The 57025-nt window shown below is 62.0% G+C and carries 53 protein-coding genes, 1 tRNA gene and 1 riboswitch (1 of these 55 cut by a window edge); of the genes, 38 read left to right on the top strand and 16 right to left on the bottom strand.

Going from position 1 to position 57025, the window contains the following annotated elements; all coding sequences use genetic code 11:
* Positions 1-1121, top strand: partial view of a UvrD-helicase domain-containing protein gene (locus tag AC1Z36_RS17155; RefSeq protein ID WP_483561501.1) — the 3' portion only. The gene continues 631 nt to the left of window position 1, outside the view; 1121 of the gene's 1752 nt are visible here — the last part of the coding sequence; the start codon falls outside the window, past its left edge; it ends in the stop codon at positions 1119-1121.
* A gap of 286 nt (positions 1122-1407) precedes the next feature.
* Here the strand turns inward: AC1Z36_RS17155 and AC1Z36_RS17150 are convergent, their stop codons facing one another.
* On the bottom strand, positions 1408-1665 hold the full coding sequence (locus AC1Z36_RS17150) for a hypothetical protein (protein ID WP_483561500.1): 258 nt from the start codon (positions 1663-1665) through the stop codon (positions 1408-1410).
* Between the two features lie 378 nt (positions 1666-2043).
* Here AC1Z36_RS17150 and AC1Z36_RS17145 point away from each other — a divergent pair, with 378 nt between their 5' ends.
* Positions 2044-2307 (top strand): hypothetical protein, encoded by a 264-nt coding sequence (locus AC1Z36_RS17145; RefSeq protein ID WP_483561499.1) that lies wholly within the window; start codon positions 2044-2046, stop codon positions 2305-2307.
* A gap of 277 nt (positions 2308-2584) precedes the next feature.
* Positions 2585-3730, top strand: a complete 1146-nt coding sequence (locus tag AC1Z36_RS17140; protein ID WP_483561498.1) for a hypothetical protein — start codon at positions 2585-2587, stop codon at positions 3728-3730.
* A gap of 76 nt (positions 3731-3806) precedes the next feature.
* Here the strand turns inward: AC1Z36_RS17140 and AC1Z36_RS17135 are convergent, their stop codons facing one another.
* Genes AC1Z36_RS17135 through AC1Z36_RS17125 form a run of 3 tightly spaced genes read right to left on the bottom strand, consistent with a single transcriptional unit; the run spans position 3807 to position 6393 of the window.
* The gene (locus AC1Z36_RS17135) at positions 3807-4355 is read right to left on the bottom strand and encodes a flavin reductase family protein (RefSeq protein ID WP_483561497.1); all 549 of its coding nucleotides are present in this window, start codon (positions 4353-4355) and stop codon (positions 3807-3809) included.
* Positions 4342-5382 carry a methionine synthase gene (locus AC1Z36_RS17130; protein WP_483561496.1) on the bottom strand — a complete coding sequence of 347 codons (1041 nt, stop codon included), beginning with the start codon at positions 5380-5382 and terminating at the stop codon, positions 4342-4344. The genes AC1Z36_RS17135 and AC1Z36_RS17130 overlap by 14 nt, the downstream gene beginning before the upstream one ends.
* Positions 5383-5400: 18 nt before the next feature.
* Entirely contained in the window at positions 5401-6393 is a 993-nt protein-coding gene (locus tag AC1Z36_RS17125; protein WP_483561495.1) for a DUF1852 domain-containing protein, read from the bottom strand.
* 122 nt (positions 6394-6515) lie between these two features.
* Between AC1Z36_RS17125 and AC1Z36_RS17120 the strand changes: the two genes are divergently transcribed.
* From AC1Z36_RS17120 to AC1Z36_RS17100, 5 genes are all read left to right on the top strand, one after another.
* A complete protein-coding gene (locus AC1Z36_RS17120; RefSeq protein ID WP_483561494.1) occupies positions 6516-7457 on the top strand; it encodes a LysR family transcriptional regulator in 942 nt (313 codons plus the stop codon).
* Between the two features lie 228 nt (positions 7458-7685).
* Positions 7686-7776: riboswitch (SAM riboswitch) on the top strand.
* Positions 7777-7860: 84 nt separating this feature from the next.
* Positions 7861-9174, top strand: a complete 1314-nt coding sequence (locus AC1Z36_RS17115; RefSeq protein ID WP_483561493.1) for an O-acetylhomoserine aminocarboxypropyltransferase/cysteine synthase family protein — start codon at positions 7861-7863, stop codon at positions 9172-9174.
* A complete protein-coding gene (locus tag AC1Z36_RS17110; protein ID WP_483561492.1) occupies positions 9171-10391 on the top strand; it encodes a cystathionine gamma-synthase in 1221 nt (406 codons plus the stop codon). The genes AC1Z36_RS17115 and AC1Z36_RS17110 overlap by 4 nt, the downstream gene beginning before the upstream one ends.
* A 71-nt stretch (positions 10392-10462) precedes the next feature.
* Complete coding sequence (locus tag AC1Z36_RS17105; RefSeq protein WP_434692044.1) at positions 10463-11332, top strand: AraC family transcriptional regulator; 870 nt, start codon at positions 10463-10465, stop codon at positions 11330-11332.
* Positions 11333-11394: 62 nt separating this feature from the next.
* A complete protein-coding gene (locus tag AC1Z36_RS17100; protein WP_483561491.1) occupies positions 11395-13104 on the top strand; it encodes an HNH endonuclease signature motif containing protein in 1710 nt (569 codons plus the stop codon).
* A 64-nt stretch (positions 13105-13168) separates the two neighbouring features.
* Here the strand turns inward: AC1Z36_RS17100 and AC1Z36_RS17095 are convergent, their stop codons facing one another.
* Both AC1Z36_RS17095 and purU read right to left on the bottom strand, forming a co-directional pair.
* Positions 13169-13687 carry a gamma carbonic anhydrase family protein gene (locus AC1Z36_RS17095; protein WP_483561490.1) on the bottom strand — a complete coding sequence of 173 codons (519 nt, stop codon included), beginning with the start codon at positions 13685-13687 and terminating at the stop codon, positions 13169-13171.
* Between the two features lie 37 nt (positions 13688-13724).
* The gene (gene purU / locus AC1Z36_RS17090; RefSeq protein WP_483561489.1) at positions 13725-14567 is read right to left on the bottom strand and encodes a formyltetrahydrofolate deformylase; all 843 of its coding nucleotides are present in this window, start codon (positions 14565-14567) and stop codon (positions 13725-13727) included.
* A gap of 326 nt (positions 14568-14893) precedes the next feature.
* On the opposite strand from purU, the gene AC1Z36_RS17085 reads away from it, so the two are divergent.
* The gene (locus tag AC1Z36_RS17085) at positions 14894-16639 is read left to right on the top strand and encodes a hypothetical protein (RefSeq protein WP_400342514.1); all 1746 of its coding nucleotides are present in this window, start codon (positions 14894-14896) and stop codon (positions 16637-16639) included.
* Positions 16640-16648: 9 nt separating this feature from the next.
* On the opposite strand, the gene AC1Z36_RS17080 is transcribed toward AC1Z36_RS17085, so the two are convergent.
* The gene (locus AC1Z36_RS17080; protein ID WP_483561488.1) at positions 16649-17683 is read right to left on the bottom strand and encodes a flavin-containing monooxygenase; all 1035 of its coding nucleotides are present in this window, start codon (positions 17681-17683) and stop codon (positions 16649-16651) included.
* A gap of 170 nt (positions 17684-17853) precedes the next feature.
* Between AC1Z36_RS17080 and AC1Z36_RS17075 the strand changes: the two genes are divergently transcribed.
* The 3 genes from AC1Z36_RS17075 to AC1Z36_RS17065 all read left to right on the top strand — a co-directional run bounded on the left by AC1Z36_RS17075 (position 17854) and on the right by AC1Z36_RS17065 (position 19685).
* Entirely contained in the window at positions 17854-18717 is an 864-nt protein-coding gene (locus tag AC1Z36_RS17075; RefSeq protein ID WP_483561487.1) for a bifunctional methylenetetrahydrofolate dehydrogenase/methenyltetrahydrofolate cyclohydrolase, read from the top strand.
* A 117-nt stretch (positions 18718-18834) separates the two neighbouring features.
* Positions 18835-19221 (top strand): hypothetical protein, encoded by a 387-nt coding sequence (locus AC1Z36_RS17070; protein WP_483561486.1) that lies wholly within the window; start codon positions 18835-18837, stop codon positions 19219-19221.
* Positions 19222-19340: 119 nt separating this feature from the next.
* Positions 19341-19685 (top strand): TM2 domain-containing protein, encoded by a 345-nt coding sequence (locus AC1Z36_RS17065; protein ID WP_193058526.1) that lies wholly within the window; start codon positions 19341-19343, stop codon positions 19683-19685.
* Between the two features lie 400 nt (positions 19686-20085).
* Here AC1Z36_RS17065 and AC1Z36_RS17060 read toward each other — a convergent pair whose 3' ends face one another.
* Complete coding sequence (locus tag AC1Z36_RS17060) at positions 20086-21471, bottom strand: MFS transporter (protein WP_483561485.1); 1386 nt, start codon at positions 21469-21471, stop codon at positions 20086-20088.
* A 127-nt stretch (positions 21472-21598) separates the two neighbouring features.
* Between AC1Z36_RS17060 and AC1Z36_RS17055 the strand changes: the two genes are divergently transcribed.
* Positions 21599-22498 carry a LysR family transcriptional regulator gene (locus AC1Z36_RS17055; RefSeq protein ID WP_105657412.1) on the top strand — a complete coding sequence of 300 codons (900 nt, stop codon included), beginning with the start codon at positions 21599-21601 and terminating at the stop codon, positions 22496-22498.
* A gap of 32 nt (positions 22499-22530) precedes the next feature.
* Positions 22531-22887, top strand: a complete 357-nt coding sequence (locus tag AC1Z36_RS17050; protein ID WP_105657413.1) for a VOC family protein — start codon at positions 22531-22533, stop codon at positions 22885-22887.
* Here AC1Z36_RS17050 and AC1Z36_RS17045 read toward each other — a convergent pair.
* Together AC1Z36_RS17045 and AC1Z36_RS17040 are read right to left on the bottom strand one after the other, a co-directional pair.
* The gene (locus AC1Z36_RS17045) at positions 22835-23497 is read right to left on the bottom strand and encodes a response regulator (protein WP_402735661.1); all 663 of its coding nucleotides are present in this window, start codon (positions 23495-23497) and stop codon (positions 22835-22837) included. The two genes, AC1Z36_RS17050 and AC1Z36_RS17045, sit on opposite strands and share 53 nt — an antisense overlap.
* Complete coding sequence (locus AC1Z36_RS17040) at positions 23494-24657, bottom strand: sensor histidine kinase (RefSeq protein WP_483561484.1); 1164 nt, start codon at positions 24655-24657, stop codon at positions 23494-23496. The genes AC1Z36_RS17045 and AC1Z36_RS17040 overlap by 4 nt, the downstream gene beginning before the upstream one ends.
* A gap of 109 nt (positions 24658-24766) precedes the next feature.
* On the opposite strand from AC1Z36_RS17040, the gene AC1Z36_RS17035 reads away from it, so the two are divergent.
* From AC1Z36_RS17035 to AC1Z36_RS17015, 5 genes are all read left to right on the top strand, one after another.
* Entirely contained in the window at positions 24767-25555 is a 789-nt protein-coding gene (locus tag AC1Z36_RS17035) for a GAP family protein (protein ID WP_483561483.1), read from the top strand.
* A gap of 69 nt (positions 25556-25624) precedes the next feature.
* Positions 25625-26122 carry a hypothetical protein gene (locus AC1Z36_RS17030; RefSeq protein ID WP_105661688.1) on the top strand — a complete coding sequence of 166 codons (498 nt, stop codon included), beginning with the start codon at positions 25625-25627 and terminating at the stop codon, positions 26120-26122.
* 102 nt (positions 26123-26224) lie between these two features.
* Positions 26225-27061, top strand: coding sequence for an exodeoxyribonuclease III (locus AC1Z36_RS17025; RefSeq protein ID WP_133833097.1), 837 nt, complete (start codon positions 26225-26227; stop codon positions 27059-27061).
* 8 nt (positions 27062-27069) lie between these two features.
* Positions 27070-28086, top strand: coding sequence for a tryptophan--tRNA ligase (gene trpS, locus AC1Z36_RS17020; RefSeq protein WP_133833096.1), 1017 nt, complete (start codon positions 27070-27072; stop codon positions 28084-28086).
* 6 nt (positions 28087-28092) lie between these two features.
* Positions 28093-28614 carry a 2'-5' RNA ligase family protein gene (locus AC1Z36_RS17015; protein WP_133833095.1) on the top strand — a complete coding sequence of 174 codons (522 nt, stop codon included), beginning with the start codon at positions 28093-28095 and terminating at the stop codon, positions 28612-28614.
* A 57-nt stretch (positions 28615-28671) separates the two neighbouring features.
* On the opposite strand, the gene AC1Z36_RS17010 is transcribed toward AC1Z36_RS17015, so the two are convergent.
* The 5 genes from AC1Z36_RS17010 to sdhC all read right to left on the bottom strand — a co-directional run bounded on the left by AC1Z36_RS17010 (position 28672) and on the right by sdhC (position 33748).
* On the bottom strand, positions 28672-30126 hold the full coding sequence (locus AC1Z36_RS17010) for a catalase (protein ID WP_332489296.1): 1455 nt from the start codon (positions 30124-30126) through the stop codon (positions 28672-28674).
* Positions 30127-30256: 130 nt separating this feature from the next.
* On the bottom strand, positions 30257-31039 hold the full coding sequence (locus AC1Z36_RS17005; RefSeq protein ID WP_105661693.1) for a succinate dehydrogenase iron-sulfur subunit: 783 nt from the start codon (positions 31037-31039) through the stop codon (positions 30257-30259).
* Positions 31039-32826, bottom strand: coding sequence for a succinate dehydrogenase flavoprotein subunit (sdhA, locus tag AC1Z36_RS17000; protein WP_105661694.1), 1788 nt, complete (start codon positions 32824-32826; stop codon positions 31039-31041). The genes AC1Z36_RS17005 and sdhA overlap by 1 nt, the downstream gene beginning before the upstream one ends.
* Before the next feature lie 61 nt (positions 32827-32887).
* Positions 32888-33331: a succinate dehydrogenase hydrophobic membrane anchor subunit gene (locus AC1Z36_RS16995; protein ID WP_105657424.1), complete on the bottom strand. Its 444-nt coding sequence runs from the start codon at positions 33329-33331 to the stop codon at positions 32888-32890.
* A gap of 3 nt (positions 33332-33334) precedes the next feature.
* Entirely contained in the window at positions 33335-33748 is a 414-nt protein-coding gene (sdhC, locus tag AC1Z36_RS16990) for a succinate dehydrogenase, cytochrome b556 subunit (RefSeq protein WP_388025151.1), read from the bottom strand.
* Between the two features lie 246 nt (positions 33749-33994).
* Between sdhC and AC1Z36_RS16985 the strand changes: the two genes are divergently transcribed.
* From AC1Z36_RS16985 to AC1Z36_RS16940, 10 genes are all read left to right on the top strand, one after another.
* Positions 33995-35110 carry a mannose-1-phosphate guanylyltransferase gene (locus tag AC1Z36_RS16985; RefSeq protein ID WP_133833093.1) on the top strand — a complete coding sequence of 372 codons (1116 nt, stop codon included), beginning with the start codon at positions 33995-33997 and terminating at the stop codon, positions 35108-35110.
* A 146-nt stretch (positions 35111-35256) separates the two neighbouring features.
* Positions 35257-36453 (top strand): amidohydrolase, encoded by a 1197-nt coding sequence (locus AC1Z36_RS16980; RefSeq protein ID WP_105657427.1) that lies wholly within the window; start codon positions 35257-35259, stop codon positions 36451-36453.
* 287 nt (positions 36454-36740) lie between these two features.
* On the top strand, positions 36741-37829 hold the full coding sequence (locus tag AC1Z36_RS16975; RefSeq protein ID WP_105657428.1) for a BMP family lipoprotein: 1089 nt from the start codon (positions 36741-36743) through the stop codon (positions 37827-37829).
* Between the two features lie 141 nt (positions 37830-37970).
* Complete coding sequence (locus tag AC1Z36_RS16970) at positions 37971-39569, top strand: ABC transporter ATP-binding protein (RefSeq protein WP_105657429.1); 1599 nt, start codon at positions 37971-37973, stop codon at positions 39567-39569.
* On the top strand, positions 39566-40771 hold the full coding sequence (locus AC1Z36_RS16965) for an ABC transporter permease (RefSeq protein ID WP_332489200.1): 1206 nt from the start codon (positions 39566-39568) through the stop codon (positions 40769-40771). The genes AC1Z36_RS16970 and AC1Z36_RS16965 overlap by 4 nt, the downstream gene beginning before the upstream one ends.
* The gene (locus tag AC1Z36_RS16960) at positions 40768-42039 is read left to right on the top strand and encodes an ABC transporter permease (RefSeq protein ID WP_105657431.1); all 1272 of its coding nucleotides are present in this window, start codon (positions 40768-40770) and stop codon (positions 42037-42039) included. Before AC1Z36_RS16965 ends, AC1Z36_RS16960 begins: the two co-directional genes overlap by 4 nt.
* A 9-nt stretch (positions 42040-42048) precedes the next feature.
* A complete protein-coding gene (locus AC1Z36_RS16955) occupies positions 42049-42459 on the top strand; it encodes a cytidine deaminase (protein ID WP_105657432.1) in 411 nt (136 codons plus the stop codon).
* A 43-nt stretch (positions 42460-42502) separates the two neighbouring features.
* Positions 42503-43816, top strand: coding sequence for a thymidine phosphorylase (locus AC1Z36_RS16950; RefSeq protein WP_105657433.1), 1314 nt, complete (start codon positions 42503-42505; stop codon positions 43814-43816).
* Between the two features lie 457 nt (positions 43817-44273).
* Complete coding sequence (locus AC1Z36_RS16945; protein ID WP_105657434.1) at positions 44274-44948, top strand: DedA family protein; 675 nt, start codon at positions 44274-44276, stop codon at positions 44946-44948.
* 103 nt (positions 44949-45051) lie between these two features.
* The gene (locus tag AC1Z36_RS16940; RefSeq protein ID WP_402735733.1) at positions 45052-46233 is read left to right on the top strand and encodes an adenosine deaminase; all 1182 of its coding nucleotides are present in this window, start codon (positions 45052-45054) and stop codon (positions 46231-46233) included.
* 87 nt (positions 46234-46320) lie between these two features.
* Here the strand turns inward: AC1Z36_RS16940 and AC1Z36_RS16935 are convergent, their stop codons facing one another.
* On the bottom strand, positions 46321-47811 hold the full coding sequence (locus AC1Z36_RS16935) for an aldehyde dehydrogenase family protein (RefSeq protein ID WP_402735655.1): 1491 nt from the start codon (positions 47809-47811) through the stop codon (positions 46321-46323).
* Positions 47812-47921: 110 nt separating this feature from the next.
* On the opposite strand from AC1Z36_RS16935, the gene AC1Z36_RS16930 reads away from it, so the two are divergent.
* The 9 genes from AC1Z36_RS16930 (at position 47922) to AC1Z36_RS16890 (ending at position 57017) form a co-directional block, all read left to right on the top strand.
* Positions 47922-48620: a MazG nucleotide pyrophosphohydrolase domain-containing protein gene (locus tag AC1Z36_RS16930; RefSeq protein ID WP_402735654.1), complete on the top strand. Its 699-nt coding sequence runs from the start codon at positions 47922-47924 to the stop codon at positions 48618-48620.
* Between the two features lie 92 nt (positions 48621-48712).
* Entirely contained in the window at positions 48713-49993 is a 1281-nt protein-coding gene (eno, locus tag AC1Z36_RS16925) for a phosphopyruvate hydratase (protein WP_105657437.1), read from the top strand.
* Between the two features lie 124 nt (positions 49994-50117).
* Positions 50118-50957 (top strand): FtsB family cell division protein, encoded by an 840-nt coding sequence (locus tag AC1Z36_RS16920; RefSeq protein ID WP_286134178.1) that lies wholly within the window; start codon positions 50118-50120, stop codon positions 50955-50957.
* Positions 50958-50986: 29 nt separating this feature from the next.
* A complete protein-coding gene (locus AC1Z36_RS16915; RefSeq protein WP_105657439.1) occupies positions 50987-51688 on the top strand; it encodes a DUF501 domain-containing protein in 702 nt (233 codons plus the stop codon).
* Entirely contained in the window at positions 51688-52614 is a 927-nt protein-coding gene (locus tag AC1Z36_RS16910) for a Ppx/GppA phosphatase family protein (RefSeq protein ID WP_402735653.1), read from the top strand. The genes AC1Z36_RS16915 and AC1Z36_RS16910 overlap by 1 nt, the downstream gene beginning before the upstream one ends.
* A 64-nt stretch (positions 52615-52678) precedes the next feature.
* Positions 52679-54154: a S8 family serine peptidase gene (locus AC1Z36_RS16905; protein ID WP_483561982.1), complete on the top strand. Its 1476-nt coding sequence runs from the start codon at positions 52679-52681 to the stop codon at positions 54152-54154.
* Between the two features lie 190 nt (positions 54155-54344).
* The gene (locus AC1Z36_RS16900) at positions 54345-55712 is read left to right on the top strand and encodes an NAD(P)/FAD-dependent oxidoreductase (RefSeq protein WP_402735652.1); all 1368 of its coding nucleotides are present in this window, start codon (positions 54345-54347) and stop codon (positions 55710-55712) included.
* A 117-nt stretch (positions 55713-55829) separates the two neighbouring features.
* Positions 55830-55911, top strand: a tRNA-Leu gene (locus AC1Z36_RS16895).
* Between the two features lie 299 nt (positions 55912-56210).
* A complete protein-coding gene (locus tag AC1Z36_RS16890) occupies positions 56211-57017 on the top strand; it encodes a Bax inhibitor-1/YccA family protein (protein ID WP_426735313.1) in 807 nt (268 codons plus the stop codon).
* Positions 57018-57025 lie beyond the last annotated feature (8 nt).

Raw genomic sequence — 57025 nt, 5'->3', positions numbered from 1 at the left:
CATTGAGGTTTCACGAAATCGTCGTAGACGAATTCCAAGATTGTTCAGACTTAGAAATAGCGATAATTGACGCTCTGAAATCGATGGGTATCCATGTCGTAGTTGTGGCCGATCCCGATCAAGCGATATACGAATTTCGCCAAGCATCGCCTATTTCCTACCAGCGCTTTAGACAGAATATTGATCCTGAATCAATTATTGATTTAGCAACTAACCACAGGTCAACACCTGCGATTTGTGAGTTTATTTCGAGCCTGAGAATGATTGGCAGTAGCTCGATTGACGCAGCGAAAGACGAGGTCAAGACTAAGATCAGCGTCTTTGTTGGATCAGTTGATTTTCAAAGACAACACTTCACGGAGTTGCTTGTATCGGAGGGTGTGCCGCTTCGTGATTCAATAATCCTCTCGCACAGGAAGAGAGATGCAGCAGCTCTCGCTGGCACGGCGGTTGATAAAACCGATTGGACTCATCGTACCTTTCGTGTTCTTCGATCCATTGCCGTCTTGCGGACATCAAATAGTACTCGAACGAGGAGAAGTGAAATCCAGAAACTTGGGAATTCGTTGCTGGACCTTTTTACATGGGAACCAGCTGAGCAACGGCTTCGAACGGCCGAAAAGCGTGAAATCCTGGAGATAACCGATTCTCAAGTCGCATCGTTCGGATCTGCGCTGATTGCGCTAAGTGCGAATTGGGCGGACTTAGACATGGCCAGATCCTCCATTATTGATCAGACTCAGGTTAGCTTTGGAAAGTTAGCTCGTCCGCTTAAAAGCCTGAAAGTTTCGCTGCGAAAACTTGATGTAAAGCATTGGAAATGGTGGCAGGAAGCTCTCCAGAACGCATCCAATTTGAGTCTTCCATCGAGTCACATCCACAGTGTCAAAGGTCAAGAATTTGATGCTGTCTTGCTAGCACTTAGTTCCGGGGCAAAGGGTCAGCCGAGTGTTCTGGATGATTGGGAAATAGGGGAATCTACCGAAGCTCTACGTGTCTTCTACGTGGGGGCGAGTCGCGCTAAGCAAGTTCTTGCTATTGCGTGTCCGCCAAAGAGTGAGACTCAATTCCGCCGAATACTTTCTTCGTGCAATATCGACGCGAGGTGGATCGTTGAGTAGGAGTCTTTTGCCAAAGGTAACAGACTCTCTGCAATCAGGGGTGTTATACGTCTAGAAAATGTACGACCACCGTTTCAGCGCGTGCAAGTACTCCGGCGGCCGAGGACAGTACCGAAATCAGGAATACCAGCAGCGACAGCTGAGAACTGACCGAAGCCACCGAGAAATCAGGCAACACTACTGGGCCTTCTTCCGCATCCGCGGTGATTGCCGCAACCCCGCTTCGGGCCCGTGGAATATTGCTTTGAAGTATTCTGCGGGCAGAGAAAGTGAAGACACGGCGGTCTTAGACGAAGGTACCGGCTAGTTCCTCGCGCAGCACTGCGGCACCTGTGTTCAGAGCGCTGAGCTTGGTCATTGAAACTGCGCGTGGGAACGGTGCCATGCTGCAGTTGGTGCTGGCAATCAGCTTGTCTGCGTCTACATATTCAAGCGCCTTGCGCGGGGTTTCGGACACCTCTTCAGGAGTCTCGACCCGCGGGTTGGCCACATCGATGGCGCCAAGCATAACCTTCATTCCTCGTGCCAGCTCTACAATCTCCACCGGCACATTCGGTTAATGGGATTCCAGCGAGATGATGTCGATCGAGGAACGCTGCAGCGATGGGAAAGACTTTTCACCGTGGCGCCACCAGATGCACAAAGATGCTTTCAAATTCCCAGGCCAACTTGTCGTGTCCGGGGTAATTGGCATCATGCACGGTGTCCAATGTGGTCATCGGGCCTGACAAAGCCCATCTGATTTGTTTGTCGTTTCAGGAGCGTAGGAATTACGCGCGCTCTGCATCGCCGGGGCGTTGCTCTCCATGGCGCCGACGGCCCTGGGCAGGCTCGCCTCCTTGCGGTAGCGCATCACCACTGGTCCCGGTTCTTAAGGTCGCCCGCCGCTCAGATGTTCTATGCAGGTGGTCACGAAGTGCTAGTGGGTTTGCTTGCGGTCGGAAATGATGTCGATCCCCTGGGGGCTTGCTCCAGTGCCGCGGTGCACATGGCTTCCTTCTTGCCTTTGATCAGTTCGGCTCTTTCGAGCGTCAATTGCGACCAGAGGGGCTCGGCGATCCGTGCTTACTACGATCTGTGGCACGTTGAAATGTCGTTCAGAACGACAAAGTCAAAACAGCGGGGCCAGCCGATCTTCGACCCTGAAATGGATTCCATTGATGCTCAGATTCCGGCAGATTTTTAGTCAGTGGTCGAGACCTTGCAAATGGGCCGCTAGCCAATAGAAGAAGACAAGGGGAATGTTGAATATTCCCCGCCTGACTAGGCTCGCAGGAAACGAGTTTTAGTTGAAAAAATTTCTTTGTGAATCTTCGGGTGATGAGCTACATTTAGCCTAATCATCAATTCTTCGGCTCGGGACAGAACAGCTTTACCAGTAATTGCTATTTTATTCTGTTGTGAGGTTCTTGCGCCGATCCGCACTATTTGAAGCAGGATAATTGAAAACTAAATTAAGCTCGGTGGCAATGTCGACGGCACTGATCACGGGATTGGTGCTCAGTGGCCCGGCAGTAAATGCAGAAGTGATTTCGGATGAGGTCGTCTCTACCCCAACGGAATCGTCAACGTTAGCGGACGTCCAGACGGAACCAGTTGCGTCTCAGGCGCCCGTATCGGACGACGCAGAATCCGAAGAAAGCATCACTTCAGCTGAGCCAGAGACGATGCTCGATGCGGAAGAAACCGTCGTGGCCGAGACATCAGAACCCGCCATCGACCCGGTAACTGAATCCTCGGAAGCTCCAACTGGCGAGTCCGACGTGGCCGCAGAATCTGAATCCACGGTGACGGAATCAGCTTCTTCGGCAGAATCTGACGCTGCATCTGACCTCACTGCTGAAGTTAGTGAGTCGGCCAAGGCCACCGAAACGTCATCGGAAGTCGCGGTTGAGGACGGAGATCCTCGCTGGGCTCAAATTGAGGCGCTGATGCCCGAAGGAAGTGAGGACTGGGACGAAGCTCAGTGGGAAGCTTTCGAGCAGACCGAAGCCGGGCAGGAGATGAACCGGCTTCTTGATGAATTGCTTGCTGAAGATGACTTCTGGGACGAAGAATTCGAGCTTTCGGATGAAGAGCTGGCTTTCTGGGAGTCCATTACCGAGCTTCTTCCCGAGGAAAGCTTCGACTGGGATGAAGCGGAGTGGGAAGCTTACTTCAGCACCGACCAAGGCCTCGAACTCCTTGACCTGATGCTGCCATTCATCGCCGAAATCATCGAAAGCGATGAAGACGCCGCTGAGTTCCAGGCGTTCCTCGAAGAAGTATTTGCCCATGATCCCGAACTGCGAGCGTACTACCTTGAGCTGTACTTCGGCATCGATGCAGCTCCCGAGGATAACGGTTCAGACGGAACCGTAACTGAAGAAGAAGTGGTTCCGTCTCAGAGCGAGTCTCCAACGGCTAGCGCCGAAATCAAGCCAGCAGGTGAAGTTAGCAAGGCGCCTGCATCCGATAAGCAGGCCGTCACGAAGGCTGCCGGTTCCACCGCGCCAGTACTGGCAATCACCGGCCTTGACGGTTTTTCAGCTGCAGGGCTAGGACTTCTCATGGCCCTTGTTGGTGCGGTATTTGTGGCCCGTGGACGCAGGAAGTCCGCCAAGCACTAACTCGCTGCGGCACAAGACCGCTAGTGCAATCTGAGGCTGTTCGGCCGCTGTCCCAAGGGACAGCGGCCGAACAGCCTCAACTGGATAACTGCGAGTTTTCATCCAGCCGATGCCAGGCGCGGTTATGGTAAACCAGTCCGTTGCTGGGTTGACCGGGTTCGCTATCTCGTTCAATATGCGACTGAAGCGCACGGGCCACAAAAACCGTGGACGTGCCAGCCTGGACTCGTTCAACGACCTCGCAGCGCACCCAAGCACGGACTTCATCAAATACCGCTTCACTGGTGCTCAGTCGTGACCACGTTTGCTTCTGTGCGAAGCGGTCAATGCCACTGGTCGCTCCCAATTTAGCCACCTCGATGTCGTGCTCATCCAAGCTGTGAACGACAAGAGATGTTGCGCGGGTGAGCACTTTGGCCGCCGAGGACAGCGCAGAAATCGAGAAGACGAGCAATGGCGGATCAACGCTGATCGAAGCCACAGATGTCGCAGTCAGGGCAACGGGGCCGTCTCCGGCATCGGCGGTTATCAGGCTGACGCCACCGGGGTGCCCGCGGAAGATCGCCTTGAAGTCTTCCGCGGGCAACGATGGCGTCGCCGATTCTGTCACTTCAGACGCGGGCACCAACAAGCTCCTCGCGCAGGATGCCAGCCCCTGCGCTGAGCGCACTGAGCTTGGCCAGGGCCACATCGCGGCGGAACGGGGCCATGCCGCAGTTGGTGCTGGCAATCAGCTTGTCTGCATCCACAAATTCCAGTGCATTGCGCAGAGTCTGCGCCACGTCCTCGGGTGTCTCCACAGCGTCATTGGCCACGTCGATAGCTCCGAGCATCACTCGCTTGCCGCGCACCAATTCGACGACCTCAAGGGGGACATTCGAATGGTGGGACTCCAGCGAAACGGTATCGATGGAGGAAGCCTGCAATAGCGGGAAGGACTTCTCGTAGTGGCGCCACTGTGTGCCGAGAGTTGCTTTCCAATCATTGTTCGCCTTGATGCCATAGCCAAAGCAGATGTGGACCACGGTCTCGGCTTTGAGCCCCTCGCAGGCACGCTCCAGGGCAGCAATGCCCCAGTCGGCGACCTCATCAAAAAAGACGTTGAAGGCGGGCTCGTCGAACTGGATGACATCCACCCCGGCGGCTTCAAGTTCGCGGGCTTCCTGGTTCAGGATGGTCGCGAATTCCCAGGCCAGTTTCTCGCGGCTGCGGTAGTGCGCATCGTACAAGGTGTCGACCATGGTCATGGGACCAGGAAGGGTCCACTTGATCTGGCGGTCGGTCAGCGTGCGCAGGAACTTCGCGTCCTCAACGAATACCGGCTTTTCGCGCTCTACTGCACCGACGACGGTGGGAACACTGGCGTCATAGCGGTTGCGAATGCGCACGGTCTCGCGCTTCTCGAAGTCGACGCCGCTCAGGTGCTCAATGAACGTGGTGACAAAGTGCTGGCGGGACTGCTCGCCATCGGAAATGATGTCGATGCCGCGCTGGTCCTGCTCGAGGACCGCAGCGCGCATGGCGTCCTGCTGGCCTTCGTGCAATTGCTCGTCTTCAAGCTTCCAAGGGGACCAAAGCTTTTCAGGTTCGGCAAGCCAAGAAGGCTTGGGCAGGCTACCGACAATTGACGTGGGGATAAGCGGAGAAGTCATAAGTTATCTTTCGGATTCTTAGGCGACAGGAGTCGGATAGGAAGAAGACCACTGATTGAGCAGTTGGCGATTCGGGATGATGAAATGCTCTTCGGTGAACTTGCCTTGGATCTTGCCCAACTGAGTTCGTTCTTCGCGGTCATAAAAAACGCGGGTGGGGGAGAAGTCCTCGGCGCCCAAACTCGGGTGATATACGGAAGGAGCAGCCGAATTGGCGTTGTAGATTTCCGGGCGGTAGATCTTCTGGAATGTTTCCATGGTGCTGATGAGGCTGATCAGCTGCAGGTTGGTGTAATCGTTGAGTAGGTCGCCGCGGAAGTAGAAAGCCAGTGGCGCTACAGCACCTGGCGGCATGAAGTAGCGGACGCTCAAGCCCATTTTCCCGAAGTACGCATCGGTCAATGAATTTTCGTCCTGCTGGTATTCCAAACCGAGCACTGGATGGCTGTTGCCGGTGCGGAAATAGGTCTTGGAAGTCGAGACGCTGATGCAGACCACCGGTAGCTGGGCAAAACGCTCACGGTAGGCCTGTGAGTTCAAAAAATGCTGGAAGAGCTGTCCGTGGAGATCACCGAAATCTTCTGGAAGCACCGGAGCTCCGCTGTCACTACACGAAGCTGGAAGCACCACGCTGAAGTCGTAATCTCGGACATAAGAAGAAAAATTATTGCCGACCATGCCCTGGGACCGAGTGCCGGTGAGTTTATCCACGATCGTGGTTTCAAGCACTTCTAAAAGAGGAAATTTCTGGTCCGTATTATCGGCAGAAAAATGCACATTTGCTGAAATGATTTCCAATTCCAAAGAATAGCGGTCGCCCTGGGGATTGTCCCAGTGAGCCAGGGAATTGAAGTGTCGGTTGATCATCGTCAGGGCATTGCGCAGGTTCTCTTCTCGGCGCTCTCCGCGTGCCAAATTGGCGAAGTTTGTCGTGGTGCGAGAATTTTCCGAAGGGGAGTAATTCTCGTCGAATCTGGTGGTGCTAATACTGAAATTTAATGCGTCTGCCATGACGGCCAATCTGTATTTGGGAGGCCTGGACAGGCCGCGGGGGAGTCGATGCGTCAATCATGCAGGGTGATTCTTGATATCGGGTAACTCGATATAACTATGGATTCATATAGACTCTGGCTATGGTTCAGGGAACGAATGGTCTGACATTGCAGCAGCTTCGCTATTTTGTGGCGGTGGCCTCCGAGGGCTCAATCTCCGCTGCCGCCGACCTGATTTACGTCGCGCAGCCCAGCATGTCGGCAGCGATGAAGGAACTCGAATCCCGGGTGGGACGCACCTTGCTGATGCGCTCAGCCAGGGGAGTGACGCTCACCGCCGAAGGCGCAGAATTCCTGGGCTACGCCCGGCAGGTGCTCGAGCAGGTGGAGCTTCTTGAGCACCGCTACCTCGGCCGCCCCGCCGCGCGGCGGCTGCTGGGCGTTTCCACCCAGCACTACTCCTTTGCGGTGGATGCGTTTGTCCGGATGGTGCAGGCCAGTGGAGCCGAGGAATACCAGTTTTCGCTCCGCGAGACGCGCACCGAAGAGATCATCGAGGACGTGCGCACCCTGCGCAGTGACATCGGGATCCTGTACCGCAACGACTTCAACCGGAAGGTCATCGACAAGCTGCTGCGCGAATCCCGGCTGGTCTTCCACCCGCTGTTCCTGGCCGAACCGCACATTTTCATCTCGCGCAGCAACTCGCTGGCCACCCGAACCCAGGTCACGCTCGAAGACCTCGAAGACCTGCCTCGGCTGACCTTCGACCAGGGCGCGAACAACTCGTTCTACTTCGCCGAGGAGGTGCTCTCCACGCGCTCCAGCCAACGCGAAATCCAGGTCTCGGACCGCGCTACGATCTTCAACCTGATGATCGGCTTGGGCGGTTACACGATCTCCACCGGCATCATCAGTGACGAGCTGGATCCCTCCATCGTCGCCATCCCGCTGGCCATCGAGGAACGCATCGAGATCGGCTGGATTGACCACGCCGCCATCCCGCTCACCGACCAGGCCCAGCGGTACCTGCAAGAAGTCCGCACCGTGGTCGCCAGCTTCGGGGTAGAAGTGCTCGGCTGAGCCGCCAGCAGCGTAACGCCTGGTCATCGAGCACCGGCACATCGTCACAAAATTCAGGAGAAACCGCTAAACCATGCGGTTTTTCTCAATTCTGCGCGTCATAAAAGGGTTCGGGCCCCCGCGTCATCATGACAAGGCGACGACATATGAAGCGTGGCGGCCTTGTATGAAGCCGGGCGCCGGATACCGCTTGCACCGTTTGCGGCGGATAGCCAACCATGGAAGAACAACCCATCAAGAGCGGCTGAGAGATCTGGCTCGGAGACGCCGCAGCAACCATCGGGAAACCGAAAGGTGCTACCGCCAGGAACGATGGAGCAGTTCCGAACGCGTTATTGCGTAGCATCGTGCCGCCGCACGATGCCAATCGGTGCACTCCCTCGCAGAGAATAGAGGAGGAGCCATGAGCCAGGAAACCGACGCGGTGCACGCAGGGTACCGCCCGAGCGGAGACTTCCGCCCGATGCTGCCGCCGCTGCACAATTCCGCAGCGTACCAATTCGCATCGCATGCAGAAGCGGTCGAGAAGTTCGCGCTGCGCCAGGCCGGCTTCACCTACTCGCGCACCGGCAACCCCACCGTTGCGATTCTCGAACAGCGCGTGGCTGCCTTGGAAGGCGGGGCCCACGCGGTGGCCACCGCCACCGGGCAGGCCGCCGTGGCCCTGTCCCTGCTGGCTCTGACCCAGGGACCCAAGCACATCGTGGCCTCCTCCTCGCTCTACGGCGGCACCGTGGACCTGTTCACCGACACCTTCGCGGACTTCGGCATCCGCATCAGCTTTGTCGACCAGGCCGATCCGTCCGCCTGGGCCGCTGCCATTGAGTCGGACACCCGGGCGTTCTTCCTGGAGTCCGTCTCCAACCCGCTGTGCACCGTGGCCGATCTGCCCGCCATTGCGGCGATCGCCCACGAGCACAACATCCCGGTGGTGGTCGATAACACCCTGGCCACCCCGCTGAATATTCGGCCGCTGGAACTCGGTGCGGACATCGTGGTGCACTCGGCCACCAAGGGGCTGGCCGGGCACGGCTCGGTGCTCGGTGGCGTCGTGGTGGACTCGGGGAAATTCGACTTCTCCGATGCCGCCCGCTGGCCACAGATCGCCGCCCCGCGGGTGCGGCTGAACAACACCTCGCTGCTTGAACGCCACGGACCGGCCGCCTACGCGATGCTGGTGCGCTCCAAGTTCCTGCACGACCTGGGCCCGACCCTCGCCCCGGCCAGCGCCCAGGGAATCCTGGCCGGCATCGAGACCCTGCCGGTGCGTGCCGCCCACGTGCAGCGCAGCGTCACCACGCTGATCGGCACTCTGGCTTCCCACCCGGGCATTGCGGCCATCCACCACCCGTCCCTGCCCGGCCACCCCAGCCACGAGCTGGCCCGGACGCTCACGCCCAAGGGCACCGGCTGCGTGCTGGCCATCGAGCTGGCCCACCCATCGCTGGTTTCCCCGGTAATCGACGGGCTCAAGCTGATTTCCCTGGCCGCGAATGTGGGGGACACCCGCACCATGGTCTCCCACCCGGCCACCATGACGCACTGCCGGCTCTCGGAGCAGCAGCTGGCCGCCGCGGGCCTGAACACCTCCACCCTGCGCCTGTCGGTGGGATTGGAAGACCCCGCCGACCTGCTCGCAGATATCACCCAATCGCTGGATCACGCACTGGCCGCAACCCAGACCACCGCCGACACCAAGGAAGTGAGTTTCGCATGAGCGGCTTCAACACCCTCGCCGTGCACGCCGGCCAGCACAAGGACCCGCACACCGGTGCGGTGATCCCGCCGATCTACCAGACCAGCACCTTCATCCAGGACGGCATCAACGTGCTGCGTGCCGGGCACGAATACTCGCGCGGCTCCAACCCGACCCGCAACGGGTTCGAATCCCAGCTCACCGCGCTGGAAGGCGGCGCCGCCGGCTTCTCCTTCGCCTCGGGGATCGCGGCCGAAGACGCGCTGCTGCGCGCAGTGCTTCAGCCGGGCGACCACATCGTGCTGGGCGCCGACGGCTACGGCGGCACCAACCGGCTGATCTCGAAGCTGCACGGCAAATGGGGGATCACCTCTTCAGCGGTAGACATCACCAACCTGGACTCGGTGCGCGCCGCGATGCGCCCGAACACCGCGCTGCTCTGGGTGGAAACCCCGTCCAACCCGCTGCTGGGCATCGCCGACCTGGCCGGCTGGGCTGCCATCGCCCGCGAACACGGCGCCCTGCTGGTGGTGGACAATACCTTCGCTACCCCATATCTGCAGCGCCCGCTGGATTTCGGCGCCCACGCGGTGGTCCATTCCACCACCAAGTACATCGGCGGGCACTCCGATGTGCTCGGCGGGGCCGTCATCGTGGCCGATCACCTGCACCGCGGGCAGAGCCTGGCCGAAGCCGTGGGCTACCAGCAGTTTGCCGGGGGCGCGGTCTCCGGTCCGCAGGATTCCTACCTGGCCGCCCGCGGGCTGAAGACCCTGGGCCTGCGCATGGAACGCCACGGGGCTACCGCCTCCACCCTGGCCCGCTGGCTCGATGACCAGCCCGAAGTCACCCGCGTCTACTACCCGGGGCTGGAACGCCACCCGGGCCACGAGCTGGCCAAGTCCCAGTCCGCGGCCGGCCGCGGCTTTGGCGGGATCCTCTCATTGCAGCTCTCCGATGAAGCCGCCGCCCGCGCCTTCGCCCAATCCATGGAGTACTTCCAGCTCTCGGTCTCCCTGGGCGGGGTGGAATCCCTGGTCTGCTATCCGCGCGAAATGACCCATGCTTCGCTGATCGGCACCCCGCTGGAAATCCCGGCCAATCTGGTCCGCCTCTCGGTGGGCATCGAGGAAGCCGACGACCTGATTGCCGATCTGGAACGCGGCCTGGCCGCGGCCCGCGCAGCGTCCAAACCGGTCGTCGCCCGGGCATGTGAAAAGACTCTGGAAAACGCCTGATCGCATCGAACCGCGATTATCGGGCGGCGTGCCCCTACCCTGAAGAATAGTAGTTGGGGAAGGGTGGAATCATGATCGGAATTCTCAATCGGCTCATCGAGCAAATCGAGGCTCAGCTACGCGCCGAGATCAACCTCGCTGACCTGCTGCGCACCGAAGGCAGCACCGAATACCATGCGCGGCGGATGTTCTCCTCGCTGTCCGGCATGCCGGTCTCCGAGTACATCCGCCGGCGCCGCATGACCCAGGCCGCCGCGGATCTGCTTGCCGGTCAGGACCTGCTGAGCATCGCGATCCGTTACGGCTATGGTTCGGCCGAAGCATTCGGCCGGGCCTTCCGAGCGGTGCATGGCGCGTCCGTGGCCGATGTCCGCGAGAATGGTGGCCCCCTTCGAAGCCAACCAATCATCAGGTTCAGCCTGACCGTCGAAGGGAATCGTCCCATGGATGCACGAATAGTTGATCGAGAAGAATTCCAGCTCATTGGATACGCCACGCAGGTACCGCTGATTCACAACGGTGCCAACCCGCACATCCAGGCCCACATCGCCTCCATCCCGATAGCCGAGCACGCTCGGCTCAAGGAGCTGTCTTCCGCGCAACCTGCCGGTTTGCTGCAGGTCAGCGACCAGGTAGACCCCGATTACCGCGAAGGCAGCGAGCTGACCTACCTGCACGGTGTCGCCGTACCCGGTGGCATCCAGGTGCCCAAGGACCTGGACATGATCCAGGTTCCTGCTGGCCAGTGGGCGGTCTTCAGCGTTTCGGGCCCCTACCCGTCAGCGTTGCAGGACCTCTACGCCGCCACCGCTACCGCGTGGTTCCCGTCCAATCCGTGGCGTTTGCGCGTGGGGCCGTCCATTGTCGCCGTGCTCGATCGGGCCCCGGACTTCAGCACCGCGACCTGCGAGCTCTGGCTGCCGGTTGAAGCCGGCAACTAGACTTGTCCACAGCCCGTACACGCATGCCCTGCAGATCCATTTCTGCGGGGCATGGTGTACCCATGAGCAGAGAAATCGCGCAAGCGCTGAAGGACCTGGCCGACGCCAACGCGTTGGCCGCTTCAGCGACCCATGTCCTGGCCCAAGGCGGCCTCACCGCCGGCCAGGCCGCCTATTTTTCGATGCTCGCTGAAGACACGTCCCAATCTCTCGCCCGGACCCAGGTCCACGCGGCAGCTGCCCTGCGGCGTACCGGCGCCCACAAGCTCGACCAGGAATCCTTCCAGGCCATCTCCGATCTCGGGGCCCACCCCACCGTCGAGCAAATCGAAGCCGCGAAGGGGCACACCACGACAGCGCGCACGCATTTCAAGGACGCCAAAGGACTGATGACCGGCTGGCTGGATATCCCGCGCAGCACCGCCGCCGCCCGCCTGGTGCAGGCCGACTGCCTGCTTGGCGGCACGAACGAGGCAGGACAACCGACTGATCCGTGGCTGCCGGAGCTTGCTACGCAGTTCGACGACCCGAGCATTGATCCGCGGCTGGTTGCCTCGGCGGCAATGAAGCTGCATTCGCTCCGCAAGGATCTGGGCGAAGGCAAAGCCGCAGAGGCGAAGAAGCAGCAGCTCCAGGCAGAATCCGCAGCCTTCCTGCGTTCAGAGCCCAAGTCAGCGCGCAAGCACATCAACGATATGGTCTCGCAGATCAAAGCGGGCCAGCGCCCGCTCAAGGCTCTGCTCGACGGAATCGGGATCTTCAAGCGCGGTATGCGCAAAGGGCTGGTTGAATACATCATTCGTGTTCTCCCATCGCATGCCGCATACATCGAGGCCTACTTCGCCAATCTGGACAATCCTTCCACTGTTGCCGGCAACCGCGAGGGCTTGAAAGACGTTGATGCCCAGTTCACCGGTGAGGAAACCAGCGGCTGGGACGATGAAGAAAGCAAACCCGACTGGGCAAAAGACGGACCGGGTGGCGACGCTACGGAGGACATTGGAGATCTCGACTCGGAAGACGAGAATCTCCACTGCGGAAATGATGAGCTCCAGCCAGAAGTTGCTTCCGCCGAAGCGAAGCCGGCCAACGCTGAATGGGAAGACCTGAAACCCGAGCGAAGACGACTCGTTGGTTTCATGGCCTTGCTGATGAGCGAACGGAAACCCAGCGGAGGCCCGCCGGAACAGCAATCAGGACTTGCCAGCGCGCAGGTGAGCGTCATCTTGGATTGGGATAAATTGCAACAGCGGACCGAGGATTTCGCTGTGACCTCCTCGGGGATTCTGCTATCCCCGGGAGAAACCAGGACCGCACTGTGCAATGCCGGGATTCTCCCGGTGGTGCTGAACGGCAAGAGCCTGCCCTTGGATCTCGGACGAACGCAGCGGCTATTCACCAAGGCCCAAGTCCGAGCCCTGCGGGCAGCCTATCGAGGCTGTTCCTATCCCGGGTGCAGCATGCCTGCGCAGCGGTGCGAAGCGGATCATCTGGATCCGTGGGAGAAGGGCGGGCGCACTGATATCAAGTCTGCGGTGTTGAATTGCTTGATTCACCATACGGCCAGGCATTGCGGATTGTTCCAGGCGGTGAAGATCCCTGGGAGCCGGCCGATGGTGCTGTTGCCGCCGGAGTTGGATCCGGAACAGAAATTGCGGATCAACACCTATTTCATGACGCCGGCCGAAGCCTTGGACGCCGAAGCGTTGGCGGAGGAGACCACAGTGAGGTGGCGTGCGGGATTGCTGGAAGTAGAACTTGCCGAGCCATGAGCAGCGCGCACAATGCTTAAAGCAAAAGCTCCTGGAAGCGTGTGCTTCCAGGAGCTTGCAAACTCTAGGCGTTGGCTTCCAGATGCTTGGCTGCCAGCACGAGATAGTGATCAGCGTTGGTCTTCAACCCGGCGACTTCTTCATCGCTCAGTTCGCGGCGGACCTTGGCAGGAACTCCGGCAACCAGTGAACGCGGCGGAACCTGGGTGCCTTCCAACACCAGTGCACCTGCAGCAACCAGCGACTGCTCGCCAATCACCGCGCCATTCATGATGGTCGCGCTCATGCCCACAAGGCAGCCGTCACCTACGGTGGCGCCGTGCACCACAGCCGAGTGGCCCACTGAGATGCCCGCACCCAGGGTGCAAGGAAAACCTTCATCGGCGTGAAGCACGACGTTGTCCTGCAAGTTGGTGCCTTCACCCACACGAATCGGCGCCGAATCGCCGCGCACGGAGACGCCATAGAAGGCGCTGGAGTGATCCGCGAGGGCGACATCCCCGCTCAACACTGCGGTGGGTGCGACAAAAACGTTCTCGCCGACCTGTGGGGTCGACCCTGCAATAGTAATAATGTGTCTCATGCCACCCACTCTAATTGTCGCGGGGGCACGGGGCGAGTCACGAGAAGACGATGGTGCGCTGGCCGTCGAGCATCACCCGGTGCTCGGCATGCCACTGCACCGCGCGGGTCAGTGTCCGGCCTTCCACGCTGCGGCCCAGCTCAACGAGCTGCTCGGCGGTGCGCGTGTGCGAGACGTGGGTGACTTCCTGGTCGATGATCGGACCTTCATCGAGGTCCGCGGTGACGTAGTGCGCGGTGGCACCGATCAGCTTCACGCCGCGGGCGTAGGCCTGGTGGTACGGCTTGGCGCCCTTGAAGGAGGGCAGGAAGGAGTGGTGGATGTTGATGACCCGGCCTTCCATGCGCTCGCAGAGCGAATCCGAAAGGATCTGCATGTAGCGGGCAAGCACCACCAGCTCGATGTTGTAATCTTCGGCGAGCTTGAGCAGCTCAGCCTCGGCCTGGGACTTGTTCTCCTTGGTCACCGGCAGGTGCACGAAGTCCACCCCGTAGAAGTCGGCCATCGGCTTGAGATCCAGGTGGTTGGAAACGATCACCGGTACGTCGATGGCCAGCGTGCCGGCACGCTGGGCGAATAACAGGTCGTTGAGCGCATGCCCGGCCTTGGAGCACATGATCATGGTGCGGGTGCGCTTGGCGCCATCGTCCACACGGAGGGACATGTGGAAATCGTCGCGGATGGGGGCGAGCCCCGCGCGGATCTGTTCCAGGGACTGCTCGGTGGCTACCTCGATGCGCATGAAGAAGGTGCCGGTTTCGGGCGAGAGGAACTGCTGGGACTCGGTGATATTGCAACCGGCACCCAGTAGACCCCCGGAAATGGCATGGACGATGCCGGGACGGTCGATGCAAGATAGGGTGACGATGAAATTGTTCATGCATTGAGATTAACCGGCTGGCGCGCTGCATGCACATTCGTCTCGGTGGAGTTACACAGTTAGGCGTCGAAGCTACTGGATCATCAGCAGGTTTCCGCACTCAGCCGAGGTGCTTTATGCGTCTTCAAAAAACACCGTGCGAACTAATGATCAATACCTGGCCGCGCTATGACATGATGTCTATAAATTTGGCATTTTCACGCTTGGGGAAACACATGAGGCTGCTGCATCGTTTTACTTCGGTTATAGGCGCCACCGCCTTGGTATTCGCCGGGCTCGTGCCCCCAGCCCACGGTGCTATCAGCCCTGCAGACTGCTTCGAGTACATGGATGAGACCGCTAGTGTCGTCGTGGGTTTGTCCTGCAAGAACGTGGCATCGTTGCAGGAACTGCCGATGACGCGCGATATCCAGTGGATCGGCGTCGACACCCAGAAGGAGCAGGCGCTCGGTGGGCTGGAAGTCCTGGCCGCCAACCCCCAGTTGCAATCGGTGCGGATCAATAAGGCTCCACAGGAAATCATCGCGGAACTAGCCAAGCTGCCAGTGCTGGAGTCACTGTCATTGACATTCCCTAAGGGGCAGCAGGTGCAGCTGGCTGGGCTGGGACAGTTGTCTGACCTGAAGGAACTTGAAGTGCTCGCCACGAGTTCGACGGATTATCGCTGGGCCAAGGATCTGTCTGATCTCGAAGTACTGGATCTGGCTAGCTACACCAAGCCGCTCATCGAACTGAAGATCGGTGCCAGCACGGAAATTGAACCGGTGATCACGGTGGATGGCAGTGTGCTCAAGCCGTGGGAATACACCCGCGAACGAATCCTAGGCCAGATCAGCCCCACCGGATTCACCGCGAACAAAGCTGGATTCGCGGGTGTGGCGGCTGAACTCACCGACTTCGAGGCGGTGATCCCGGGACAGGAGAATCTGAAGTCTGTCAGCTACGCAGCCAGCTGGCACATTGGCGTGCGCGATACTGCCCAGCTCGGCCGAATTTCACTGAACAGGAACCCGTCGCTGGCGGGCCATGACGCGGCGGTCGTGGGAGATGCCCTGCTGGCACCGACAACCAATTACCCATACACGGCCCTGCAGTGGACCCGCAACGGGGCACCGATTCCCGGTGCCGTGGGAGAGAGCTACCAGCTGGTGCGCGAAGACTCCAAGAAAGTCATCGCGCTGAACTATGAGACGAAAGCAGTTCGTCAAAACGGCGAAGTATGGGTCCCCTCGGCGCAGGGGACGATGAAGTACGGAGCGCCGATTGCCGCGACAGTCGCCTCGATCGCCGAGCCGACGATCAGCGGCAGCAAGATCGTGGGACAGAAGCTCACCGCTTCCCTCGACGCCGCATACTTCCCGGAGTTCACACGCCATTATCAGTGGCTAGTCGACGGTTTCGAGATTCCGCGGGCTACCGCGAAAACCTATACCCCACCTCAGTCCTATGCCAACCGCAAGATCGCCGTGCGGGCAACTCTGCACGCGGCGGACGGAGAATCGGTATGGCTGCCGGCCAGCTCGGCAGTCAAGGTCGTCAAGGGTACGATCACGGTTGCCAAGCCAAAGGTCTCTGGAACCTCAAAAGTCGGTTCCAAACTCACCGCCAAGGCCGCCACACCGGCTCCCTCCGCCCAGTCCACTAAGTACCAGTGGCTGCGCAGCGGCCAGAAGATCAAAGGTGCCACGGCAAAGACCTACGCGCTCAAACCCGCAGATCTGAACCAACGGATCTCAGTCTCGGTGACCTATGCCAAGGCCAACTACACTACCAAGACCGTGACCAGCACTGCGACCGGGAAGATCGCAGCCGCCAAGCTCAAGGTCCTGAAGAAGCCGGTGATCACCGGCAAGAAATCCACCGGCAAGACCTTGAAAGCCACGGCAGGCAGCTACAACACTAAAAACGTGAAGATCTCCTACCAATGGACGCGCTCCGGAAAGATCATCCCCAAGGCCACCAAGCCGAACTACAAGGTCGTCAAAGCCGATGCCCGGAAGACCTTGGGCGTGTGGGTGACGGCCTCGAAACCCGGCTACACCACCGTGCTAACCAAGGTGAGCAAGAAGTAACTGGGCACGCTATACCGCAACCGCGGACAGGAACTTGCTGGCTGCCAGCGCCGCCTTCCTCCCTGCCCGGGTAGCGCCCAAAGTCGAGGCCGACGCGCCATAGCCGACGAAGAACAGCCCCGGCACCGCCACGGCGGCCACCCCGTCCTCCATCAGGATGCCGCCTTGAGCCGTGTGCAGTTTCAGATCGCGCAAATGCCGGTGGGCATGCCGGAAGCCGGTCGCCCACAGGATCGCATCGATCTTTTCGCGTGACCCGTCGGAGAAGACGACGGCGTCGGATTCCAGCCGGTCGATTTTCCCCCGCGAAACCAGCGCCCCGGAGGCGATCCCGGCACGCATCTTCTCGGTGAGCGGCAACCCGGTGGTGCCCACCACCGACTTCGGCGGCAGCCCTGCACTGGTGCGCTCGTTGACCTGGCGCTCCACTTCCTGGCCCCATTCGGCACCGGTGGGAACGTCGCGCCAGTCCGGTGCGCTGCGCGTGGACCACAGGGTATCCACGCCGGCAGCGCGCAACTGCACGATGAACTGGGTGGCACTGGCGCCGGCCCCGACCACCAAAACGCGCTGCCCGGCGAATTGCTGCGGGGAGACGAAGCCATTTGTGTGCACCTGCGGACCGTCGAAGTGCCCGGGGTAGACCGGCCAGAACGGATTGCTCCAGGTGCCGGTGGCGTTGATGATGGTGCGCGCCCGGTAATCCGCATCGGCGTGCACCACGAAGTGCTCGCCGTCCTGCTGGACCGAGGTCACCGGTGCGCCGTGGCATACCGGCAACGCGAAGCGCTGTTCGTATTCCGCATAGTATTCGGACACCACCTGCGAGGCCGGTCGGGTGGAATCCTGCACTTCGAGCGGGAAATCGGGCAAGGGGTGGATATGATGCGCGTCGCCCAGCGTGAGGGTATCCCAGCGGTGCTGCCAGGCCCCGCCTGGTGCAGGGTTCGCATCGAGCACCAGGAAGTCGATGCCGCGCTTGGCCAGATGGTAGGCGGCGGCAAGCCCGGCTTGCCCTGCGCCGATCACGATTGTCGAGTACACGCTTAAGGTAACCCTGCGCACTTCAAAGTCATTCCCGAAGCCATTTTCGCTACACTGGAACGCGTGACTGGCGTTAGGTGGGTAACCACCAGGGAGCTAATCGTGCGAGCCGCGCGCCTGGGTTTGCACACCACCCGCCTTGGGAACAGGGCACCTACGGAAGGAACAGCGTGAGCGCACGCATTCTCGACGGCAAGGCCACCGCGGCCGCCATCAAGCAGGAACTGGCCGAACGCGTTACCAAGCTCAAGGCTGCCGGGCACACCACCGGACTGGGCACCATCCTGGTCGGCAACGACCCGGGCTCGGCCTGGTATGTCGGTGGCAAGCACAAGGACTGCGCCGAAGTGGGCATCGAGTCGATCCGTGTGGACCTGCCCGAGGAAACCACCCAGGACGAGCTGCTGGCCAAGGTGCACGAGCTGAACGAGAACCCGGACTGCACCGGCTACATCGTGCAGCTGCCGCTGCCCAAGCACATCGATACGGACGTGATCCTCGAAGCCATGGATCCGGCCAAGGATGCCGACGGCCTGCACCCGATGAACCTGGGCCGCCTGGTCGCCAACGTCAACCGCCCGATGGCCTCCCCGCTGCCATGCACCCCGCTGGGCTGCGTGGAACTGCTGGCCCGCCACGATATCGACCTGAACGGCAAGCACGTGCTGGTCCTGGGCCGCGGCGTGACCATCGGCCGCCCGGTCGGCCTGCTGCTGACCCGCCGCGACGTGAACGCGACCGTCACCCTGGCCCACACCGGCACCACCAATCTTCCTGAACTACTCGCCCAGGCCGATGTCATCATCGCCGCCGCTGGCGTGCCGCACATCATCAAGGCCGACGCCATCAAGCCCGGCGCGATCGTGCTCGACGTGGGTGTCTCCCGCGTGGATGGCAAGGTCACCGGCGACGTTGATCCGGCTGCTGCCGAGGTCGCGTCGTGGATCTCGCCTAACCCGGGCGGCGTGGGTCCGATGACCCGCGCGATGCTGCTGAACAACGTGGTCGAGGCCGCAGAGCGCAACGCCCGCTAGTCTCAACCAAGCCCGCGCCGGTTCCCGGCGCGGGCTTTGCTGTACTCCCGCGGGAGCACTGCGCGCACGCCGCCAGTGGCATGTGTCGACTCGGCCCGCCAGAGCATCCTCGGTTTCATGAGAAGACGAGCGCTGTTCCTCCCCATGGCCGTCGCCGTCATCCAGATCGTGGGCACGCATATGGCCGCTTGGCGCCAAGGCGTCGATCTCACGGTCGGGACGGTGGCGCTGTTGCTGGCCGGGCCAGCCCTCTTGATTTTCCGGCGGCGATCGCCGGGCCTGGCCGCGGCCGGAAGCGCTGCATTGAGCGATCCGCGCCGGGCCGAACTGACCGCCCGGGAGCGCGAAGCGCTGATCCAGGTCGCACCGGAAAGAACAGCGCCGAGATCGTCGCGGAACTTTCATCCCCCGCTGACCGCAAAAACCCATGTTTCGCGGATCATTGGCAAGCGGGGGTTCACGGTCGCACCTCGCTGGTGGACCTTGCCTGCGAATCCGGCTTGACCACGCCCAGTCAAGCGCTGGGCAGCTCGTAACCCGCGCCGGATTGGGACGCAATTCTCAACTTGTCGGATAAAGTGGTGGTGGAATCATCACACGCAACAAACACTATCGAGGTACCCATGACGGAAAATACTGGCGGCCAGCCACAGCGCCCTTACGAGCAACCACAGCAGCCCATCCAGATCAACAACCACATTGTTGTGGTGAACCAGAAGAGCACGCTCCTGGCCTACGTCCTATGGTTCTTCCTCGGCCAGCTGGGCATCCACAAGTTCTATCTCGGCCAGGTTGTGGCGGGCGTCGTGTACCTGGCCCTGGGTGTTATCGGCTGGGCCACGACCTTCATCCTGATCGGCTGGGTGCCTTTGGGCGTGCTGTGGATCTTGCTCATTATCGACATTTTCACCATCCCGGGCACGGTGCAACGCATCAACCAGCGCGGCGCCACCCGATACATGGCATAGCGTACCGGCAGTCTGCCCAGGGAAGTGCACGGCCAGTGCACAGTGCCTTCCGTTGGCGGATGTGCCGGTGGGCGGATCGAGGCAGAGTGGATGCATCCGTTCCCACTGCCCAGGGAGCATCATGATCACGACTCTCGCCCACGCCGCAGGCTAGGTATAAGGCCCGTTCTGGTTCTACCCGATTTCCTGATTCCTGGTGATCGCCGGTCTTCACTTTCAAGCGCCGCCGCTGGCAGCACCAAGGCCCGGCCAGTGCAGAAGGGTGTTGCGCGAACGCTTCGTTCGCGGGGAGATCGATGACACCGAGTCGCGCCAGCGCCTGGAAGTCTTGCGCACCAAGATGAAGTAGCAGAATGCACAAATGGCCCGTTCCAAAAGGAACGGGCCATTTTCATGGAGATTAGGCGTCCTGCGTGGACTTCACGGCTTCAGCGCGGCGCTTGTCGAAGACCAGCGCGCCGACTTCCTGCTCCGCTTGGTTGCGGAAGGACAGGTCGATGCCCGAGCGGTCGCGGATCATGCTGACCGCGGTGAAGGAAATCGTGACGACAACCAGCAGGTAGATCGCCACCGCGGTGGTGCCACCGGTTGCTTGCACCAGCGCCTGGGCGATGGTCGGCGCGAATGCGCCGCCGACGATCGCGCCGATCGCGTAGGAGATCGAGACGCCGGAGAAGCGTACCGAGGCCGGGAACAGCTCCGAGTAGAGCGCCGCCTGCGGGCCGTAGGTCAGCCCCAGTCCGATGGAGAACAGGCCGAAGGCCAGGTAGAGCAGGCCCAGCGAGCCGGAGTTGACCAGTGCGAAGACCGGGAAGAGCGAAGCTGCCAGAATAATGAAGCCGATCTGGTAGGTGCGCTTGCGCCCGATCTTGTCGGCCAGCAGGCCAGCGACCAGGGTCATGACCAGCCATACGGCGGCGCCGAAGGCCACGGCGACCAGCACGTCGGTGCGCTCCAGCCCGACCGGGCCATCAGGGTTGGTGGTGTAGGCCTGGAAGAAGCCGCCGGTGGTCATGTAGCCTGCGGCGTTGTTGCCGGCGAAGACCAGCGCGGCAATGAGCACCAGTGGCCAGTGCTTCTTGAACAGCACCAGGATCGGCACGGCGGTCTGCGCCTTGTTCTCGCTGATTTCCTCGAAGACCGGGGACTCGTCCACCGAGCGGCGCACGAAGTAGCCGACGGCGATCAGGATAATCGACACCAGGAACGGAACGCGCCAGCCCCATTCGAGGAACGCATCGCCGGGGGAGATCACCCCGGTCATCAGCGCCATGGTGCCCGAAGCTAGCAGCATGCCCAGTGGCACGCCCACCTGCGGGTAGGAGCCTGCGCGGCCGCGGTGGCCGTCGGAGGCGTGCTCGACGGCCATCAGCACTGCGCCGCCCCATTCGCCGCCAGCGGAGATGCCCTGCAGGATGCGCAGCAGCAGCAGCATGATCGGCGCCCAGATGCCTGCGGTCTCGTAGGTCGGCAGCACGCCGATCAGCGTGGTGGCTGCACCCATCAGCGCCAGGGTCAGGACCAGCATCGCACGGCGGCCGATCTTGTCGCCGAAGTGCCCGGCCAGGAATGCGCCCAGCGGGCGGAAGAGGAAGGACAGGCCGACCGAGGCGAAGGAGATCAGCAGTGCGATCTCCTGGCCTGCTGGTTCGAAGAACAGCTGGCTGAAGACCAGGCCTGCTGCGGTGGCGTAGATGAAGAAGTCGTACCACTCCACGGTGGTTCCGATGACCGTCGCGAAAGCTACGCGGCGCTGGTTGGCCTTGGCGGCCTTGGATTGTGTCATAGTGCTTCCCTTGCGAGTGGTACCGAGGCGTCGATCACTGGCACCTGAGTTTTGGGTCACTCCAGTGTGGCACCAAGCACAAGTAAGGTAAACTTCAAATATCTGCAAAACTTCTGAAGGCTGGCTTATGTATTCGATGCGCCATCTGGAAATCATGGCTGAACTTCCCGCCCACAGCACGCTCGGTTCGGCGGCCAGCGAATTGAGAATCTCGGAATCGGCCTTGTCGCAGGCAATTACCGCCATCGAGAAGCATGCCGGGGAGACGTTGTGCCTGCGCCGCAAGGCCCACGGGATCCGGCTCACCGCTTCGGGTCAGCACTTCGCCGCCATGGCCCGGAAGATCCTTTCCGATGTCGGCGAATTGCGTGCAACATTCCCGCAAACCGAAGGAGCGCTGCGCGGGCCGGTGCGCTTCGGCTGCTTCGCTTCGCTCTCTCCGCACCTGATTCCGGCCACGCTGGAAGGGTTCGACCACCCCGAGGTGCAGCTCGATGTGCGCGTAGGCACCCACGAGGACTTGCTGCCGGCCCTGCGAGAGGGCGAGATCGATGTTGCTTTCGTCTATGACCTGCAGCTGCCCGCGGACATGGACAAGCAGAGGATCTACCAGACCGAGATGCAGGTCGTGCTGCATCCCGAGCACCGGCTGGCCAACCTCGCCCGGCCGCTGGAATTGGCCGACCTGGTCGACGAATCGCTGATCATCTACGAGTCCGACCCGAGCACCGAACACCAGCAGCAGCTCTTCGCCTCCCAGGGCCTGCAGCCCAGGATCGCCGCCTCGGTCCCGCAGATGATCCTGGTCTCCGCGATGGTGGGCCGCGGCCTGGGCTACGGGCTGCTCATGCGCCGCCCGAACAATGCCGAGGTCTCCATCGAGGGCCGCCCGCTGGCCTTCCGCGAGCTCAAGGCCCCCAACTACCCGAACGCGGTCGTGGCGATCACGCCCAAGGGGGTCCAGATCCCGGCCCGCGTCCAGGCGCTGATCGACCACTGCACCTGCGCGATGGCTGAGTCCTGGTAGACGCGCACCCCCGGGGCGCGCATAATGGCCACATGATTGGCACGTGGCAGGCCATGGTCATCGACTGCGAGGACCCCGATGCACTGGCCGGATTCTATGAACAGCTCCTCGGGATGGTGCGCATCGACAACGAGCCCGACTGGGTTTCCATTGGCGATGCGCCGGACCATCCTGCGCTCGCCTTCCAAGCGGTCAGCCCGTACGTGGCCCCGCAGTGGCCTGGGCATGTGCACCCGCAACAGGCGCATATCGACGTGAAAGTCGCCGACCTGGACCTGGCCGAAGAACAGGTGCTGCACCTCGGTGCGCGCTCGACCGGCGAAGGGTCCAAGACCTTCAGGGTCTATCTGGACCCGCAGGACCACCCGTTCTGCCTGGTGAGCTGGTAGCCGCGTAGGCGATCTTCGCCGCCTGCAGCCGGGTCGAGACCCCGAGCTTGGCCAGCACCTGGGAGACATGCGTCTTCACGGTGCTCTGCCCGATGCCCAGCCGCTGCGCCAATTGCGGGTTGCTCAGCCCTTCGGCCAACCCGTCGAGCACCTCGCGTTCCCTGCCGGTCAAGCCATCGGGCAGCTTCGCGGTGCCGGGTTCCGGCGCCAGCGCCCGGGCCAGGATCCGCGAGGTCACCTGCGGATCCAGCACCGATTCGCCGCGGGCCGCGGCCCGCACGCCCATGATGATCGCCTGCGGTTCGGCGCTCTTGAGCAGGAACCCGTGCGCCCCGGCCTGCAGTGCGCCAAAAAGGTACTGGTCGTCATCGAAGGTCGTGAGCACCACGACGCGGCAGCTGCCATGCAGTGCCTTGGTGGCCTCGATGCCATCGAGCACCGGCATGCGCAGGTCCATCAGGATGACGTCGGGGGACAGGGCACGGGCCATGGAAATGGCCGATCGCCCGTCGGCCGCTTCGCCCACGACTTCCAGGTCTTCCGCGGCCTGCAGCACCAGCCGGATCCCCATGCGCACGGTCGCATGGTCATCGACGATCAGGACTTTCACGGCTTCTCCATTGCTTCAATTGGTCCGGGGAATTCCACGCGCACCTCGAAATCCGGGCCGGTGCGTACCCCGAACCGGCCATCGAGCGCGGCGACGCGGGTGCGGATATTCTCCAGCCCGGTGCCCGCCCCCGGGCCGCGGCTGGCATCGTGCCGCAGGCCATTGCTCGCCGTGATCGCCAGGCCCTGGTCCTGGACCACGCTCAGTTCCAGGGTAGTGCCCGGCGCATGCTTGGCGTGGTTGACCAGCAGCTCGCAGACCGTGCGGTGCGCGGCGGTATGCACCGCAGGGCTGAAGCGCTGCGGATGCGCGACCCGGTACTCCCAGCGCACCGGGCTGCCGAATCCGGCCACCAGCTCCGGCAGATCCTCGATCCGCGCCTGCAGCGCAGGGCCCCCGGCATGCAGCATCCGCACCATCGCGGCCATGTCTTCCAAGCCGGACACCGACTCATCGCGGATGCTCTGCAACGGAGCCCGCACCTCCTGGGGTGCGGCCGGAAGCAGGGCGCCGGAGAGCAGCGCGATTGACGAGAACCTGGCCGAGAGCACGTCATGCATCTCGCGGGCCAACGCAGTGCGCTCCTGGACGCGGGAAAAGTCGTGCTCGGCGACCAGCTGGTCTTCGCGGGCATCGGCCGCCGACTGCACAGCCTCTGCCCGCTGGGCTTCGGCTTTGGCCAGCTCCTTGGCGGTGCGCACATTCTCGGCCCAGAGCATCGGGGTGAAGAGGATGAAGCCGGCCATGAACAGGGCCAGCACCACCTCCTGCGGATTCCCGGTGCCCAGCCAGGTGGCGATGGCCAGCGAGGTGGCGGCCAGGCACAGCAGCGCCAGCGCCACCGTCCGCGTGCGCACCGAACCGAGCAGGAACAACCCGAAGACGCATTCGAAGACCAGGAAGTACCCGCCCAGGCTTCCCACGGCCAGCAAGCCGGCGCCGGCGAGCAGCATGGCCACGGAGCTGGCTACGAGAAAACGGCGACGGACCAGCACAGCGGCCAAGCCGATGAGCAGCAAGACGATCCACTCGTACCCGCGGATCGCAAACCATGGGGGATTGGCCAGTCCCGAAAGATGCAAGACGACGGTGAGCACCAGATAGGTGCCGACGACCTCGGGTTCCTTGTCGCCGCTGCCCATCCGCCGAATGAAGTCCATGCTTCCAGCATCCCCGAACTGGCTGCCCGCCGGTATCCCCCTTAAGGAGGAGAAGGCGCAGCCCACTGGCCGATACCGCGATCCGGCAGGCCGCGGAACAGTGGAACCCATGGACATCATGACAAGCAATCCCGAACTATCCCTTCTCATCCTGGCGCTGATCGATTCGACCAGCATCGGCACCCTGGTCATTCCGCTGTGGCTGCTGCTGCGGGGACGCCGCGCGGCCATTGCCAAGGTCCTGGCCTATCTGCTGGTGATCGCCGGCTTCTACTGGGTCATCGGCGTGCTGCTGCGCAGCGGGTTGCTGCTCATCGACCCGGCCATCTTCGAGCACCGGTTCTTCCGGCTGGCGGCAATGGCCGCCGGGGCGCTGATGATCATCTGGGCGCTCACCTACCGCACCGATGCGCAGAAGGAAGCCAGCGCACGGAAAGCCAGCGCACGGAAAGCTCTCGCGCATGGCGGGCCGGCACCGGCAGCGCCGGAACCGGCGGACCCCGCCGGCCAGGTGCCGCTGCGCCTGCGCAGCCGCTTGGGCACTGCGCTGGATACCCGCACCGGGTTGATTGCCCTGGCCCTGTTCGCCGGCCTGCTGGAACTTCCCACGATGCTTCCCTACCTCGCAGCCGTTGGCGTCATGCAGGGCGCCGGCTGGGGCACCGGCCTGCAGCTGCTCGCGCTGGTCGGCTACTGCCTGGTGATGATCGTCCCGGCATTGGTGCTGGTTGGCGCGCTTGCGCTCGCCGGCCCGCGCATCGAGGCCTGGCTGCAGAAAATGGGGGCCAAGGCCTCGGCCTACGCCCAGGAAACCCTTGGCTGGGTGGTGGGCATCGGCGGATACCTGCTGATTCGCGCGAGCCTTTCCGGGCAGGACCTGCACAGCCTGTTCGGCTAGCCACGCTGTGGGCGAAAGGGCACGGTTCCAATTGGCTTGAAGCGGGGTAATGATGCGAGAATTGACGGCATGGAACCTCTAGGCAGCAGCGCGAAGCAGGGCAGGAAAGTCACCCTGAACGCATCAACTTTGGCAATGTCCGTCATGGTCATCGTCCTTCTGGTGGCAGTGGTATTCGCTGCCAACTCCAACCAGATCGTCGGCTGGTTTGTAGTCGTCATCTCCGCCGGTTGGCTGCTGCTGGCCGCATTCATGATGTTCGGCCTCAAGCGGGGCGCCGAGAAGATCAACAACTCGCTGCGCGAAGCCACCGCGGCGGCCACCCCGCGCGCCCAGCCCGGCACTGTGGTGGTTGACGAAGCCACCAGCCAGCGCGACATGAAGCTGGATCACTCGTTCAAGATCGTCCAGGTCCAGGCACGCGTGATCGCCGAACAGCGCCAGAGCCGGGGCGAGGATCACGAGGGCATGATCGACCGGGCACTGGAGACGATCCAGATGACCGCGACGAATGCGCGGGACATGATCAAGCCGGCCAAGCCGATGGATGGCGAAATCATCGACTAATTGTCCAGGGCAACGCGCAAGCGTTGCCCTTTTTCGTTGCCCGTGTTCCGGCGCAGGCCAGATCAGCGCGTAATCGATCGCATAATTTTGTAAGCTGGAACAGTGATACCTACCAGTGTGGAAATTCTCAACAAGGACGCCGGCGCGCTGCGCGTCGCGTCGGTCAACGTCAACGGCATTCGCGCGGCCTACAAGCGCAATATGGCGGACTGGATCGCCGCCCGTGACGTGGACATCCTGTGCCTGCAGGAAGTACGTGCACCGGACAAGATCCTGCGCGACCTGATTGGCGAGGGTTGGCATATCCTGCATGCCGAGGCCAAGGACAAGGGCCGCGCAGGCGTCGCCGTCCTCTCGCGCACCGAGCCGGTAGCCGTGCGCGAGCACATCGGCGAGGACTACTTCGCCGAATCCGGCCGCTGGGTCGAGGCGGACTTTGATATCAACGGCGAGAGCTTCACCGTCGTCTCGGCCTACGTCCATTCCGGCGAGCTGGGCACCCAGAAGCAGGAAGACAAGTACCGTTTCCTGCAGCGCATGAACGTGCGCCTGGTGGAATTGAAGAACGAGAAGGACCACGTCCTGGTGGTAGGCGATTTGAACGTCGTGCACACCGAAAAGGACATCAAGAACTGGAAGCCGAACCACAACAAGCGCGCCGGCGTGATGGACGAGGAGATCGCCTACTTCGACGGGTTCTTCGGTGAGATCGGCTACAAGGATGTGGCGCGCGAGCTGGCCGGCGACGTGCAGGGACCGTACACCTGGTGGTCCTTCCGCGGACAGGCCTTCGACAACGACGCCGGTTGGCGCATCGACTACCACATGGCCACTCCGGCGCTAGCCGCCAAGGCCATTAAGTCCCACGTAGACCGTGCCTCGGCCTACGATTTGCGCTTCTCCGACCATGCACCGCTGGTCGTCGACTACCAGTTCTAAGGAAAACCATGGAAACTTCCCGTCCCCGCGTCCTGTCCGGAATGCAGCCATCGGGCGATTCGCTGCACCTGGGCAACTACCTGGGCGCGCTGGTCAATTGGGTCAAGACCCAGGATGACCACGACGCATTCTTCTTCATCCCGGATATGCACGCGATCACCGTCTCGCAGGATCCGGCGGAGCTGCGCGCGCGTACCCGAAAGACCGCTGCGCAGTTCATCGCCGGCGGCATCGACCTGGACAAGTCCACCCTGTTCGTCCAGTCGCAGGTCCCCGAGCATGCGCAGCTGGCCTGGGTGCTGAACTGCATCACCGGTTTCGGCGAAGCCAGCCGCATGACCCAGTTCAAGGACAAGTCCTCCAAGGGCGGCGCGGATGCCGCCAGCGTCGGGCTGTTCACCTACCCGGTCCTGATGGCCGCGGACATCCTGCTCTACCAGCCCGAAGGGGTCCCGGTGGGCGATGACCAGCGCCAGCATGTGGAGCTGGCCCGCGATCTGGCCAAGCGCTTCAACCACCGTTTCGGGCAGACCTTCACCGTGCCGGAGGCGTTCATCCCCAAGGAAGGCGCACGCATCTACGACCTGCAGAACCCGACCTCGAAGATGTCCAAGTCCGCCGAATCCCCTGCCGGCTTGATCAACGTCCTGGATGAGCCGAAGCTGATCGCCAAGCGCATCAAGTCCGCGGTGACCGACGCCGGGTCCGTCGTGGCCTACGACAAGGCCGAGAAGCCGGGCGTTTCGAACCTGCTCGATATCCTGGCTGCCGTGACCGGCAAGAATGTGCCAGAACTGGTCAACGAGTTCGAAGGCAAGATGTACGGGCATCTGAAGGTGGCTGTGGCAGAAGCCGTGGTGGAGCAGCTGGCTCCCATCCGCACCCGTACCCTGGAGCTGCTCGATGATCCGGCGGAGCTGGATCGCCTGCTGCTTGCCGGTGCGGCCAAGGCGCGCGTCGTCGCGTCGAAGACCGTTGCCGACGTCTACCAGAAGGTCGGCTTCCTGCCGCCGCTGGGAGTCTAAGAGCCAATGGTTTTCGAGTACACCCTGGGCGTGGTGATCCCGGTGCCGCAGCCGCACCGCGAGACTCTGCGCGCGTGGCGCCAGGAATACGGGGGAGAGGCCACCGCGCCGATTGCCCCGCATATCACCTTGGTGTCCGGGTCGTACCTGAATTCCTGGGAGAAGGCGGCTGCCCAGGTGCGCCGGGTAGCCGCCACGGCGGAGCCCTTCACCATCCATCTGGGTCCGGCCCGGACCTTCCGGCCGGCCAGCGAAGTAGTCTTCCTGCCGCTGGAAACCGGAGCGGACGAATGCTGGAAGCTGCACCGCGCGCTGCTGGGCGACGCGCTGAGGCACGAATCGGCTTTCGCCTACCATCCGCACCTGACCATCGCGCAGAACGTGGCTGCACGGCAATTGGACGCCGCGCAGGCAGCATTGGGCGAGGCGCACCTGTCCTTCGCAGCGGATCGTATCCATTTGTTCGATACCCGTGGCGGGGATTGGAACTTCAGCGAGCAGATTCCGCTGGGTTCCTCGCTTGCCTAGTTCACCCTGCAGAAAACGCCAGCCTCGCGGCTGGCGTTTTCCGTGTCGGCTGGCGAGTCACTTCTGGCGGACGTTGGCCTCGATCTTCGCTCCGGTATCGGCGTCGATGTTCTTCCAGTATTGGATCGCGTTGGACAGCACCGGCTCGATGACGCCATCCAGCGCCCCGGTGACGGTGTCCACCAGTTCGGCGCGCTGGGCATCATCCATCACCTCGCGGACCAGGATGCCGGGTTGTACGAAGTCCCCATCGTCCTTGCGCAGCGTGTAGGCCTCGCGGACCAGTTCGCCGTCGGACTCGAAGGAATTCTCCGCCGGTCCGGTTTCATCGCTCCATGAATCCCCGAAGGAGTTCGGCGCATAGACGCTGCGATCCCCGGTGTGATCGTAGGTCATGCTCCCCTCGAAGTTGTACGAGTGGACCGGGCACTTGGGCTTGTTCACCGGCAGCTGCTGGAAGTTGGTGCCGATGCGGTAGCGCTGCGCATCCGCGTACGCGAAATTGCGTCCCAGCAGCATCTTGTCAGGACTCATCCCCATGCCCGGGACCATGTTCCCGGGGGAGAATGCGGCCTGCTCGATTTGCGCGAAGAAGTTCTCCGGGTTCCGGTTCAGCGTCATGGTGCCGACCTTGATGCGCGGATAGTCCTTCTTGGACCAGACCTTGGTCAGGTCGAAGGGGTTGAACCGGTAGGTCTTGGCTTCCTCGTAGGGCATGATCTGCACGTACAGGTCCCACTGGGGAAAATTTCCGGCCTTGATGGCATCGAACAGGTCGCGACGGTGGAAGTCGGCGTCGGATCCGGCCAGTGCCTCGGCCTGCGCCCCGCGCATGGTCTCGAACTTCTCGGACTGCTTGTTCAGGAAATGGTACTTGACCCAGAATTTCTCTCCGGCAGCATTGACCCACATGTAGGTGTGCGAGCCGTAGCCGTTCATTTCGCGCCAGGTCTTGGGCAGGCCGCGCTGGCCCATGATGTAGGTGACCTGGTGGGCGGATTCCGGATTCTGCGTCCAGAAGTCCCACTGCATGGTTCCATCGCGCAGCCCCGAATCGGGCAGCCGCTTCTGGGAGCGGATGAAGTGCGGGAACTTCATCGGATCGCGCACGAAGAACACCGGCGTGTTGTTCCCGACCAGATCGAAATTGCCTTCGGAAGTGTAGAACTTCATCGAGAAGCCGCGCACATCGCGCCAGGTGTCGGGAGAGCCGAGCTCGCCGGCAACGGTGGAGAAACGCATCAGCGTTTCGGTTTTCACGCCAGGCTGGAACAGGGCCGCCTTGGTGTACCGGGATACGTCCTCGGTGGTTTCGAATTCGCCGAAGGCTCCGGAACCCTTGGCATGCGGGCGGCGCTCGGGAACGTTCATCCGGTTGAAATGTTGCAGGGTCTCGACCAGATGATGATCGTGCAGCACGATGGGGCCGTTGGCGCCCACCGTCAGCGAGTTGCGGTCGCTGGCTGCCGGGATTCCTGCTTGGGTTGTCGAGGTGGTTTCTTCACTGGCCATGTTTGCTCCTCAGCTATGTGGTGCATTGGGAAAAGGGCGAGTACTGCCCATCATGCCACGCGAGGCGGGGGCGTTGAAGGGATGCAAAAAGGGCCCGAACCGTTGAACGGTTCGGGCCCTCAGCGCGTCCTTAGACGGTGCGCGCCAGAATTGCCTGCTTGACCTCGGCGATAGCCTTGGTCACCTGGATGCCGCGTGGGCATGCTTCGGTGCAGTTGAAGGTGGTGCGGCAGCGCCACACGCCTTCCTTGTCGTTCAGGATCTCCAGGCGCATGTCGCCTGCATCATCGCGCGAGTCGAAGATGAAGCGGTGGGCGTTGACGATCGCGGCCGGGCCGAAGTACTGGCCATCGGTCCAGAACACCGGGCAGGAGCTGGTGCAAGCAGCACACAGGATGCACTTGGTGGTGTCGTCGAAGATCTCGCGATCCTCGGCGGACTGGTAGCGTTCCTTGGTTGGCTCGTGGCCCTTGGAGATCAGGAATGGCATGATCTCGCGGTAGGACTGGAAGAACGGTTCCATGTCGACGATGAGGTCCTTTTCAAGGGGCAGGCCCTTGATGGCTTCAACGGTGATCGGCTTGGAGGTGTCCAGGTCCTTGAGCAGGGTCTTGCAGGCCAGGCGGTTGCGGCCGTTGATGCGCATGGCATCGGAACCGCACACGCCGTGGGCGCAGGAGCGGCGGAACGACAGCGAGCCGTCCTGCTCCCACTTGACCTTGTGCAGGGCGTCCAGCACGCGGTCGGTGCCGTACATGGTCAGCTTGAAATCTTCCCAGTATGCGTCCGCAGTAGCCTCTGGCAGGTAGCGGCGAACGCGCAGGGTGATGTCGAAGCTCGGGATCTCTCCGCCGCCGCCAACGCCTGGCTTCAGGTCGATCTTTGACGGTGGTTCTGGCAGTTCGGTGCTCATTAGTACTTACGCTCCATTGGCTGGTAACGGGTAAAGACCACTGGCTTGGTCTCCATGCGGATGCCCTTGATGTCCTCGGTGACGGCTTCTGCGTCACGGTAGGACATCGAGTGCTTCATGAAGTTCTCATCGTCGCGGTCTGGGAAGTCCTCGCGGTAGTGGCCGCCGCGGGATTCCTTGCGGTGCAATGCAGCAACGGTGATGACCTCGGCCAAGTCGAGCAGGAAGCCCAGCTCGATGGCTTCGAGCAGATCCAGGTTGAAGCGCTTGCCCTTGTCCTGGATGCTGATGTTCTTGTAGCGCAGGCGCAGATCCTCGATCACGTCGCGCGCTTCCTTCAGCGAACGCTCGTCGCGGAATACCTGGACGTTGGCGTCCATGGTCTCCTGCAGGATCGAGCGCAGGTCCGAGACGCGCTCGGTGCCGTTGCCGGTCAGCACGCCGTCGATCTGCGCGGTGACGAATGCTTCCGGGTTCTCCGGCAACTCGACGAAGTCGGCGGTCTTGGAGTACTCGGCAGCGGCAACGCCGGCGCGCTTGCCGAACACGTTGATGTCCAGCAGCGAGTTGGTGCCCAGGCGGTTCGAGCCGTGGACCGATACGCAAGCAACCTCGCCGGCAGCGAACAGGCCAGGAATGACGGTGTCATTGTCCTGCAGCACTTCGGTGTTGATGTTGGTTGGAACGCCACCCATTGCGTAGTGCGCAGTGGGGTAGACAGGCACCGGATCGGTGAATGGCTCGACACCCAGGTAGGTGCGGGCGAACTCGGTGATGTCCGGCAGCTTGGATTCGATGTGCTCTGGTTCCAAGTGGGTCAGATCCAGCAGCACGTAGTCCTTGTTCGGGCCGCAACCGCGGCCTTCGCGGACTTCGTTGGCCATCGCGCGGGCCACGATGTCACGTGGTGCGAGGTCCTTGATGGTCGGCGCATAGCGTTCCATGAAGCGCTCGCCATCCGAGTTGCGCAGGATCGCGCCTTCGCCACGTGCGCCCTCGGTGAGCAGGATGCCCAGTCCGGCAAGGCCCGTTGGGTGGAACTGGAAGAACTCCATGTCCTCCAGCGGCAGGCCCGAGCGGAAGGCGATGCCCATGCCGTCACCGGTCAGGGTGTGCGCGTTGGAGGTGGTCTTGAAGACCTTGCCGGCGCCGCCCGAGGCGAAGATGACCGACTTGGCCTGGAAGACGTGCAGTTCGCCGGTAGCCAGGTCGTAGGAGACGACGCCGGCAACGCGCTTCTGCTTGTAGGCGGTGCCGTCCTCGCGGTAGGCATCTTCTTCGACCATCAGCAGGTCGAGCACGTAGTACTCGTTGTAGAACTCGACGTTGTGCTTGACGCAGTTTTGGTACAGGGTCTGCAGGATCATGTGGCCCGTGCGGTCAGCTGCGTAGCATGCGCGTCGCACGGCGGCTTTGCCGTGGTCGCGGGTGTGGCCGCCGAAGCGGCGCTGGTCGATCTTGCCCTCTGGGGTTCGGTTGAATGGGAGGCCCATCTTCTCCAGGTCCAGCACGGCGTCGATGGCTTCCTTGGCCATGACCTCGGCTGCGTCCTGGTCAACCAGGTAGTCGCCACCCTTGATGGTGTCGAACGTGTGCCACTCCCAGTTGTCTTCCTCGACGTTGGCAAGTGCTGCGCACATGCCGCCCTGGGCCGCACCGGTGTGCGAGCGGGTTGGGTAAAGCTTGGTTAGCACTGCGGTGCGTGCGCGCTGACCGGATTCGATCGCTGCACGCATGCCTGCACCACCGGCACCGACGATAACAACGTCGTACTTATGTACCTGCATTCTTGATGCTCTCTTTTCTAAAAATCTGTGTGGCTATTGGCTGGAACTAGGGGAGTTCCAATTAGCACTGCGGCAGGGTGCTGCCGGCTACGCATGGATCGAAGGTGAAGATCACCAGGGAACCAAGCACGATGATGAAGATCGTGGCGACGTACAGGATGCCCTTGAGCCATGCACGGGTAGCGTGCTTCTCTGCGTAGTCGTTGATGATGGTGCGCACGCCGTTGGTGCCGTGCAGCATGGCCAGCCACAGCATGGCCAGATCCCAGAACTGCCACAGCGGCGAGGCCCACTTGCCGGCCACGAAGCCGAAGCTGATGCCGGAGATGCCTTCGCCGACCATCAGGTTGGAGATCAGGTGTCCGAAGATCAGGACGATCAGCACGACGCCGGAGAGGCGCATGAACAGCCATGCCAGCATTTCGAAGCTTCCGCGGGACTTTGGTCCGCGCTTGTACTTTGGATCAATGCGCTGGCTGCGAGGAGCAGGAATAGAAACGCTCATGGCTTAGTGGCTCCCAAATGCGATCGACAGGTGACGGATGGCGAAGCCCGCAAAGACGATGACCCAGAGGATCAATACGCCCCAGAGCAACTGGCGCTGGTACTTGGTACCCTGCTTCCAGAAGTCGACCAGGATCAAGCGCAGACCGTTGAATGCGTGGAAGAGGATTGCTGCAACCAGACCGGTTTCACCAAGTGCCATCCACGGGGTCTGGTAGGTGCTAATGATTGCGTCGTAGGCGCCGGCATCGACACGGACCATGGCCGTATCGAGCACGTGCACCAGCAGATAAAGAAAAATAACGACACCGGTGACTCGGTGTCCCACCCAGGACCACATGCCTTCATGGCCGCGGTATAGGGTGCCTGACGAAGTCTTCGACACTGAACTAAACCTCCAAGGCTCGCAACGGCGCATGTGTATATTGCACACAATGAGATTTGACGCACTTGTGCGAGCGTTCCTTGTGCGAGTCTAAACCACTTGGCTAGCTCCAATCTATTTCGTGTCTCCTTCCTGTGAGCATGTTCACCGAAAAGGGGTAATTATGCGCTAAAAGGCCGAAATCCCGCCCGTAATACCTCATGCGATGTTTTCGTATTTAATCTGTTGCACAGGTTTCAATGGACAGGATTATCCACCGAATGAATTAGTCTGGAAGGCGTGAATGCAGACCTATTAGCCCGATTCCACGGCGTGATCCCCGCCGGCGGCGTCGGCACCCGATTGTGGCCCCTCTCCAGGGCTTCCGCTCCGAAGTTTTTGCACGATCTGACCGGATCCGGATCCACGCTGATCCGCGCCACCTATGACCGCCTGGTCCCGCTGGCCGGCGAACGGATCATGGTGGTCACCGGGCGTGCGCACCGCGGAGCCGTAGTGTCCCAGTTGCCCGAGCTGTGCGACGAGGACCTGGTGCTTGAGCCGGAGCCGCGCGACTCGGCCGCCGCCATCGGCCTGGCCGCCGCGATCCTGTACCGCCGCGACCCGAGCATCATCATGGGCTCCTTCGCCGCGGACCAGGTCATCGAGCCGGTTGAGGTGTTCCAGGCCGCTCTGAGCGAAGCGATCCACACCGCTGCGACCGGCAAGATCGTGACCATCGGCATCCACCCGACGCACCCTTCCACCGGTTTCGGCTACATCCAGACCGGCCAGCCGCTGGAGGTGCCCAATGCGCCGTCGGCGCGCGGCGTGGTGCAGTTCGTGGAGAAGCCCGATGAGGACACTGCCCGCAAGTACCTGGCCTCGGGCGGGTTCCTGTGGAATGCCGGCATGTTCGTCGCGCCGGTGAGCCTGATGCTCAAGCACCTGGAAGCCAACGAGCCGGCGCTGTACACGGGCCTGATGAAGATCGCCGATGCCTGGGAGACCGATCAGCGCGAAACCGTGATGCGCGAAGTCTGGGCCGATCTGCCGAAGATCGCCATTGACTATGCGGTGGCCGAGCCGGCCGCCGCGGCCGGGGACGTCGCGGTGATCCCGGGCGTTTTCAACTGGGACGACGTGGGCGACTTCGCCGCGATCGGCCGCTTGAACAAGGCCAGTGCCGAGGAGGGCATCATCAACCTGGGCGGCGAGTCGGTGCGCGTGTATGCCGACAGCGCTACCGGCGTGGTCTATTCGGACCGCCCGCGCGTGGTGGCCTTGGTCGGGATCGAGGACGTGGTCGTGGTGGATACCGCCGACGCGTTGCTGGTGACCACCAAGGAGCATGCGCAGAAGGTCAAGCAGACCGTGGAGGCCTTGAAGGCCGACGGCGCTACCGAGGTGCTCTAGCACAGCAGGATTGCGAACGGGGCGAGCTGGCCGGCAATAGGTCGGCGCGCCCCGTTTCCCTTGCCTGATGTTGCGCAATGCGCCCGAACATTACGGAAAACTGTCATTTTCTGCACCGTGCCGAGTATCTTCAAAAGGTGTCCACCGTGAATGAAAATGGCAATCCGGCTTCCGTCAGCGACTTCACCGAGCCGCTGATCGACCAGCTGATCGGCTTCCGCAGGGAACTGCATCGCAACCCGGAGCTGTCCTTTGCTGAGCACCAAACCACCGAGCGGATTCTCGAAACCCTGCGTGCTGCCGGGCTGGCTCCGCAGAAAATGGCCGACACCGGCGCCTTCGTGGACATTGGCGAAGGGCCCATCCGCATCGCCTTCCGTGCCGACATCGACGCGCTGCCGGTGGTGGAGGAAACCAACCTGGACTTCGCCTCGATGACCCAGGGCGTGGCGCACGCCTGCGGCCACGACATCCACACCACCGTGATGATTGGCGTGGCCTTGGCCCTGGGCAGGATCCATGCCGCCGGCAAGCTCGATGGCTGCGTGCGGGTGATCTTCCAGCCCGCCGAGGAGAAGCTTCCCGGCGGGGCGCTGTCGGTGATCGAGCAGGGCTTGCTCGATGGCGTGCCGCGGGTGCTCGCGCTGCATTGCGACCCGCGGATCGACGCCGGGCATATCGGCACCCGCATCGGTGCGATCACCTCGGCCAGCGACACCATCCGCATCGAGGTCAACGGCCGGGGCGGGCACACCTCGCGCCCGCACCTGACCGAAGACATCGTTTTCGCGATGAGCCAGATCGCCACCCAGGTCCCGGCCGTGCTCGGACGCAAGGTCGACGTGCGCTCGGCCGTCTCGGTGGTCTGGGGCCAGATCCATGCCGGCAGCGTGCCGAACGCGATCCCCGCCACCGGATACCTGGCCGGCACCATGCGCTGCCTGGACGGCGATGTCTGGTACGAGGCCGGTGAGCTGCTGGACCAGGCCGTGCGCCAGATCGCCGCTCCCTACGGAGTGGAAATCAAGCTGCAGCACACCCGTGGAGTGCCTCCTGTGGTCAACGCTCCGGCGGAGACCGCATTGATCGAGGACGCCGCGCGCCGCGAGTTCGGGGCCGAGGCCATCGAGCTGACTCCGCAGTCCATGGGCGGGGAGGACTTCGCGTGGATGACGCAGAAGGTTTCCGGTGCGATGCTGCGGCTGGGAACCCGCACCCCGGGCGGCAAAACCTATGACCTGCACCGCGGGGACTATATCCCGGACGAATCGTGCATTGGCGTGGGGGTTCGCATCATGGCGGCCGCCGCCATGCAGGCTGTGCGCGAGGCGAACGCCAAATAGGGCGTTGGCCACATCAAACCCGAAAGTTTTTAACATTTCTTTGACGCTTTAACAATTCGGTCAGTGACTTGGGCGTTGGCGTTAAGCGCTTGCCGTTTTGCGGCCCGTAAGTTATCTGTTTGTAATCTTTATCGTCTTTACCTGTGACATATCTCCGATAGGCTATGGAAACGATGGGAATGCTATGACTTTTGGTGTGCTCGAGTAAGGCCTAGGCAATGAAGCCTTGCACGAGGGTCAGGTGTCTTGCCTCCCGCATTATCTCGCAAGATTCTTTGGAGGAACAGATGCGCTTCGTATCGCGCAAGACCGGTATGGCTGCAGCCATGCTCGGCATCTCGGCATTAGCTTTGAGCGCCTGCGGCGCTGCACCGGAAGAGACCAGCTCGGCTGGCCAGTTCCCGGACTACGTTGGCTGCATTGTGTCCGACTCCGGTGGATTCGACGACCAGTCCTTCAACGAATCTTCCTTCCGCGGCTTGAAAAACGCCGAGAAGGACCTGGGCATCCAGACCAAGGATGCCGAGTCCAAGTCGAACGCCGACTTCGCGACCAACCTCAACGGCATGGTCAACGCAGGCTGCGACCTGACCGTCACCATCGGCTTCCTGCTGGGCGACGCAACCGCTGAGGCTGCCGCGGCCAACCCGGACAAGAACTTCGCCATCGTCGACTTCCAGTACGAGAAGCCGATCGAAAACGTCAAGCCGATCATCTACGACACGGCCCAGGCTGCCTACCTGGCAGGCTACGCAGCAGCTGCCGCTTCGAAGACCGGCACCGTTGCCACCTTTGGCGGCATCAAGATCCCTACCGTCACCATCTTCATGGACGGCTTCGCTGACGGCGTGGCCAAGTTCAACGAAGACAAGGGCAAGGACGTCAAGCTGCTGGGCTGGGACAAGAAGAAGCAGGACGGCACCTTCTCCGGCGACTTCGAGAAGCAGGATAAGGGCAAGCAGATCACCAAGAACTTCATCGCTTCCGGCGCTGACGTTGTCATGCCTGTCGCCGGCCCAGTGGGCAAGGGCGCTGGCGCTGCAGTGGTCGAGGCCAACGACGGCGGCAAGGAAGCCAAGCTCGTGTGGGTCGACTCCGACGGCTTCCTGACCGCTCCCGACTACAAGGACGTCATGCTGACCTCGGTCGTGAAGACCATGGACACCGCAGTCGAAGATGTCATCCGCACCGATGCCGAGGGCAAGTTCGACTCGACCCCGTACGTGGGCACCTTGGAGAACGAGGGCGTTGCACTGGCACCGTTCCACAACTTCGATGAGGAAATCGGCGAAGACACCAAGAAGGAGATCGATGCCCTGAAGCAGCAGATCATCTCCGGTGAGCTGGAGATCGAATCGGCCTCCAGCCCCAAGTAGGTCTAGGCAAACCAGCCATGGAGCGCGTCACCGCTCGCCGCAATACAGCGGTGGGCAGGTGACGCGCTTTATGCCTGCCTAAGGGCCAAAACAACCTGCAAGCAAGAACCTCGCCAAACGAACAATGAAGATGGTGGAATCGTGAAACTCGAACTACGAGGAATCTCGAAAGCCTTCGGTTCTTTCTACGCCAACAAAGATATCGACCTGACGGTCGATGACGCCCAGATTCACTGTCTGCTCGGCGAAAACGGTGCTGGAAAGTCCACGCTTATGAACGTGCTCTACGGGCTGTACCAGCCGACCGAGGGCCAAATTTTGCTGGACGGGAAGCCCGTCGAGTTCTCCGGACCGGGCGACGCCATGGCCTCGGGCATCGGCATGGTGCACCAGCACTTCATGCTGGTCCCGGTCTTCACCGTGGCAGAGAATATTGCCCTCGGCGCAGAAACCACCAAGGCTGGCGGCGTGCTTGACCTGCAGGTCACCCGCAAGAAGATCCGCGAGATCTCCGACCGCTACGGCTTCGACGTGGACCCGGACGCGGTCGTCGAAGACCTGCCCGTTGGCGTGCAGCAGCGTGTCGAGATCATCAAGGCCCTGGTGCGCGAGGCCAAGATCCTGATCCTCGATGAGCCGACCGCGGTGCTGACCCCGCAGGAAACCGACGAGCTGCTGGACATCATGCGCCAGCTCAAGGCCAACGGCACCTCCATCGTCTTCATCTCGCACAAGCTGCGCGAAGTGCGTGCCGTGTCCGATGTGATCACCGTGATCCGCCGCGGCCAGGTCATCGATTCGGTCTCCCCGGAATCCTCCACCACCGAGCTGGCCAACCTCATGGTCGGCCGCGCCGTGGAACTGAACCTGAACAAGGCCGCAGCCACTCCCGGGCAGGCGGTACTGCAGGTCAAGGACCTGACGGTCGTCGACCCGGCGGGCACCACCACGCTGGACTCGGTCACCTTGGATATCCATGCAGGCGAGATCCTGGCGATCGCCGGCGTGCAGGGCAACGGCCAGACCGAACTGACCGAAGCGATCCTGGGCACCCAGCCGGTGACGGGCGGCTCGGTCAAGCTCGCCGGCCAAGAGCTGGTTGGCAAGTCGGTCAAGCAGATCCTGCGCTCGGGCCTCGGCTTCGTTCCCGAAGACCGGTCGGTGCACGGCCTGGTCACCCAGTTCTCCATCGAGGAGAACCTGGTGCTGGACCTCTACGACCGCCCGCCCTTCGGCAAGGGCATCTCGATGAACCTGGAGGCGATCAAGAAGAACGCCGCGCAGCAGATCCAGGGCTTCGACGTGCGTACCGATAATCCGCTGAACCCTGCCTCCAGCCTCTCGGGCGGCAACCAGCAGAAGGTCGTGATGGCCCGCGAGCTGAGCCGCGATTTGAAGCTGTTCATCGCTTCGCAGCCGACCCGCGGCGTGGATGTGGGATCCATCGAGTTCCTGCACCGCCGCATCGTGGCCGAGCGAGACAAGGGCACCCCGGTGATGATCGTTTCCACCGAGCTGGACGAGGTCATGGAATTGGCCGACCGCATCGCCGTGCTCTACAAGGGCAGGATCAACGGCATCGTGCCGGGCGACACCTCCCGCGAGGTGCTGGGCTTGATGATGGCCGGCGTTTCGCAGGAAGAAGCCCTGGCCCAGGCCGAATTCGCGAAGGCGGAGAACGAGCCGGTTGAAGCCCAGCCAGCTAGCGAGCATGACAACCAGGAAGGAGAAGCGCAGTGAGCGAGAAAGCACCTGTGGTTCCCGGCTCCGGCAAGCCGGGCAATGACCTCTTGCGCCAAATCACCCAGGGACCAGGCCTGGTCTCGGTCCTCGGCGTCATCGTCGCACTGGTCATCGGCGGCCTGCTGATTGCGGTCACCGATGAGAAGGTGGGCGAAACGGCCGGCTACCTCTTCGCCCAGCCTTCGGCCTTCTTCGGCGAATTCTGGCGTGCGGCCACCGAAAGCTATGTGGCGCTGTTCAACGGCTCGATCTACAACTCCTCGCAGGGGTTCAAGCCGTTCCTGGAGACCCTGACCGTCTCCACCCCGCTGATCTGCGCCGGCTTGGGCGTGGCCGTGGCATTCCGCGCCGGCCTGTTCAACATCGGTGCCCAGGGCCAGATCATCATCGGCTCGGTGCTGGCCGCCTACATCGGCTTCGCCTGGCACCTGCCCATCGGCCTGCACCTGCTGCTGGTGATCGTCTTCGGCCTGCTCGGCGGCGCGATCTGGGGCGGCCTGGTCGGCCTGCTCAAGGCCAAGACCGGCGCCCACGAAGTGATCCTCACGATCATGTTCAACTACGTGGCCGTGTACCTGATCGACTTCCTGATGAACACCCAGGCCTTCCGCCGTCCCGGCGAGACCAACCCGATCTCGCCGATCCTGGACAGCTCGGCCATCTTCCCGGCGATCCCCGGTTCGCGTTTGCACCTGGGCTTCGTGATGGCGGTGCTGCTGGTGCTGGCCGTGTCCTGGATGTTCAAGCGCTCCACCGTGGGCTTCGAATTCCGCGCCGTGGGCCACAACCCGGAAGCCGCGCAGACCGCCGGCATCAACGTGGCCCGCACCACCATCATTGCGATGGCGCTGGCTGGCGCCTTGGCCGGTGCCGCAGGCGTGGCACAGGTGGCAGGCACCGAAAAGGTGCTCACCGGCGGCATCGCCGGCTCGCTGGGCTTCGACGCGATCACCGTGGCGTTGCTGGGCCGCTCCACCCCGTGGGGCACCTTCTTCGCCGGCCTGCTCTTCGGCGCGTTCCAGGCCGGTGCGGTGAACATGCAGATCACCACCGGCACCCCGATCGACATCGTTTCGGTGGTGCAGTCGCTGATCGTGCTGTTCATCGCCGCCCCGCCGCTGGTCAAGGCCATCTTCGGCATGAACCGCAAGAAGAAGCGCAGCTCCAAGCTCGAACCTACTAAGGCAGGTGCCAAGTGACCTCTTCCACCTTGCAGCCGGCAATCAACGTCCTGCCGAGCAAGAAGACCCCGATCATCCTCTCGGTGATCGCAGTGATCGTCTTCTTCAGCTTCGGCCTGCTGGGCAACGACCAAGCCGCCCACTTTACGCTGAACAGCGCCGGCGACGCCTTCGAGCTGCCCGAACTGGTCTTCCCGGGCCGCATCACCAACATCGTGTTCGGCGTGCTGCTGCTGGCCATTGCCGCCTACGCGTGGATGCAGCGCAAGCAGGGCAGGATCCTGGCCACCTGGATGGTCGCCATCGCGGCGGTCCTGTTCGTGCTGGGCTTCCTGATCTGGGTGGTTTCCGGCGCCAACATCAACAGCATTTCGCTGGCCAGCCTGCTGGCCGGTGGCGTGGTGCTGGCCGTGCCGCTGGTCTTCGGTTCGCTTTCGGGCGTGCTGTGCGAGCGTGCCGGCGTGGTCAACATCGCCATCGAGGGCCAGCTGCTGGGCGGTGCTTTCACCGCGGCACTGGTCGCCTCGCTGACCCAGAGCGCCTTCGCGGGCCTGGTTGCCGCCGGCCTGGCCGGCGCCATGGTCTCGCTGGTCCTGGCGGTCTTCTCCATCAAGTACGTGGTCAACCAGATCATCGTCGGCGTGGTCCTGAACGTGCTGGTTTCGGGCATCACCGGCTTCCTGTTCACCACCGTGATGCAGGAGGACCCGGAGCGCTTCAACTCGCCAGCGCACCTGCCGGTCATTGAAATCCCGCTGCTCTCCTCGATCCCGGTCATCGGCCCGATCCTGTTCAAGCAGTCGGTGATCGGCTACCTGATGTACCTGGCCGTCTTCCTGGTCTGGTTCGGCCTGTTCAAGACCAAGTGGGGCCTGCGCGTGCGCGCCGTGGGCGAGCATCCGAAGGCAGCCGATACCCTGGGCATCAAGGTCAACGCGATCCGCTTCTGGAATGTCACCCTCGGCGGCATCGTGGCCGGCATCGGCGGTTCCTTCTTCACCCTGGTGGCCATCGACTCCTTCACCAAGGAAATCTCCGGCGGCCGCGGCTTCATCGCGCTGGCCGCAGTCATCTTCGGCCGGTGGAACCCGATCGGCGCTTTCCTGGCCGCCCTGCTCTTCGGCTTCGCCGATAACTTGCAGGTGATCCTGACGATCATCGGCACCCCGGTACCGAGCCAGTTCATGGCCATGATGCCTTACCTGGTGACCATCTTCGCGGTGGCCGGATTGGTGGGGCGTTCGCGCGGACCGGCAGCTGCGGGCGAACCCTACGTGAAGGAATAGCGATTTCCCATGAATAGCAACAACGCGCCGTGGCCGCAGCTCGAAGCTGCGGCTGCGGCCGCGCTGTCCCAGGCCTACGCGCCCTACTCCGAGTTCCGGGTGGGTGCGGCGGCACTGACCAGCGACGGCCGCCTGATTTCCGGGTGCAACATCGAGAACGCCGCCTACGGGGTCACCCTGTGCGCTGAATGCGCCATGGTGGGCCAGCTCTTCGCCACCGGCGGGGGCACCATGGAATACTTCCTGTGCTTCGGCCAGCTGCGCGAGGGCGAGCTCGAACTGATTACCCCGTGCGGCCGGTGCCGCCAGCTGCTTTTCGAGCACCGCGGGGCGCAGCTGCTGATCAAGACAGCCCGCGGCATCGTGGGAATCGACGACCTCTTGCCTGACGCGTTCGGGCCGCAGAATCTCAACTTCTAGCGCCGGAGCACACCGGCCAACAGCAGAATGGAAGGTGCCTGATATGGCTACCGAGCAATTCAGTGCCGTCGAAGTCATCCGCGCCAAGCGCGATGGCGGCGAACTGAGCAACGAGATGATCGACTGGACCATCGATGCCTACACCCGCGGGGCCATCGCCGAAGAGCAGATGTCCGCGCTGAACATGGCCATCTACTTCCAGGGCATGAACCGCAACGAGATCTCGCGCTGGACTACTGCGATGATCAACTCCGGGGAACGCATGGACTTCTCTGCCCTCACCGACCCGTCGGGCAAGAAGCTGGCCACCACCGACAAGCACTCCACCGGGGGCGTGGGGGACAAGATCACCTTGCCGCTGGCTCCGCTGGTCGCCAGCTTCGGCGTGGCCGTCCCGCAGCTCTCGGGCCGCGGGCTGGGCCACACCGGCGGCACCCTGGACAAGCTCGAAGCCATTCCCGGCTGGAAGGCGGATCTGTCCAACGAAGCGCTGTTCTCCCAGCTGTCCAACGTCGGCGCGGTCATCTGCGCCGCCGGCACCGGACTGGCTCCGGCGGACAAGAAGCTCTATGCCCTGCGCGATGTCACCGCCACTGTGGAAGCCATCCCGCTGATCGCGTCATCGATCATGAGCAAGAAGATCGCCGAAGGCACCGGCACCCTGGTGCTGGATGTGAAGGTCGGCTCCGGCGCGTTCATGAAGGACGAGGCCATGGCCCGCGAACTGGCCGAGACGATGGTGAACCTGGGCACCGATGCGTCGGTGAACACCGTGGCTCTGCTGACCAACATGGAAACCCCGCTGGGCCTGACCGCCGGCAACGCCATCGAGGTCGAGGAATCCGTTGAGGTCCTGGCAGGCGGCGGACCAGAGGACGTCGTGGAGCTGACCGTGGCCCTGGCCACCGAGATGCTTGCCGGGGCAGGCATCAAGGATGCGGATGTCCCCGGTGCGCTGAAGAACGGCAAGGCCATGGACATCTGGCGCAAGATGATCGCGGCCCAGGGCGGCGATCCGGATGCCAAGCTGCCGGTAGCCAAGGAATCGCACACCGTGGTGGCGCCCGCCGAGGGCGTGCTGATCAAGCTCGACGCGATGGACATCGGCCTGGCCGCGTGGACCCTGGGCGCAGGACGTGCCCGCAAGGAAGACAGCGTCCAGGCCGGCGCCGGCGTGCGCATGCACGTGAAGCCAGGTGCCTTGGTTCGCCGTGGCGAGCCGATTGCCACCTTGCTGACCGACACCCCGGCCAAGATGGAGCGTGCCATCGAGCTGGTCCAGCGCGCCATCATGATCGGTTCGGCCGATGACCGTCCGGACACCCGCCTGATCCTGGACCGCATCGCCGCCAAGTAGCCGAATCCGGATTGGCGCTCAAGGAGCCGGGAAACACGTTGCCGTGTTTCCCGGCTCTTTCGCTTGCCGGCGACCGATCCGCTGGCAATCAGTGCCCCGCTCCAGAAATATCGGGAGCCTGGTCGCCCTGCGAGTGCTCTTCCCCGGCCTCGCTGCCTGCATCAGCTGGGCTTTTCTTTTCCGGAGGGCTCTGCAGGTCCGTTCGTCTTCGAAGTTGCGGTAGCAATGGCCTGGCATCCTGGTGGTTCCCAGGCCAGCTGCCGCAGTGGAAGTTCCCAGAAAGTTCCCGGGAACAATAACGGCGTAGTCAAACGTTAGTCAGTTAACTCCTACCTGGGTAGCAGATGGGAATTGTCCACAACGCAACGTAAGCAGGATGCGCGCAGGTGAGTTCTCGAGCGAAAATGGAGAGACATTCAGCGCATGGAGCGCCTTGGGAAAGCAGATGTAGGCACGCATGGAATTAGTCAATGAGGCAATCACGCAGGCCGCCAGCGCATGGTGGATCCTGCCGTTATTGTTTCTGTTCTGCATGATCGATGCGATTTTCCCCCTCGTCCCGAGTGAATCCTTTTTGGTTTCGCTGGCCGCGGTCGGCGTCCACACCGGTGTTCCCAACCTTGTCTTGATTGGCTTGCTCGGTGCCGGCGGTGCCTTGCTCGGCGACCAGATCACGTACGCCATCGGACGCAAGATCGGATCCAGGGGCTTCAAGTGGATGCGCGGGCAACGCGCGCAGCGGGTGCTGAACTATGCCGAGAAGAAACTTGAAACCTCGGGCGCTCTGCTGATTTTCACGGCCCGATACATCCCGATTGGCCGAGTGGCCGTGAACCTGACCGCGGGCGCCACCGGATTCAGCCACAAGCGCTTCACCCTCTTCGACACCATCGGCGTACTGACCTGGGCTGCCTACTCCGTCAGCATCGGTGCGCTGGCCGGCAACTGGATGCACGACAACAAGCTGCTGGGCATTGCAGTTTCCATTGTCATCGCCGTAGTGCTCGGATTCGTCATCGACCGGATCGTCAGCTGGGTGCTGGATCGCCTGCATCGGCGCGCGGCGAAGCGCGAAGGGCACCCGGTGCAACCAGCCAGGCAGACCGTCCCGCCAACCCCTGACGAGGGTTAACCTCCCGTATTGATCAGGGTCACATAGTGGCTCGCAGATCTTTACCCGTTGGAGCTGTCAGTTCCGCGAAAATGCGACTAGGCTCAGTGGTGTGACTGAAGAAATGATTCATACTGACTACGATCCCGAATTCGACTTCCGGGATCTGCCTAAAGTTTCGCTCCATGACCACCTCGACGGTGGTTTGCGCCCTCAGACGATCATCGAGCTGGCCGCCGAGATTGGACACGAGCTGCCAGAGACCGAAGCAGAAGCTTTGGGCGAATGGTTCCGTGAATCAGCCGACTCCGGCTCGCTGCCACGCTACCTGGAAACCTTCGAGCACACCGTCGCGGTCATGCAGACCCGAGATGCGCTGATCCGCGTTGCCCGCGAATTCGTAGAGGACCTCGCTGAAGACGGTGTCATCTACGGCGAAGTCCGCTATGCACCAGAGCAGCACCGCCGCGAAGGCTTGAGCCTGGACGACGTCGTCGACGCCATCCAGGAAGGCCTGGACCAGGCCTGCGAGCAGCTCAACGCCGAGGGCCACCCGATGCAGATCGGCCAGATCGTTACCGCCATGCGCCACAGCGACCAAGGCGTGGAAATCGCCAAGCTGGCCCTGCGCCACCGTGGTCGTGGCGTCGTCGGTTTCGATATCGCCGGTGCTGAAGATGGCTTCCCGCCCTCAGTGATGAAGGAAGCTTTCGACCTGCTGGCCGAGAATCTCTTCCCAACCACCGTGCACGCTGGCGAAGCAGCCGGCCTGGATTCCATCAAGGAAGCCATCCTGATCGGCCGCGCCCAGCGCCTGGGCCACGGAGTCCGCGTAGCCGAGGACATCGAGATCGAGTTCGGAGCTATCGACGAGAACGGCGAAGAACTCAGCGACGATACCGGCCTGGTATCGCTGGGCCCGGTAGCGAACTGGGTCCGCGAACGCGGCATCCCGCTGGAAGTCTGCCCGTCCTCGAACCTGCAGACCGGTGCTACCTCCAAATTCGGCGAAGGCATCGGGAACCACCCGATCGACCTGCTGGTCCAGACCGGTTTCAATGTCACCATCTCGCCGGATAACCGCCTGATGTCCGGCACCACCTTGTCCGATGAGTTCGAATTGCTGGTAGAAGCCTTCGACTACGACTTGGAAGATCTGCTGGATCTGACGCTGAACGCCGCCGAAGCTGCTTTCGTCCCGCTGGAAATGCGCGAGCTGCTCGTTGAGTACATCAACGACTACTACGACAACCTGCTGGATGACGAGGACTACGAAGAAGACGAATACGAAAACGTCGCCGACTAGTTCCAGGACCCAGCCGCCAGGCAACCACCGAAGCCGTCCCTTGCCCAAGCAAGGGGCGGCTTCGCTGGTTCCAAGGGCAGGTGGTTCCTAGAACGGGTACTGCTTCTTGGTGGACTGCACGCCGACCCAGTGATCGGTGGTGAATTCCTCGATAGCCCACTCGCCGTTGAAACGGCCCAGACCCGAATTCTTCTCGCCACCGAACATCACATGCGGTTCATCATTGACGGTGATGTCATTGACGTGAGTCATCCCGGCCTTGATGCCGCGGGCAAAGGCGACGCCCTTCTCCAGGTTTTGCGTGAAAACGGCCGAGGACAAGCCGAATTCGGTGTCGTTGGCCAGTTCCAGCGCATGCTCTTCGGAGTCGGCCTTGGCGATGCCCACGACCGGGCCGAAGATCTCCTCGCGGAACAGTTCCATGCCGCTGGTGACATCTGCGAAGACGTGGGGAGAGACCACACGGCCTGTGATCGAACCTGCCAGGACTTCGCGGGCGCCCTGGCCACGTGCGGTCTTGATCTTGCCGCTCACCGACGCCAACTGCGCATCATTGATGATCGGTCCCACGAGGTTGGCTGGATCGGCGGCATCGCCATAGCCGAGCTTGCCGACCTGCTCGATGAACTTCTCGATGAAGGCCTCGTAGACCGGAGCCTGGACGATGATGCGGTTGATGGCCATGCAGATCTGCCCCTGGTGCAAGAACTTGCCCAGGGTCGCGGCCTTGGCTGCTTCGTCAAGATCAGCGTCTTCGAGCACGACGAATGGCGCGTTGCCGCCAAGCTCCAGCGCCACGCGTTTCATGTGCTCGCCGCTGACCGCGATTTTCCCGACGTTCTTGCCCACCGGAGTCGAACCGGTGAACGAAACCAGCGACGGGGTCCGATGCGCCACGAAGTAATCGCCGATTTCCGAACCGGACCCAACCACTGCGTTCAGCACGCCATCTGGCAGGCCAGCCTCGGCGAAAGCCTTGGCCAGGACCAAGGCTCCCACCAGCGGGGTATCCGAGGCGGGTTTGAGCACCACCGCATTGCCCAGGGCCAGGGCCGGCGCTACGGACCGGGCCGACAGCAGCAGCGGGAAGTTCCACGGGCTGATGACGCCCACCACGCCGACCGGTTCGCGGTAGACCCGGTTCTCCTTGCCCTCGGCATTGGAGGGCAGGATCTTGCCGTGCACGCGGGTGGGGAAGGTGGCTGCTTCGCGGATGGCAGCGATGGTGCCGCCCAGTTCGATGTTCGCCTTCAACTGCGTGGAACCGGACTCGGCGGTCAACAGCGCCAGGATGCCCTCGAAGTTCGACTGCAGGTAGTCGGCGGCCTGGTTCAAGACCTTCGAGCGCTTGCCGGGGGAGAGCGCCGCCCAGCCTGGCTGCGCAGCGGCGGCAGCGCCATAGGCGTCGTCGACGTCGTCGGTCGACGCCTGGCGGATCTCGGCCAGGAGCGAGTCATCAAAAGGGTTGGCAGTGCGCAGGATGCGCTCGGAGCGCCCCTCAACCCACCGGCCGCCGATGAAGAGTTTGGCTGGAAGCTGATCCAGGAATTCCAGCTGGGCGGTGTCTTGGACGGTCATTGGCAATCCTTCGCGTCGTCGGGATGAACTACGGCCATGCTAGCCCGAATGGGCAGCAATGGGCAGCTCCTTGGCCGCAGGCTGAAAGCCCGCTTCGATAGCATGTTCCTATGCCGGAGAACAGAACGCAGCTAGAGCAGCTCAACGCCACCGTACGGACCCTTCGCAGCAGATGCGCCTGGACTGGCGCGCTGACTCACGAGTCGCTGCGCACCTACCTCATTGAGGAAAGCTATGAGGTACTGGACGCCATCGCCGAACGGAACCCGGATCTGTTGAAGGAGGAGCTGGGGGACTTGTTCTTCCAGATCCTGCTGCATTCGCTGATCGCCGAGGAGCAAGACCATTTCGGCCTGGAAGATGTCGCCGAAACGCTGAATGCGAAGCTATTGCGCCGCAACCGGCATATTTTCGACGAGCAGGGCCAGGTCCGCCAGGACGTCATCACGGATGTGGATGAGATTATCCGCGTGTGGGATGCGGCGAAGCAGGCCGAACGCGCCGGCCAGCCGAAGAAGCGGAAGAACGCGGGACTGCCCGCTGGGCTGCCGTCCCTGGCGCTCGCGCAGAAATTGCTTGATCGCCATGCCAGAGCAGGATCGGCACAGCCCGCGGCCGGGCTAGTCACCGAGCAGATCCGTGAACGAATCGTCGACGAGTTCTCCCTGGCCAAGGAATTAATGGCCCTGTCAGCGAGGGCCGAGGAGCTGGGCCTGGATGCCGAATCGGTGCTGCGTGCGGCCCTGGGCCAGCAATACGGCGCGGAAACTGGCGCAACAACATCGCCCAAATCACCTTCGAAGCGCTAGGCTAGAGACAGGCAATGGCGCCGACGGTCTTATCAGCGACCGCTGGTTGACCTGCCCCAAGACCACCCCTTTTCTACAAGGAGTCCATACTCATGGCATTGATTGACGCCATTCACGCGCGCGAAATCCTTGATTCCCGCGGCAATCCGACCGTCGAGGTCGAGGTCCTGCTATCCGACGGCTCGCATGGCCGTGCTGCTGTTCCTTCCGGTGCATCCACCGGCGCTTTCGAAGCAGCTGAGCGTCGCGACGGCGACAAAGACCGGTACCTCGGCAAGGGCGTACTGGGTGCTGTAGAGTCCGTCATCGACGAAATCGCCGACGAGCTGGAGGGCCTTGACGCCACCGACCAGCGCGCCATCGATGCCACCATGATCGAACTGGACGGCACTGCCAACAAGTCCAAGCTGGGTGCAAACGCCATCCTCGGCGTCTCCCTGGCAGTGGCCAACGCCGCTGCAGTGAGCGCCAACCTGCCACTGTTCAAGTACCTGGGCGGCCCTAACGCGCACGTACTGCCAGTGCCACTGATGAACATCCTCAACGGCGGCTCCCACGCCGACTCCGACGTGGACATCCAGGAATTCATGATCGCCCCGCTCGGCGCGCCGACCTTCTCCGAGGGCCTGCGCTGGGGCGTCGAGGTCTACCACAACCTCAAGTCCGTGCTGAAGGAGAAGAACCTCTCCACCGGCCTGGGCGACGAGGGCGGTTTCGCTCCGAACCTGCCAAGCAACCGCGCGGCTCTGGAACTGATCACCGAAGCGATCAAGCGCGCTGGCTACACCCCGGGCGAAGACATCGCCCTGGCGCTGGATGTCGCTTCCTCCGAGTTCTACGAGAACGGCGCTTACCAGTTCGAGGGCCAGGCGCTCTCTGCCCAGGAAATGAGCGACTACTACGCTGGCCTGGTGGCCGACTTCCCATTGGTTTCGATCGAGGATCCACTGGATGAAGACGACTGGGATGGCTGGAAGACCCTGACCGACGCCATTGGCGACAAGGTGCAGCTGGTAGGCGACGACCTGTTCGTCACCAACCCGCAGCGCCTGGCCGACGGCATCGCCAAGGGCACCGCCAACTCGCTGCTGGTGAAGGTCAACCAGATCGGCACCCTGACCGAAACCATCGATGCAGTGACCATGGCGCAGCGTGCCGGGTACACCACCATCACCTCGCACCGTTCGGGTGAAACCGAAGATGTCACCATCGCTGACATCTGCGTGGCAACCAACGCCGGGCAGATCAAGACCGGTGCACCAGCTCGCTCCGAGCGCGTAGCCAAGTACAACCAGCTGCTGCGTATCGAAGAAGACCTGGGCGCCTCGGCGGTCTACGCTGGCCGTAGCGCGTTCCCGCGTTTCAACAGCTAATTTTCAGTAATAGCGAATAAGCTCGTCGGTAGTGGATACCGGCGGGCTTTTCGTTATTTAATGGAATTATCTTGCCAAGTCCACGGCAACACCGCAAGAAAAGCACCACGGGAATTGGGGGAGTATGGCTCAGCGACCACCGCGAATGCCTCGCCGTAATACTCCGGATCCGGCCGAAGAAGCCGTAATAACCCCGGTTGACCAGACGAAACATGACGGCGCAGGTTCCGAAGCTGAACCGCCTACCGACGCTCTGCGCATCGTCAGGCCACAAGCGCAGGCCAGGCAAACTCCTGCAACGCCGCGCCCACCGAAGGCCGCTCCCGCTGCGCAGAAGCCCAGAAGCGTTGCAGCACAGCCGAAATCGACGGCACGCCCAGCGTCAGATGCGTCACGTGAGCCGAAAAAATTTGCAGGAAATTACGCGCCGAAGCCGAAGGTGCCGCTGCGCGAACGTGCCAAGGAAAAGCAGAACGAACGCCGACGCGATGACCGGGTGAAGTTCTCTGCTGCCGTACGCCGCAAGCCGGGGCAGAAGCCGTCTGGCCAGAACCACGTCCCCGAGGGCGAACCCGTTGCTGCGCACCGGTTTTCCGGCCGTATCGCCGCCTTGATCGTGGTCCTGGCCTTCTTCGCAGTGATGCTCGTGCCCACGGTGAATTTCTACCGCACGCAGATGGCGGAGCTGAATGAGCTGAATGCCTCGATCGAAGCGCTGGAGACGCAGCGCGATGACCTCAAGGCAGAGATCGCGCGCTGGGATGACCCGCTGTACATCAAGCAGCAAGCACGCGAGCGGATAAACTTGGTAATGCCTGGTGAAAAGCTCTACATGGTGGTGGGTGAACGCCCTAAGGATGAAGAGACGCCCGCCGACGGCAACGGAAGCACCTTCGAGGTGCGCCAGGAACTTCCATGGGTTGATGCTCTGCTCGACTCCGTTCGACGTTCTGCCACTGACTAACCACTTTAAACACGAAGAGACTTATAACCGTGACTGAACAGCCAATCCGCGAAGCCCTTGACGCCGCCGGACGAGTACCCAGCGAAGCTGACCTCGACACCCTGTCCCGCCAGCTGAACCGCCCGGTGCGCGATGTGGTGGAGATCGGTGCGCGCTGCGTTTGCGGAAACCCTCTGGTAGCCACCACGGCACCGCGCCTTTCCTCGGGTATTCCCTTCCCCACCACCTACTACCTGGCGCACCCGGTGATCACTGCGGCAGTGTCGCGGTTGGAAGCTGCCGGGTTGATGAACGAGATGAATGACCGCCTGGGTGAGGACGCGCAGCTGGCGCAGGCTTATGTAGCTGCCCACGAGTCGTACCTGGCCAACCGCGATGCGATTGGCCAGCGCTCGGGAACCGGGGCCGTTCCGGAAATCGCTGGGGTCTCCGCTGGTGGCATGCCGACCCGCGTCAAGTGCTTGCACGTGCTGGTAGGGCACTCGCTGGCTGCCGGCGAGGGCGTGAACCCGCTGGGTGATGAAGCGCTGGCTGGGATTGCCCAGTGGTGGACCAAGGACAAGTGCTACTGCGTAGGTGCTTGGGATACCGAATCCGAGGCGCCGAGCCGTGACCGCTCGCGCCACGTGAAGACCCAGGAACAGCAGGACCCAGCGGCCAAGCGCGCAGAACGCGCCCGGAAGCGTGCCGTGCGTGAATCCGCACAGGGCGCTGACCAGGATGACGCCTAATGCGCGTGGCCGGTATTGACTGCGGAACCAACTCCATCCGTCTGCTGATCGCGGACATCGGGGCCGATGGCCCGCTGGTCGACGTGCTGCGCACCATGCGCATCGTGCGCTTGGGCCAGGGCGTTGACGCTACCGGCGCTTTCGCTCCCGAGGCCTTGGAGCGCACCTTTGAAGCTGCTCGCGAGTACAAGAAGCTGTGCGATGAGCATGGGGTGGAAGCCATCCGTTTCGCAGCGACCTCGGCGGCCCGCGATGCATCGAATCGCGAGGTCTTCACCGAGCGGATCACCAAGATCCTGGGCGTCGCCCCGGAAGTGATCAGCGGTGAAGAAGAAGCCTCCCTGTCCTTTGCCGGTGCGGCTTCGGTTCGGGACGGGCAAAGCGGCAAGAGCCTGGTGATCGACCTCGGTGGTGGATCCACTGAATTCGTTCTCGGTGATGCCACCGGCCCGTTGGCAGCCAAGAGCCTGGACATGGGTTGTGTGCGCGTTACCGAACGGTTCCACCAAGCGGGATTGCGTTCGGACCAGGCCTTGGAATTCATGGACAGCACCTTGGAATCCTTGGCCGGATCGGTTGACGTTGCGCAGGTCGACGCGGTGATCATGGTTGCAGGCACTTTCACGACGCTCACCGCCCAGGCCCTGGGATTGAAGCAGTACGAGTCGGAAAAGATCCATGGGGCGCAGCTGAGCTTCGCCCAGATGCGCCAAGCCACCGCCAGCATGCTTTCCTACAGCCGGGAAGAGCGCGCGGCACTGGGCTTCATGCATCCGGGACGAGTTGATGTGATCCAAGCTGGCGCAGCCATTGTGCAACGCATCCTTCATTACCTTGAAAAGGCCAGCGGGAACCGCGAAATGGTTCTGATTGCTTCCGAACACGATATTCTCGACGGAATCGCGGCTTCAGCTGCCGCCGCCTGAACCTGTCACCCAGTCACCGACCCAAGGAGATGTCTTGAGCTCAGCTTTGCGTGCCAGGAAAAGAATGGGCTTCCTCAAGCTCGGCTCTCTGCTTGTCGCAGCGCTGTTGGCCTTCACCCTGCTCAGCGTGGGCGTACCTGCCCGCGCTGACAACATGCGTGAGTCCGAATACTGGCTCAAGTCGTTGGGCGTGGCCGAAGCGCACAAGACGACAAAGGGCGAAGGCGTCAAAGTCGCGATCATTGATACCGGCATTGATACCGCGCATCCAGACTTGAAGGGTGCCGTGGTTGGCGGTGCTGATATGTCCGGCTCAGGCGGAGACAAGGGCAACAAGCCCATAGGCGTCATGAGCGAGCACGGCACCTTGGTGGCTACCTTGCTCGGCGGGCGCGGCAACAACAAGGGCGAAATCAAGCGGGTTAAATCCGAGAACGAGCGCTTGAAGGCCGCGTGGGAAAAGGCCAAGAAGACCGCCGAAGACGAAGACGAGGACATTCCCCAGGAACCTGAGTACGAAAAGGTGCCAAAGCTGAAGAGCGGCAAGGACGGCGTGCTCGGCGTCGCTCCGGCAGCAGACCTGCTGTCTGTGTCGCTGTGGATGGGCGAAGGCAACCCGGCGAAGATTCCAGTGGAAACCCAGATCCCCCGTGCCGTGAAATGGGCCGTGGATTCCGGGGCCAAGGTCATCAACATGTCTCTCGGTTCAACCAGCCCAGCATGGCCGGAAAGCTGGGATGACGCCTTCAAGTACGCAGAAGACCATGACGTGGTTATTGTTGCCGCTGCAGGCAACCGTTCGGGCGGCATGAGCCAGGTGGGCGCCCCGGCCACCATTCCGGGAGTGCTGACCGTGGCCGGCGTTGATGCCAGCGGCAAGGCTTCGCAGGATTCCTCGACCGAAGGCATTTCCATCGGCGTTGCAGCCCCTGCCGAGCAGTTGGTCGGCGGCTTGCCAGATGACGGCTACGCGCGCTGGTCCGGTACCTCCGGCGCGGCTCCTTTGGTGGCGGGCGTGGCCGCATTGATTCGTTCGGAATACCCGAACATGAAAGCTCCTGAGGTCATCAACCGCATCCTGAAGACCGCCAAGGACACCGGCACAGCCGGCGTGGACAACCTCTACGGCTACGGAATCATCGATGCGCAGGCGGCAGTGACGGCGAGCGTCCCCTCGGTATCCGAGAACCCGCTGGGCACGATCAGCGAGTGGATTCGCGTGCACCGCCGCGACACCCAGAAGACTGCTGATACCCCAGCTCCGGGCGTCTCGATGGAGAAATCGGACCTCAAGCAGGTCGCGGCGCCAGATCCGGTTATTCCCGATGACTCGGCACCGGCGCTTCAGCCGTTGCTGATCGTCGGCGGGGGAGTGCTCTTGCTGCTGGTGATCATTGCAGGCATCGCCCAGACCCTGGTGCGTCGTCGACGCGAGAAGGCTGCGGCGCGGCTTGGTTCGGCTTCCTTGAGTTCATTGAAAGTCCCGGATCAAGCTGGCGGCCGGGATCTGTTCGACGAGATTCCCGAAGAAGAGAAGTAAATAGCGGACAAAGCGGGGTGGAAACTGAAGATCCACCCCGCTTTTTCGCGCCTTCCGATGCTTAATTCGACAGGTTGGCGCGAACCTCGGCAGTCGGAAACGCCCATGCCTGGCGACGACGTGACACACCGAACGGAAATAGTTAGTGAATGTTTTCACTAACTCGAAAAATCCGCGTAGAATCAACAGTATGTCGATCATCGAAACCTCCCAGAAGCGTCCGCGCATTCTTATCGTCGGCGGTGGCTACGTAGGCCTGTACGTCGCGATGAAGTTGCAGAAGAAGGTCAAGGCACACGGCGGCATCGTCACCGTTGTCGACCCGAACCCGTACATGACTTACCAGCCATTCCTGCCAGAAGTTGCCGGTGGCCAGATTGAACCACGCCACGTTGTGGTCTCGCACCGTCAGCACCTGAAGCACTCCGAGCTGGTCAACGGCCGCGTGCTGAGCATCGACCATGCCAACAAGAAGGCTGTCATTGCTCCGGTCAACGGCGAGCAGTTCGAGCTGGAATACACCGATGTCGTGATGTCCGCTGGTGCGGTCACCCGTACCTTCCCCATCGCTGGCCTGGCTGAAACCGGCATTGGCCTGAAGACCATCGAAGAGGCCGTCGCCCTGCGCAACAAGGTTGCCGAGCGCATCGAGTCCGCTTCGAACATGAGTGATCCAGTTGCACGCAAGCGCGCCCTGACCTTCGTGGTTGTCGGCGGCGGCTTCGCCGGCATCGAGACCATCGCCGAGCTGGAAGACATGGCCCGTCACTTGATCGGCCTCAACGACCGCATCGATGCGAAGGAAGCACGCTTCGTCCTGATCGAGGCCATGGGCCGCATCATGCCAGAAGTCACCGCCGAGCAGGCGGAGTGGGTTGTCGATCACCTGCGCAGCCGCGGCATCGAGGTCTTGCTGAACACTTCGCTGAACAATGCCGAAGAAGGCAACCTGGAACTGATCAACATGGCCGACAAGTCCCCAGCGGGCGAGTTCGGTTCCGACACCTTGATCTGGACTGCTGGCGTCATGGCCAACCCGATGGTTCGCTCCACCGATTTCCCAATCGAGCAGCGCGGCCGCATCGAGACCCGCACGGACCTTCGTATCAAGGATGCCAACGGCGAACCTCTGGAAGGCGCCTGGGCAGCCGGCGATATCTCGGCAGTCAAGGACGTCACCGGCGGCCTGCCGGACGGCACCTGCGTTCCCAACGCACAGCACGCAGTGCGCCAGGCCAAGCTGTTGGCCAAGAACCTGTACGCTGCGCGCTACGGTGTTGGCACCATCAAGGAATACAAGCACTCCAACCTGGGCGCAGTTGCCGGCTTCGGCCGCAACAAGGGCGTTGCCAAGGTTGTTGGCATCAAGCTCAAGGGCTGGCCAGCATGGATGGCACACCGCGGCTACCACGGCATGGCCATGCCGACCTTCGAGCGCAAGTTCCGCGTCGTTGGCGACTGGCTGGTTGCACTGGTCTTCAAGCGCGATGCCCTGCAGCTGAACAACCTCGAAGCACCACGCACTGCTTTCGAAGAGTCGGCCAAGCCGAAGAAGTAGGCTTGAGCCGTAGTTGATCGACGATGATGCGAGGGGCCAAGCAATTGGCCCCTCGCGTACGTCAGCAAAGAAGGATTTTCTATTTGCTTTGCCGATCACGTAAAATTTGAGAGTCTTGCCCCTATGGTGGAATTGGCATACACGGCTGACTTAAAATCAGCTGCCGAAAGGCTTGTGGGTTCGAGTCCCACTGGGGGTACAGAATAAGGCCGTTGCTGTTCCGGATTTTCCGGTCAGCAGTGGTCTTTTCTTTTGCCAAAAGTGGGAGCGCATCCATCGTTCAACCTCAGGCATCGTGCATTCCACCAAAATCGGCTGCCAAGGCAACCTTGATGGTAGAACTTTCAAGAATATCGCTGACAGAGTAGTTTTTCTTCGGAAAAATGCCCTATATCATCCTTCCGACTGAGTGATTTCACAGCAATGCTCAATAGGATTAAGCAAAAGATCTTCAGCTAGCCACGTGCCGGCGCAATCGCAATCTATGGGGGAATGACATTGGGCAATCCAATTTTTGGTTCCAGCAGCCGCTCCGATGCTTGGGGAACCAAGCCTGGAAGTGCTGTTGGATTCCGTGACACCGCAAATATGAGCGCAGACCAGCTGCAGCAGATGTACCAGCAGCCTGCTGCAACCAGCGCCGACACCGGCCGCATGACCATCGGAACCACGATCAACAAGACCGTGCTCTGCCTGGCCTTGGTTGTTGTTGGCGCCGCGATTGGCTGGGGCATGCCGGCCCTCATGTTGCCAGGTGCCTTGGTTGGCTTTGTCCTCGGTCTGGTTAACGCTTTCAAGAAGCGCCCATCGCCTGTGCTCATCCTGCTGTATGCCGCGGCCCAGGGCCTGTTCCTTGGTGGTCTCTCCGGCTTCCTTGAAAGCCGGCCGGGCCTTGAGGGAATCGCTATCCAGGCTGTGCTGGCTACCCTGTGTGTTGCCGGCGTAACCTTGGCGCTGTACCGCTCGGGCAAGTACCGCATGACTCCCAAGCTGAACAAGATGTTCATGATCGGCATGGTCGGCCTGATCGTCTTCTCGCTGCTCAACATGGTTCTGATGCTCACCGGCGTCATCGATGGCATGTTCGGCATGCGCGGCGGAGTGCTCGGCTTGGTTATCGGTGTAGTTGCCGTTCTGCTGGCAACCTACGCACTGGTTGCCGACTTCACCATGATCGAGGAATTGTCCGACCAGGGTGCTCCAGCCATCATGGCATGGCGCGGCGCCTTCGGCCTGACCATGACCCTGATCTGGCTGTACACCGAGATCCTGCGTATTCTCGCGATCCTGCGTGGCGACGACTAGCCGCAATA

The organism is Glutamicibacter sp. BS14 (genome assembly GCF_056934375.1).
This window is presented reverse-complemented; position numbering and strand designations above follow the sequence as displayed.

What these genes read in the sequence shown, in the direction of transcription:
- AC1Z36_RS17130 (WP_483561496.1), bottom strand. Translation starts at nt 5,382, where the DNA reads ATGACTTCTCCGCTTATCCCCACGTCAATTGTCGGTAGCCTGCCCAAG.
- AC1Z36_RS17125 (WP_483561495.1), bottom strand. Translation starts at nt 6,393, where the DNA reads ATGGCAGACGCATTAAATTTCAGTATTAGCACCACCAGATTCGACGAG.
- AC1Z36_RS17120 (WP_483561494.1), top strand. Translation starts at nt 6,516, where the DNA reads ATGGTTCAGGGAACGAATGGTCTGACATTGCAGCAGCTTCGCTATTTT.
- AC1Z36_RS17115 (WP_483561493.1), top strand. Translation starts at nt 7,861, where the DNA reads ATGAGCCAGGAAACCGACGCGGTGCACGCAGGGTACCGCCCGAGCGGA.
- AC1Z36_RS17110 (WP_483561492.1), top strand. Translation starts at nt 9,171, where the DNA reads ATGAGCGGCTTCAACACCCTCGCCGTGCACGCCGGCCAGCACAAGGAC.
- AC1Z36_RS17105 (WP_434692044.1), top strand. Translation starts at nt 10,463, where the DNA reads ATGATCGGAATTCTCAATCGGCTCATCGAGCAAATCGAGGCTCAGCTA.
- AC1Z36_RS17100 (WP_483561491.1), top strand. Translation starts at nt 11,395, where the DNA reads ATGAGCAGAGAAATCGCGCAAGCGCTGAAGGACCTGGCCGACGCCAAC.
- AC1Z36_RS17095 (WP_483561490.1), bottom strand. Translation starts at nt 13,687, where the DNA reads ATGAGACACATTATTACTATTGCAGGGTCGACCCCACAGGTCGGCGAG.
- purU (WP_483561489.1), bottom strand. Translation starts at nt 14,567, where the DNA reads ATGAACAATTTCATCGTCACCCTATCTTGCATCGACCGTCCCGGCATC.
- AC1Z36_RS17085 (WP_400342514.1), top strand. Translation starts at nt 14,894, where the DNA reads ATGGATGAGACCGCTAGTGTCGTCGTGGGTTTGTCCTGCAAGAACGTG.
- AC1Z36_RS17070 (WP_483561486.1), top strand. Translation starts at nt 18,835, where the DNA reads ATGAGAAGACGAGCGCTGTTCCTCCCCATGGCCGTCGCCGTCATCCAG.
- AC1Z36_RS17065 (WP_193058526.1), top strand. Translation starts at nt 19,341, where the DNA reads ATGACGGAAAATACTGGCGGCCAGCCACAGCGCCCTTACGAGCAACCA.
- AC1Z36_RS17060 (WP_483561485.1), bottom strand. Translation starts at nt 21,471, where the DNA reads ATGACACAATCCAAGGCCGCCAAGGCCAACCAGCGCCGCGTAGCTTTC.
- AC1Z36_RS17055 (WP_105657412.1), top strand. Translation starts at nt 21,599, where the DNA reads ATGTATTCGATGCGCCATCTGGAAATCATGGCTGAACTTCCCGCCCAC.
- AC1Z36_RS17050 (WP_105657413.1), top strand. Translation starts at nt 22,531, where the DNA reads ATGATTGGCACGTGGCAGGCCATGGTCATCGACTGCGAGGACCCCGAT.
- AC1Z36_RS17040 (WP_483561484.1), bottom strand. Translation starts at nt 24,657, where the DNA reads ATGGACTTCATTCGGCGGATGGGCAGCGGCGACAAGGAACCCGAGGTC.
- AC1Z36_RS17035 (WP_483561483.1), top strand. Translation starts at nt 24,767, where the DNA reads ATGGACATCATGACAAGCAATCCCGAACTATCCCTTCTCATCCTGGCG.
- AC1Z36_RS17030 (WP_105661688.1), top strand. Translation starts at nt 25,625, where the DNA reads ATGGAACCTCTAGGCAGCAGCGCGAAGCAGGGCAGGAAAGTCACCCTG.
- trpS (WP_133833096.1), top strand. Translation starts at nt 27,070, where the DNA reads ATGGAAACTTCCCGTCCCCGCGTCCTGTCCGGAATGCAGCCATCGGGC.
- AC1Z36_RS17015 (WP_133833095.1), top strand. Translation starts at nt 28,093, where the DNA reads ATGGTTTTCGAGTACACCCTGGGCGTGGTGATCCCGGTGCCGCAGCCG.
- AC1Z36_RS17010 (WP_332489296.1), bottom strand. Translation starts at nt 30,126, where the DNA reads ATGGCCAGTGAAGAAACCACCTCGACAACCCAAGCAGGAATCCCGGCA.
- AC1Z36_RS17005 (WP_105661693.1), bottom strand. Translation starts at nt 31,039, where the DNA reads ATGAGCACCGAACTGCCAGAACCACCGTCAAAGATCGACCTGAAGCCA.
- sdhA (WP_105661694.1), bottom strand. Translation starts at nt 32,826, where the DNA reads ATGCAGGTACATAAGTACGACGTTGTTATCGTCGGTGCCGGTGGTGCA.
- AC1Z36_RS16995 (WP_105657424.1), bottom strand. Translation starts at nt 33,331, where the DNA reads ATGAGCGTTTCTATTCCTGCTCCTCGCAGCCAGCGCATTGATCCAAAG.
- sdhC (WP_388025151.1), bottom strand. Translation starts at nt 33,748, where the DNA reads ATGCGCCGTTGCGAGCCTTGGAGGTTTAGTTCAGTGTCGAAGACTTCG.
- AC1Z36_RS16975 (WP_105657428.1), top strand. Translation starts at nt 36,741, where the DNA reads ATGCGCTTCGTATCGCGCAAGACCGGTATGGCTGCAGCCATGCTCGGC.
- AC1Z36_RS16955 (WP_105657432.1), top strand. Translation starts at nt 42,049, where the DNA reads ATGAATAGCAACAACGCGCCGTGGCCGCAGCTCGAAGCTGCGGCTGCG.
- AC1Z36_RS16950 (WP_105657433.1), top strand. Translation starts at nt 42,503, where the DNA reads ATGGCTACCGAGCAATTCAGTGCCGTCGAAGTCATCCGCGCCAAGCGC.
- AC1Z36_RS16945 (WP_105657434.1), top strand. Translation starts at nt 44,274, where the DNA reads ATGGAATTAGTCAATGAGGCAATCACGCAGGCCGCCAGCGCATGGTGG.
- AC1Z36_RS16940 (WP_402735733.1), top strand. Translation starts at nt 45,052, where the DNA reads ATGATTCATACTGACTACGATCCCGAATTCGACTTCCGGGATCTGCCT.
- AC1Z36_RS16935 (WP_402735655.1), bottom strand. Translation starts at nt 47,811, where the DNA reads ATGACCGTCCAAGACACCGCCCAGCTGGAATTCCTGGATCAGCTTCCA.
- AC1Z36_RS16930 (WP_402735654.1), top strand. Translation starts at nt 47,922, where the DNA reads ATGCCGGAGAACAGAACGCAGCTAGAGCAGCTCAACGCCACCGTACGG.
- eno (WP_105657437.1), top strand. Translation starts at nt 48,713, where the DNA reads ATGGCATTGATTGACGCCATTCACGCGCGCGAAATCCTTGATTCCCGC.
- AC1Z36_RS16920 (WP_286134178.1), top strand. Translation starts at nt 50,118, where the DNA reads ATGGCTCAGCGACCACCGCGAATGCCTCGCCGTAATACTCCGGATCCG.
- AC1Z36_RS16910 (WP_402735653.1), top strand. Translation starts at nt 51,688, where the DNA reads ATGCGCGTGGCCGGTATTGACTGCGGAACCAACTCCATCCGTCTGCTG.
- AC1Z36_RS16905 (WP_483561982.1), top strand. Translation starts at nt 52,679, where the DNA reads ATGGGCTTCCTCAAGCTCGGCTCTCTGCTTGTCGCAGCGCTGTTGGCC.
- AC1Z36_RS16900 (WP_402735652.1), top strand. Translation starts at nt 54,345, where the DNA reads ATGTCGATCATCGAAACCTCCCAGAAGCGTCCGCGCATTCTTATCGTC.